Origin of the sequence: Pedobacter ginsenosidimutans (genome assembly GCF_001442625.1) — a bacterium.
Taxonomy (GTDB): Bacteria; Bacteroidota; Bacteroidia; order Sphingobacteriales; family Sphingobacteriaceae; genus Pedobacter; species Pedobacter ginsenosidimutans.
This window is the reverse complement of the sequence record NZ_LMZQ01000007.1, coordinates 1-57671: the sequence shown is the minus strand read 5'-3', so window position 1 is coordinate 57671 and position 57671 is coordinate 1. Positions and strand designations below refer to the sequence as shown.

At 38.6% G+C, this 57671-nt stretch carries 50 protein-coding genes and 2 tRNA genes (1 of these 52 running past the window's edge); 25 read left to right on the top strand and 27 right to left on the bottom strand.

All coding sequences use genetic code 11. The annotated features are described in order from the left end of the window. From ASU31_RS12115 to ASU31_RS12100, 4 genes are all read right to left on the bottom strand, one after another. Nucleotides 1-52 carry the start of an Ada metal-binding domain-containing protein gene (locus ASU31_RS12115; RefSeq protein ID WP_057932564.1) on the bottom strand. 197 nt of this gene lie to the left of the window's left edge, so 52 of the gene's 249 nt are visible here — the first part of the coding sequence; it begins with the start codon at nucleotides 50-52; the stop codon falls past the left edge of the window. Nucleotides 53-57: 5 nt separating this feature from the next. After that, nucleotides 58-897: a methylated-DNA--[protein]-cysteine S-methyltransferase gene (locus ASU31_RS12110; protein ID WP_057932563.1), complete on the bottom strand. Its 840-nt coding sequence runs from the start codon at nucleotides 895-897 to the stop codon at nucleotides 58-60. Between the two features lie 80 nt (nucleotides 898-977). Next, a complete protein-coding gene (locus ASU31_RS12105) occupies nucleotides 978-1511 on the bottom strand; it encodes a MepB family protein (protein WP_057932562.1) in 534 nt (177 codons plus the stop codon). A 290-nt stretch (nucleotides 1512-1801) separates the two neighbouring features. After that, nucleotides 1802-2167 (bottom strand): hypothetical protein, encoded by a 366-nt coding sequence (locus tag ASU31_RS12100; RefSeq protein ID WP_057932561.1) that lies wholly within the window; start codon nucleotides 2165-2167, stop codon nucleotides 1802-1804. Between the two features lie 239 nt (nucleotides 2168-2406). On the opposite strand from ASU31_RS12100, the gene ASU31_RS12095 reads away from it, so the two are divergent. Beyond that, complete coding sequence (locus ASU31_RS12095) at nucleotides 2407-2754, top strand: single-stranded DNA-binding protein (protein ID WP_057932560.1); 348 nt, start codon at nucleotides 2407-2409, stop codon at nucleotides 2752-2754. A gap of 55 nt (nucleotides 2755-2809) precedes the next feature. Here the strand turns inward: ASU31_RS12095 and ASU31_RS12090 are convergent, their stop codons facing one another. The 8 genes from ASU31_RS12090 to ASU31_RS12055 all read right to left on the bottom strand — a co-directional run bounded on the left by ASU31_RS12090 (nucleotide 2810) and on the right by ASU31_RS12055 (nucleotide 12194). After that, nucleotides 2810-4861 (bottom strand): TonB-dependent receptor, encoded by a 2052-nt coding sequence (locus ASU31_RS12090; RefSeq protein ID WP_057932729.1) that lies wholly within the window; start codon nucleotides 4859-4861, stop codon nucleotides 2810-2812. An 82-nt stretch (nucleotides 4862-4943) separates the two neighbouring features. After that, the gene (locus ASU31_RS12085) at nucleotides 4944-6263 is read right to left on the bottom strand and encodes a PQQ-dependent sugar dehydrogenase (protein WP_057932728.1); all 1320 of its coding nucleotides are present in this window, start codon (nucleotides 6261-6263) and stop codon (nucleotides 4944-4946) included. Nucleotides 6264-6768: 505 nt separating this feature from the next. Next, nucleotides 6769-7671, bottom strand: coding sequence for a hypothetical protein (locus ASU31_RS12080; protein WP_057932559.1), 903 nt, complete (start codon nucleotides 7669-7671; stop codon nucleotides 6769-6771). After that, nucleotides 7668-8228: a hypothetical protein gene (locus tag ASU31_RS12075; RefSeq protein WP_057932558.1), complete on the bottom strand. Its 561-nt coding sequence runs from the start codon at nucleotides 8226-8228 to the stop codon at nucleotides 7668-7670. Before ASU31_RS12075 ends, ASU31_RS12080 begins: the two co-directional genes overlap by 4 nt. A 140-nt stretch (nucleotides 8229-8368) precedes the next feature. Beyond that, the gene (locus tag ASU31_RS12070; RefSeq protein WP_057932557.1) at nucleotides 8369-8734 is read right to left on the bottom strand and encodes a hypothetical protein; all 366 of its coding nucleotides are present in this window, start codon (nucleotides 8732-8734) and stop codon (nucleotides 8369-8371) included. A 133-nt stretch (nucleotides 8735-8867) separates the two neighbouring features. Continuing rightward, the gene (locus ASU31_RS12065) at nucleotides 8868-9440 is read right to left on the bottom strand and encodes a hypothetical protein (protein ID WP_057932556.1); all 573 of its coding nucleotides are present in this window, start codon (nucleotides 9438-9440) and stop codon (nucleotides 8868-8870) included. 195 nt (nucleotides 9441-9635) lie between these two features. Continuing rightward, on the bottom strand, nucleotides 9636-10982 hold the full coding sequence (locus tag ASU31_RS12060) for an ankyrin repeat domain-containing protein (protein WP_245224535.1): 1347 nt from the start codon (nucleotides 10980-10982) through the stop codon (nucleotides 9636-9638). Nucleotides 10983-10991: 9 nt separating this feature from the next. Next, entirely contained in the window at nucleotides 10992-12194 is a 1203-nt protein-coding gene (locus ASU31_RS12055; RefSeq protein WP_057932554.1) for an ankyrin repeat domain-containing protein, read from the bottom strand. A gap of 559 nt (nucleotides 12195-12753) precedes the next feature. Between ASU31_RS12055 and ASU31_RS12050 the strand changes: the two genes are divergently transcribed. Together ASU31_RS12050 and ASU31_RS12045 are read left to right on the top strand one after the other, a co-directional pair. Next, the gene (locus ASU31_RS12050) at nucleotides 12754-14973 is read left to right on the top strand and encodes an NADP-dependent isocitrate dehydrogenase (protein WP_057932553.1); all 2220 of its coding nucleotides are present in this window, start codon (nucleotides 12754-12756) and stop codon (nucleotides 14971-14973) included. Nucleotides 14974-15509: 536 nt separating this feature from the next. Beyond that, the gene (locus ASU31_RS12045; RefSeq protein ID WP_057932552.1) at nucleotides 15510-15920 is read left to right on the top strand and encodes a hypothetical protein; all 411 of its coding nucleotides are present in this window, start codon (nucleotides 15510-15512) and stop codon (nucleotides 15918-15920) included. 59 nt (nucleotides 15921-15979) lie between these two features. Here the strand turns inward: ASU31_RS12045 and ASU31_RS12040 are convergent, their stop codons facing one another. From ASU31_RS12040 to ASU31_RS12030, 3 genes are all read right to left on the bottom strand, one after another. After that, nucleotides 15980-17803: a DNA polymerase III subunit gamma/tau gene (locus ASU31_RS12040; protein WP_057932551.1), complete on the bottom strand. Its 1824-nt coding sequence runs from the start codon at nucleotides 17801-17803 to the stop codon at nucleotides 15980-15982. A 103-nt stretch (nucleotides 17804-17906) separates the two neighbouring features. After that, the gene (locus tag ASU31_RS12035) at nucleotides 17907-18665 is read right to left on the bottom strand and encodes a DUF1570 domain-containing protein (RefSeq protein WP_167346180.1); all 759 of its coding nucleotides are present in this window, start codon (nucleotides 18663-18665) and stop codon (nucleotides 17907-17909) included. A 6-nt stretch (nucleotides 18666-18671) separates the two neighbouring features. Then, nucleotides 18672-19535 carry an AraC family transcriptional regulator gene (locus ASU31_RS12030; protein ID WP_057932549.1) on the bottom strand — a complete coding sequence of 288 codons (864 nt, stop codon included), beginning with the start codon at nucleotides 19533-19535 and terminating at the stop codon, nucleotides 18672-18674. Between the two features lie 182 nt (nucleotides 19536-19717). Here ASU31_RS12030 and ASU31_RS12025 point away from each other — a divergent pair, with 182 nt between their 5' ends. The 4 genes from ASU31_RS12025 (at nucleotide 19718) to rplI (ending at nucleotide 21630) form a co-directional block, all read left to right on the top strand. Next, entirely contained in the window at nucleotides 19718-20311 is a 594-nt protein-coding gene (locus ASU31_RS12025; RefSeq protein ID WP_057932548.1) for a hypothetical protein, read from the top strand. Nucleotides 20312-20554: 243 nt separating this feature from the next. Further along, on the top strand, nucleotides 20555-20911 hold the full coding sequence (rpsF, locus tag ASU31_RS12020) for a 30S ribosomal protein S6 (RefSeq protein WP_029277408.1): 357 nt from the start codon (nucleotides 20555-20557) through the stop codon (nucleotides 20909-20911). Then, a complete protein-coding gene (rpsR, locus tag ASU31_RS12015; RefSeq protein ID WP_010599582.1) occupies nucleotides 20911-21174 on the top strand; it encodes a 30S ribosomal protein S18 in 264 nt (87 codons plus the stop codon). The genes rpsF and rpsR overlap by 1 nt, the downstream gene beginning before the upstream one ends. A 12-nt stretch (nucleotides 21175-21186) precedes the next feature. Beyond that, on the top strand, nucleotides 21187-21630 hold the full coding sequence (rplI, locus tag ASU31_RS12010) for a 50S ribosomal protein L9 (RefSeq protein ID WP_029277406.1): 444 nt from the start codon (nucleotides 21187-21189) through the stop codon (nucleotides 21628-21630). A 104-nt stretch (nucleotides 21631-21734) separates the two neighbouring features. Here the strand turns inward: rplI and ASU31_RS12005 are convergent, their stop codons facing one another. From ASU31_RS12005 to ASU31_RS11995, 3 genes are all read right to left on the bottom strand, one after another. After that, nucleotides 21735-23090, bottom strand: a complete 1356-nt coding sequence (locus ASU31_RS12005) for an ATP-binding protein (protein WP_057932547.1) — start codon at nucleotides 23088-23090, stop codon at nucleotides 21735-21737. 264 nt (nucleotides 23091-23354) lie between these two features. Then, nucleotides 23355-24053: an SDR family oxidoreductase gene (locus ASU31_RS12000; RefSeq protein WP_057932546.1), complete on the bottom strand. Its 699-nt coding sequence runs from the start codon at nucleotides 24051-24053 to the stop codon at nucleotides 23355-23357. Between the two features lie 30 nt (nucleotides 24054-24083). Beyond that, complete coding sequence (locus ASU31_RS11995) at nucleotides 24084-24893, bottom strand: 3-keto-disaccharide hydrolase (protein ID WP_057932545.1); 810 nt, start codon at nucleotides 24891-24893, stop codon at nucleotides 24084-24086. 197 nt (nucleotides 24894-25090) lie between these two features. Here ASU31_RS11995 and mtgA point away from each other — a divergent pair, with 197 nt between their 5' ends. Next, complete coding sequence (gene mtgA, locus ASU31_RS11990; RefSeq protein ID WP_057932544.1) at nucleotides 25091-25819, top strand: monofunctional biosynthetic peptidoglycan transglycosylase; 729 nt, start codon at nucleotides 25091-25093, stop codon at nucleotides 25817-25819. A 67-nt stretch (nucleotides 25820-25886) separates the two neighbouring features. Here mtgA and ASU31_RS11985 read toward each other — a convergent pair whose 3' ends face one another. The 3 genes from ASU31_RS11985 to ASU31_RS11975 all read right to left on the bottom strand — a co-directional run bounded on the left by ASU31_RS11985 (nucleotide 25887) and on the right by ASU31_RS11975 (nucleotide 29168). Further along, nucleotides 25887-28298, bottom strand: coding sequence for an AsmA family protein (locus ASU31_RS11985; RefSeq protein ID WP_167346179.1), 2412 nt, complete (start codon nucleotides 28296-28298; stop codon nucleotides 25887-25889). A gap of 96 nt (nucleotides 28299-28394) precedes the next feature. After that, nucleotides 28395-28685, bottom strand: a complete 291-nt coding sequence (locus tag ASU31_RS11980; RefSeq protein ID WP_057932542.1) for a YciI family protein — start codon at nucleotides 28683-28685, stop codon at nucleotides 28395-28397. Between the two features lie 3 nt (nucleotides 28686-28688). After that, nucleotides 28689-29168 (bottom strand): hypothetical protein, encoded by a 480-nt coding sequence (locus ASU31_RS11975; protein WP_057932541.1) that lies wholly within the window; start codon nucleotides 29166-29168, stop codon nucleotides 28689-28691. Nucleotides 29169-29218: 50 nt separating this feature from the next. Here ASU31_RS11975 and ASU31_RS11970 point away from each other — a divergent pair, with 50 nt between their 5' ends. From ASU31_RS11970 to ASU31_RS11960, 3 genes are all read left to right on the top strand, one after another. Beyond that, nucleotides 29219-29695, top strand: a complete 477-nt coding sequence (locus tag ASU31_RS11970; RefSeq protein ID WP_057932540.1) for a hypothetical protein — start codon at nucleotides 29219-29221, stop codon at nucleotides 29693-29695. 143 nt (nucleotides 29696-29838) lie between these two features. Beyond that, on the top strand, nucleotides 29839-31476 hold the full coding sequence (locus tag ASU31_RS11965) for a TldD/PmbA family protein (protein ID WP_057932539.1): 1638 nt from the start codon (nucleotides 29839-29841) through the stop codon (nucleotides 31474-31476). Nucleotides 31477-31484: 8 nt separating this feature from the next. Further along, nucleotides 31485-32822 (top strand): TldD/PmbA family protein, encoded by a 1338-nt coding sequence (locus ASU31_RS11960; RefSeq protein ID WP_057932538.1) that lies wholly within the window; start codon nucleotides 31485-31487, stop codon nucleotides 32820-32822. Between the two features lie 201 nt (nucleotides 32823-33023). Here ASU31_RS11960 and ASU31_RS11955 read toward each other — a convergent pair whose 3' ends face one another. Together ASU31_RS11955 and ASU31_RS11950 are read right to left on the bottom strand one after the other, a co-directional pair. Next, a complete protein-coding gene (locus ASU31_RS11955; protein ID WP_025144610.1) occupies nucleotides 33024-33812 on the bottom strand; it encodes a (Fe-S)-binding protein in 789 nt (262 codons plus the stop codon). Between the two features lie 78 nt (nucleotides 33813-33890). After that, a complete protein-coding gene (locus ASU31_RS11950) occupies nucleotides 33891-35186 on the bottom strand; it encodes a 4Fe-4S dicluster domain-containing protein (RefSeq protein WP_057932537.1) in 1296 nt (431 codons plus the stop codon). A gap of 228 nt (nucleotides 35187-35414) precedes the next feature. Between ASU31_RS11950 and ASU31_RS11945 the strand changes: the two genes are divergently transcribed. Then, nucleotides 35415-35487, top strand: a tRNA-Phe gene (locus ASU31_RS11945). A 216-nt stretch (nucleotides 35488-35703) separates the two neighbouring features. Next, nucleotides 35704-35776: transfer RNA gene (locus tag ASU31_RS11940), tRNA-Phe, on the top strand. Between the two features lie 53 nt (nucleotides 35777-35829). Here ASU31_RS11940 and ASU31_RS11935 read toward each other — a convergent pair. Next, nucleotides 35830-36279 carry an SRPBCC family protein gene (locus ASU31_RS11935; RefSeq protein WP_057932536.1) on the bottom strand — a complete coding sequence of 150 codons (450 nt, stop codon included), beginning with the start codon at nucleotides 36277-36279 and terminating at the stop codon, nucleotides 35830-35832. A 316-nt stretch (nucleotides 36280-36595) separates the two neighbouring features. Here ASU31_RS11935 and ASU31_RS11930 point away from each other — a divergent pair, with 316 nt between their 5' ends. Then, nucleotides 36596-38194, top strand: coding sequence for a S41 family peptidase (locus ASU31_RS11930; protein ID WP_157257984.1), 1599 nt, complete (start codon nucleotides 36596-36598; stop codon nucleotides 38192-38194). Nucleotides 38195-38264: 70 nt separating this feature from the next. Here ASU31_RS11930 and ASU31_RS11925 read toward each other — a convergent pair whose 3' ends face one another. Beyond that, entirely contained in the window at nucleotides 38265-38867 is a 603-nt protein-coding gene (locus ASU31_RS11925; RefSeq protein ID WP_057932727.1) for an LEA/WHy family protein, read from the bottom strand. 215 nt (nucleotides 38868-39082) lie between these two features. Between ASU31_RS11925 and ASU31_RS11920 the strand changes: the two genes are divergently transcribed. Next, nucleotides 39083-39565: a GNAT family N-acetyltransferase gene (locus ASU31_RS11920; protein ID WP_057932534.1), complete on the top strand. Its 483-nt coding sequence runs from the start codon at nucleotides 39083-39085 to the stop codon at nucleotides 39563-39565. Nucleotides 39566-39666: 101 nt separating this feature from the next. Here the strand turns inward: ASU31_RS11920 and ASU31_RS11915 are convergent, their stop codons facing one another. After that, nucleotides 39667-42084 carry an outer membrane beta-barrel family protein gene (locus ASU31_RS11915; protein ID WP_083505350.1) on the bottom strand — a complete coding sequence of 806 codons (2418 nt, stop codon included), beginning with the start codon at nucleotides 42082-42084 and terminating at the stop codon, nucleotides 39667-39669. Nucleotides 42085-42290: 206 nt separating this feature from the next. Here ASU31_RS11915 and ASU31_RS11910 point away from each other — a divergent pair, with 206 nt between their 5' ends. From ASU31_RS11910 to ASU31_RS11895, 4 genes are all read left to right on the top strand, one after another. Then, nucleotides 42291-43298: a sensor histidine kinase gene (locus ASU31_RS11910; protein ID WP_083505349.1), complete on the top strand. Its 1008-nt coding sequence runs from the start codon at nucleotides 42291-42293 to the stop codon at nucleotides 43296-43298. 78 nt (nucleotides 43299-43376) lie between these two features. Further along, complete coding sequence (locus ASU31_RS11905) at nucleotides 43377-44111, top strand: LytR/AlgR family response regulator transcription factor (protein ID WP_057932531.1); 735 nt, start codon at nucleotides 43377-43379, stop codon at nucleotides 44109-44111. A 160-nt stretch (nucleotides 44112-44271) separates the two neighbouring features. Then, entirely contained in the window at nucleotides 44272-44739 is a 468-nt protein-coding gene (locus ASU31_RS11900; RefSeq protein WP_057932530.1) for a pyrophosphohydrolase domain-containing protein, read from the top strand. Nucleotides 44740-44757: 18 nt separating this feature from the next. Then, on the top strand, nucleotides 44758-45615 hold the full coding sequence (locus ASU31_RS11895) for an alpha/beta hydrolase (RefSeq protein ID WP_057932529.1): 858 nt from the start codon (nucleotides 44758-44760) through the stop codon (nucleotides 45613-45615). 75 nt (nucleotides 45616-45690) lie between these two features. On the opposite strand, the gene ASU31_RS27465 is transcribed toward ASU31_RS11895, so the two are convergent. Beyond that, on the bottom strand, nucleotides 45691-46074 hold the full coding sequence (locus tag ASU31_RS27465; RefSeq protein WP_157257983.1) for a hypothetical protein: 384 nt from the start codon (nucleotides 46072-46074) through the stop codon (nucleotides 45691-45693). Nucleotides 46075-46477: 403 nt separating this feature from the next. Here ASU31_RS27465 and rhaT point away from each other — a divergent pair, with 403 nt between their 5' ends. The 6 genes from rhaT (at nucleotide 46478) to ASU31_RS11865 (ending at nucleotide 57337) form a co-directional block, all read left to right on the top strand. Further along, on the top strand, nucleotides 46478-47572 hold the full coding sequence (rhaT, locus tag ASU31_RS11890; RefSeq protein WP_057932528.1) for an L-rhamnose/proton symporter RhaT: 1095 nt from the start codon (nucleotides 46478-46480) through the stop codon (nucleotides 47570-47572). A gap of 28 nt (nucleotides 47573-47600) precedes the next feature. After that, nucleotides 47601-49721, top strand: a complete 2121-nt coding sequence (locus tag ASU31_RS11885; RefSeq protein ID WP_057932527.1) for a bifunctional rhamnulose-1-phosphate aldolase/short-chain dehydrogenase — start codon at nucleotides 47601-47603, stop codon at nucleotides 49719-49721. Nucleotides 49722-49978: 257 nt separating this feature from the next. Continuing rightward, nucleotides 49979-51259 carry a sugar isomerase gene (locus ASU31_RS11880; RefSeq protein WP_057932526.1) on the top strand — a complete coding sequence of 427 codons (1281 nt, stop codon included), beginning with the start codon at nucleotides 49979-49981 and terminating at the stop codon, nucleotides 51257-51259. 15 nt (nucleotides 51260-51274) lie between these two features. Beyond that, nucleotides 51275-52660, top strand: a complete 1386-nt coding sequence (locus ASU31_RS11875) for an FGGY-family carbohydrate kinase (RefSeq protein ID WP_057932525.1) — start codon at nucleotides 51275-51277, stop codon at nucleotides 52658-52660. Nucleotides 52661-52702: 42 nt separating this feature from the next. Beyond that, a complete protein-coding gene (locus ASU31_RS11870) occupies nucleotides 52703-53734 on the top strand; it encodes a GntR family transcriptional regulator (RefSeq protein ID WP_057932524.1) in 1032 nt (343 codons plus the stop codon). Nucleotides 53735-53950: 216 nt separating this feature from the next. Then, complete coding sequence (locus tag ASU31_RS11865; RefSeq protein WP_057932523.1) at nucleotides 53951-57337, top strand: DEAD/DEAH box helicase; 3387 nt, start codon at nucleotides 53951-53953, stop codon at nucleotides 57335-57337. Nucleotides 57338-57671: the final 334 nt, after the last annotated feature.

The window sequence follows — 57671 nt, the reverse complement described above, 5'->3', positions numbered from 1 at the left end:
TTTTAAAATGTTTTTTGAGTTCTACCGTTGAAATATCTGCATGTTTGATCATGCGGGTTAAACATTAGCTTTTGCGGCCTCCCAGCCAATCATGGCTGTTTTTCTGTTCACTCCCCAATGGTAGCCGCCCAAGGCACCGCTTGATTGTATTACCCGGTGACAAGGAATGAGAAACGCCACCGGATTATCTCCAATCGCCGTGCCCACCGCTCTGGATGCATTAGGATTTTGTAATTGTTTGGCAATGTTGCCATAAGTGGCCAATTTACCCATAGGGATTTTTAACAAAGCTTCCCAAACTTTTAACTGGAAATCAGTGCCTTTTAAATGCAGTTTGATCTGGTGCAATTTGCTCCAATCGTGACTGAAAATATATAAAGCATTTTGTTGTTCTTTATCCAATATCTGCTGGTATTGAGCTGCTGGGAATTGGCGTTGCAAATGCGCCAAAGCAATGCTTTCGTCATCATAAAAAGCGATATGGCATATTCCTTTTGTGGTGCTGGCTACAATGATATTACCGAACGGACTTTCTGCAAAACTATAATTGATTTGGAGGTTTTCGCCACCGTTTTTATATTCTCCGGGCGTCATCCCTTCAATGTTTACAAAAAGATCGTGCAGTCTGCTGGTTCCCGATAAGCCGGTTTCCAATGCGGTATCGAATAAACTTTGGTTTTCTTTCAGCATTTCTTTGGCATAACCAATGCTGATGTACTGCAAAAAACGCTTAGGGGTAGTGCCAGCCCATTCGCTAAATAATCTTTGGAAATGAAAAGGGCTTAAATTTACTTTCTCTGCAATTTCTTCTAAACCAGGCTGTGTTTTAAAATTCGCCTTGATATAGCTAATGGCTTCGGCTATACGATTGAAATTGATTTCTTCTTGTGCTTTCATGGTATTGAATAATTTATATCCAAAAGTAGTTTGGAAAGAAAAGGTAAACTACCCGAAACTTGCTGAGTTTAACAGGGATTTTAAAATTCTGTTTGTTTAATTCCATTGCCGATTAATTTCTTGGCCCTTGCAAGATCGATATTTTCATTAATATCAATCTGAAGAAAATAAGGCACCTGCCACTGTTGGGTTTTCTCTGCCTGTTTATTGGTTACTGTATCCCAGGGCGGATAAATCCTAATCCCTCTTTTACCTTCTATTCCATTTTTGGTAATAATTTTATGTTGTACCAATATGTCTTTTGGAAAAATGAACTGGCCAGATCGGTCAACACTACTGGCAGATATTATTAATAGGTCAAATTCATCCTGATCATTAAACGGAGTAGTAATTCCTGCTTCATTCCGCTTCCATATGGTTACAAATTGACCAGCCTTGGTTGGGGTAATTTTAGCAAGGCGATATTTGATTTTTAATCTGTTTAATTCAAAAGTACAGGCTGCATATTCCTGACTTTCACTTTCTATTTGTAGATTATTTATTTGATAATCAAGCGGGTTATAAACTAAATTTGATGCTGTTTGTAATATCAGGGGTAATTTAGTTATCAGCATGTTCGTTAAATAAAATAGGGGGGATGAAAGAAACTGAACGAAAATAAGGAGTTTTTATCTGATAAAACTAATCATCTCCTCCAGAATAAAAAAATCATACGATGAGCTTTCTACAATTTTAGGTGTTTAATCTAGTGATAAGTTAATTGTATAATGGTTATTAATTTCCCGCTGATCACACAGATTAACGCAGCGTAAATCACAAATCAGCGCTTTTCTGCGAAATTTGCGGGAGATTATATGCGTCTTTTTATACTGAACATAACACCAGCAAATCAAAGCATTTTGAACTAGGCCAACCAAAGCTTTTCCTCCCTTTTTACCAGCAGGTACCTGTCATCACCTAAAATTAAGTAACCGTATTCATAGCAGAAAATGTATGTGTTACTGTTCTGGGTTTCATAACAGTAAGTATGGTATTCAAAATTAAAGCCTGCCGAAATTAGCTTTTTACCGGTAACCTTGGTTTTACCATTTGGATTAAGAGCAGCAAGGATTGCACGATTCTTTCTTAGTATGCTATTTACCCTGTTAATCACGAGATTATCCTCAATCTTTAAACGATTGTTGTAATTGTTGCGACAAGAATCATCGCAGTATTTTTTATCGGCCCTTCCTCTAATCAGGGTTCCGCAGTCTAAACATAAACGTTCCATAATAATTTCTTTTTTTATTATGGGATGATGACCTAATTTATAAAATAAAATGACGGAATAAAAAAAAATAAAACATTCCCTTGCAGCTTTAAATGCATGTTTTCCGTGTATAAACGTTTATAAACGACTATAAATGTTTACGATCCGACTAATTTTTGATGCAGTTCACAATTTTGTCCTGTCGGTTATCGAGGTGATAGCTGTTCGTTAAACATTTAGAAACTTAAAATTTAAAGATCATGGAAAGTGCAATTAACAAAGTAGTATTGAGCGGATTTGCAGGAGCAGATGCAGAGATTAAAACTTTTGGAAATCAAAAATTAGCAAGGGTTAACCTGGCCATAAACGAAACCTATAGAAATTCTGGGGGTGAAGAAGTAAAAAGAGTGCAATGGTTTAATTTAACTTTCTGGAATGCAAAAGCAGACATTGCTGAAGCTCAGGTTAAAAAGGGTACAGGCTTAAGGGTAGAGGGCAGGTTACAGGCAAATAGTTATGACAGTAAAGACGGGAAAAAGCGTTATGGAGTAGATGTAGTAGTTAGCGATGTCGTAATTAGAGAAAATGAAAAACAGCAGGCTTTTTAGCTTGTAGCATAATCGCATCATGTAAATGTTTGATTTATATGATGCGATTTAAAGATTACAATTTAATAGAAAGGCCAGTATAAAAATTAATTCCTGGGGCGGGGTTAAAATACCTCCCATTTGCGGCGTTTAAATCATTGCCTAAGCTATAATCAACATTTAGTAGATTATTTAAGCCTGCGAAAAAATCAAGACAGGTTCTGCTTAACCTTAGGTTTTTTATTCCGGCTTTTACTTCAAGCAGATGGTACCTTTTAGAAAAGGTGGTATTGGCATCATTTAGAGGAATTGCTGAGGTGTAGTTGTGTTGAGCAAAGAGGTAAAGTTCTTTCTTGAAATTAAATTCGAGACTATTAACCCATACATTTTTTGGAACACCGGTAAGTTGGTTGCCCGTGTAATTGCTAGTGCCGCTTACAAAATCTTCAAATTTAAATTGGCTCCAGGTATAATTGCTTCTTAGCTGTAATCCTGTTAACCATGAAGCATTGTTTTTGATTATCCATAAGGCTGTTTCCAGTTCAATTCCTTCTTGTTTTGTTCCGCCTGCATTTATGAAATATTCAGCGTCATTTTGATTTAGTCTTCTTACAATAGCATTTTTTAACTCGTAATGGAATATATTTCCGTTAGCATAAAAACGGTTATTCCCAGTTTTATACCTTAAGCCCAATTCATAATTCCAGCCTGACTCTGCTTGCAGGTTATTGTTGATGTTGTTATCAGACGACCTCACTTCTGCGATAGTAGGCGTGGAATAACCTTTACTTACAGAAGCCCTGGCAGAGAGTTCATTTGCGATTAAGTAAGATAACGCGGCCTTTGGCATAAATTGGGTATTAAACTTGCGCTCTTTTATTGCAATTGTTACAGGGAAGTAGCTTTCATAATTGTAGCTGAAAAAGTTTAAACTCGATGCAAGTTCGATCAGAAATTTATTGTTGATGTCGAAGTTTAACCTGAAGTAAGCAAAATCCTGATCGGCTTTTAAGCGGTCTGAAGCTTGCATTGCAGTAGCTTCGCCACCATTATTATTAAAGTTTTTAATCTGACTTTTGGTAGCAGAACTTTCTAATCCCATTTGAACATTAAATTTAATATCTTCTTTTGCCTGAGCGTATTCTAAAAATGTTCTTAGTCCAAGCGTACTTTCGTAGCGCTTTTCGTAATTGGTTATAAAGGGGTTCCTGAAATCGGTATAAGAGGTAAATAAAGCAATAACATGCTTTAGGTGTTTATTGATCTGGTACGAATTGGATATTCCCCCGAAAATGGTTTTATTGTAAATAGCAGCTTGCTGTGAAATGGCGCCAGGTAGTGTTGGTGTTGCCGGACGGGCCAGTTTAGGGTTTTGATCTAATTGTACAGCCGTTAATCCACCTGGTGTTTCGTAGTTTAAATCGCTGTAAAAAGCAAAAGCCTTTAAACTGCCAGCATTGCTATAATTCCATTGCTGCAGCGTTTGAAAGTATTTTCTATCCATTGCACTGTTTTGTCGATACCCGTCACTTCTCTGATACCCTTCGCTAAAGCTGAAACTATACTTTTTATATTGCTGTTTGATTGATGCCGTTTGATGCAAAAGACCATAAGAACCTCCAATAGCTGAAATATTAATTTCATTGTGGTTTATGGTGGGAGGATCAATCAAAATAGCACCACCTGTATTTGCACCAAAAATACTGGCTTCTGGTCCCCTATAAATCTCCATCATACCTACCGCAGAAACATCTAAGGCATTTAGGTAGGTATTTCCCCCTGCATCAGTTAAGGGGAAATCATCAATGTAAATTTTAATATTTCTAATGCCAAAAGGAGATCGGAGTAAACTGCCGCGAAGCGATAAACGATAGCTGCCTGGCGAACGTTCTTCCATTCTTACACCAGGAACAGTATTTAAAGTGCTCACTAAGGAACTGCTCTGCTGATTTCCGATTAAATTGCTATCAATCAAAGTTACGGCTGATACTGATCTTAATAACGAATGCGAATTGTAATAGCCCTTAACGGTAACTTCTTCGAGTTTTTTGGTCGAATCGGGTTTTATAGTTTGGGCTAAACCAGTAAAAGAAGATAAAATTAAGAATAAAGTAAGGCTCGGTTTCAATAGAATAATAATTGACGGTTTAACCACAGATTGGGCAGATAAATTTAGCGCATATTCTGTTAACCTGTGGTTATTTTGTAAACTATTTAGCAGCAACCCTCCAAATTATGCCACTAACATCATCGGCAACCAATAATGCTCCATCAGGCGTTAAGGTAACGCCAACAGGCCTGCCATAAACTTCGGCCTTGTCAGTATCAGCCACAAAACCAGTTAAAAAATCTTCTGGTTTACCTGTTGGCTTTCCATCTTTAAAAGGTACAAATGCAACTTTGTATCCGGAAATGGTAGAGCGGTTCCACGACCCGTGCTGACCTATAAATGCACCTCCCTGATATTTTTGAGGGAATTTTGCGCCTTTGTAAAAAGCTAAGCCCAAAGAGGCGGTATGCGCACCTACTGCAACATCAGGCACAATTGCTTTTTTAACCAGCTCGGGATTTTTACCTTTTAAGCGGGGATCTTCATTTTGACCAAAATAAGAATACGGCCAGCCATAAAAGGCACCGGGTTTAACACTGGTAATATAATCGGGAACAAGATCATCCCCCAATCCATCACGTTCATTTACAGCCGTCCAAAGCATGTTTGTAGCCGGCGCCCAATCTACTCCCACGGGGTTACGCAAACCACTTGCATAAATTTTTTCACCTGTTCCATCTGGATCGATTTCCAGTATGTTAGCTCTTCTTACCTCGTTTTCCATTCCATTTTCACCAACATTACTGCCCGATCCAACGGTAATATAAATTTTGCTTTTATCCGCATTTGCAATTAAATTTCTCGTCCAATGGTTGTTGTATCCACCGGCTGGGAGACTCAGGATTTTTCTGCCAGTAGCGTTTATTTTAGTGTCACCGGTTTTATAAGGAAATTGCCACAAGCCATCGGTATTGGCTACATAAAATGAACTGCCAATAATCAGCATTCCGAAAGGCTGATTGAGCCCGTTCAAAAAAGTGGTAACAGTTTCGGGTTTGCCATCTTTATTTTCATCGCGGTATAGTAAAATCGTGTTGGCACTTTTACCGGGTACTTCAGATTTAGCTTTGCCGGTTACTGCATTGGCAACCGCTTCTACAGTACTTCTTTCCGAATTAGAAAGCGCTACCAGTACATCCCCGTTTGGGGCAATATAAGTATTGCGCGGGCTTTTAATGTTTGAAGCGAATCTGGTTACCACAAAACCTTCTGGGGCAATGGGCGTTTTACCTTCAGGCCAATCGATAACCTTGCTAAATTTACTTTTGGCCGCATTGGTATCGGGTGCAGGTAAATCTACGGTTCCGCTTTTAGTTGTAAGTGTTGTATCTTCTCCTTGCTTTTGCGAACCTGAATCAGACTGACATCCGAAAAGAAGAATGTATGAAAGCATTGCTGTGCAGAAAATTTTATTTTTCATGTTAACCCGTTTTGATAAAGGAATTAGTTTCAGAAAATATAACATCAAAAATGGACAGATGGTTTGCCCAGTGCACAAAAGATCATTATAAAATCATAAAAGGAAAGTACCCTGGAGTACCTTCCTGGAGAGCGCATATTATTTTCCCCGGTTCAATGCGATGATGATTAACAGGGAAGTACTTTTATATATTCTTTTAGAATGGAGATGTTAATTGAACAGCGAAAATCTGATCACCGAAAAGATAATCCGTTTTTAGGGTATGAGCATCTAGCAAAGGAATTTGAGCATAAATTTCCAGTTGTTAATTTGAAAACGATTAGTTAAAACTAAATTACAGTATTACACCTAATTTTTTAGTTAAATTTTGTTAAATCGTTTCTAACTCAAACCTGGATTGTTTTCAGGCCTTTATTTACGTTGGCTTAATCCATAAAGTTTCAGCTTTAAATTTTCACATCAGCCCGCCTGATGCAAACCCAGTATAGTGGCTGTTTTTCTTCTGTCAATAGTATTCGTAGTTGCTATAATGAAATTCTTGAGTCCGTCTTAAATAAAAGTTGTCCGTTATTAGTTTTTCAAGCTCGTCAACTATTGAATTAAGTTTTAGATTTCTTGTTGATTTTTCTTGTCCTAATGTTTCAAGGTCAATTTTACTTTCATCATCTATAAGTTGTCTTAACGATTTGATATAAAGCTCTTTTTGCTTCGTTATATCATAAGTTTTTTCAATTTCTTTTTTCTCTTTAGGAAAAAGGTAAATTGAATATTCAACATATCCTAGAATTCTCATTTGTTGATGTCCAAAGTAAGTTCCGCCATATTGAAAATGTCCGAATAAAGAGTTTATTCTTGAATATATTTCGATAAGGTTCTTTCGTTGTTGAGCATATTTTGTGATACCGTTATTTTGTTTTAAAAAGTGAGCATATAAAGCATAATAAACATCTTGTCCTTGTTCGCTACCAAAGTCAACACTATTTACAAAACGATAATAGAGCTTGTCGGGATGTTCTGGGAATTCCTGAAATAACTCAGGATGTTCGTCTACAATTTTATTGAATTCTGACTTAGCAAATTTCAAGGTGTCGCCAATTTCGGTTGCAATTAAAATAGTGTCTTGTTGTGTATAGTATTTTGAGTTGTCAACCTTATTAGTTTGTGTTTCCATTTTAGCAACAGCTGTCTGCTCAACTTGATTAGGTTGATTGTTGCAACTTAAAAACCCTACTGTAATTGCTAGTATGTAAATCTTGTGTGTCACGGTCTTAAAATAGCCACTAACGTTTTCGGGTTTTGCATTCGGGCGGGTTTCTAAACATAAAGCTTTGAACTTGTACATAAGCCGACCTAATGCAAAACCCTTGCCAGCGGTTCGGCCTTCTTTATTTGCTATGGTTGATTTCATCGTCCAATTGTTCTGTGTCTCCAAACTGCAATTACGTTGGTATTTGCATGATGTTCGTCGGGGTTGTTTTCTAAAAGTCTTTTCTTTATGTCATACGCTTTTTTAAAGTCGTAAATAAGTCCTTTGTTGGTTAGGTCTGTTGGCAGAAATGTTTCGTCAAAACCACCACAATTTGTTAAAGCACTTATGTTAAAGTCTTGGTCTAACAAATCATAGCCAACAAATTCATAATTGTCAATTTTTATGTCTTTACAGTCTATGTCTGGCTCTAGGACAACGGTCAATAAATTGAATTTGTCTTTGTGTTTTATTCTTTTAAAAACGAATTCAGATGTCGTGAAAAAATTTGTTTGATATTGCTCAATAGTCTGAATATAATTCCAGTCGTCTGCATTTTCATAGTCCGGTTCAACCAATATTTCGTTTAGCATTCCGTCAAGAGAAACAAGTTCTGTTAAATGCGTCAGTTTAGACCATTCAATATACTTAACCCAAGAGATGCCGTCCTCGTTATAAGTCTTGTCGTATGTTCCCCGAGCTGTATATAAAAATGTCATTTGTTCTTTCTATTGTGTCGTATTTTAAACTGACCGTTAACGGTTTGGCGAAGCTGGCGCTTAAGATGAATTTACTAAAGATTTGAATATATAGATGAATTTCCGCCAATTTAGCAAAATCGCTTTTAGTGGAAGGCAGATCATATATTATCTCTGTTATTTGCATAGGATTTATATTTTTCTCCAAACTCTAATTCCAAAGTGATTCTGATTAACGCGGGATAGGCAAACCAAAACTTATTTTTGATTCTGTCGTCCATATATTCTTCACCATATTCAGACTTATAGTGATGAATATGGAAATCATCTAAAGGAGCTTCATCTATTGAAAGTACTTCTTCTCTGTGTTTGACAATAAGATCTAAAAATTTCAACTTGCTGGTCACCCCGAAATCTAATATTTCTTGAAGCTCGTCTGTATAGTCACATGATGCAAAGTCATTCTGCTGTGGTAATGTCTGACGTAGAACATCATAGATTTCCTCTGTCGTTAGTGTTGGTTCCATGTTGAATCGTATAGGGATACATTTTGTCAGGCTTGCCGCTAATGTTTGGGGCTTTGCATTCGGGCGGGTTTCAGAGCACACAGCTTTTAAATTTGCACATCAGCTCGCCTTTGAAAATTTTACTTATCGTAGATTATTTAACCAAATTTTCCTGTAATTTTTTCTCTATGTCTTTTGCGTTTAATATCAGCGCAGAGAATTGCGGATCTGATTTCACCAATAAAAATTTCCCGTTGGGAAGGATAATTGCCGAGGTGCCACAAGAAGTAGCCTCTTTAAATAATAACTTTCTAAGAAAACCCGAATCGGTTTCTATTTCTAAGCCTTTCGATTTGACCTGACTAAAACTTTCTCCAATCTCACGGTATTGGTAAATGGCAACTTTCGGCCTGGCCTCGGCTTTTTCGAGAATGTTTTTTTGAAAGGTCCATCTTACATTGTTCAGGAATTCTGCATTCTGATAGCTAAGGTCTTTCCAGCAGGCGTCTTTATTGAAATCATATTTGATGATAATGGTATCTTTTAAGGCAAGCCTCTGGTTTTCTTTTAAAAAAAGATGCAGCGAATCTACCTGCGCATCAGTCAGTGTTCCGGCCTGATAACGTTTATTTTCATCCACATATAATTTGGGAGAACAGGCATATAGAAAAATGGACAGAAAGAGAGAAGTAAATAACTGGGTTTTGATTTTAGGGATACGTTTCATTTGTGTGAGCGTTAAAGTCGAATTTCCTTATCAAATTTAGATTTTCCGAACAGGAAAGTTCTTGAAAATAAATTTATAACTAAAATTTTATTAGACAATATTTTTGAATAGAAATTTCGTCATTGCTTCGTCAGCTGAAAAGCCTTCTCGCAATGACGATATCTTAAAGCCAATCAGCTATAGTGGAGCTGCAACTCAACTTTTTAAAATCTTAGCTTTTTCCGCATCAAATTCTTCCTGCGATAAAATTCCGGCATCGAGTAGCTCTTTTAAATCTAATAATGCCTGTTTTTTCGCTGCCATATCATTTTTTGGAGCTTCAGCAGTATTTTCTGTTGACACTATATTTGTTCCTTGTACATTTGGATTGCTTGGAAGGCCATATTTCAACAAGAGTTCAGTAATTTCATTAAATCCCTTAATATTCGAATAATCTATTGCTTTCTGTTCCTTTACATTTACAATGGTAGGGTCGGCTGATTTTTCGAGTAAAAATTTTACCGCATCTTTTTTACCATTCGCGGCCGAGTAATGTAAAGCGGTATTTCCGCTTTCATCCTGAATATTAATATTTGCACCTTTTTCTATTAATAGCTTTAACATACTTAAATGGCCGCTTTTGGCAGCTACATGCAGCATGCTCTCGCCTCCGTAGTTGTAATTGTTATCGAAAGAGAAACTAGCCGAAATGGAAATGTTATTGGCGGTTTCTACCCATTCTAAGTACGAATACATCGAATCGTCGTTACCCGAAAGCGGTTTTGCATAGTTTACATCTATACCATTGGTTAAAAATAAATCGACAATTTCTTTCTGGTTATTGGCGCAGGCATACCAAATGGGCGAGAGGCCATCTTTTGATGAAACGAATACATCTGCGCCCTTTTCTACCAATGTTTTGGTTAACATCCTGTTGGCATCATAACAGGCAATTAGTAAGGCCGATTCTCCAGCATGATTTATATGGTTGATATTTCCACCTTTTTCGAGAATAAGCTCAACCATTGGTGTGTTCTTAGATTTAACCGCAAAAATTAAAGGTGAATCGCCATGTTTATTAGTGGTGTTGATATTGGCGCCAAATTCCAATAATTTTTGCACAATTTCTTTGTTCCTCCAGCTGGCGGCAATAAGCAAAGGCGTTTCTGCCTCGTTATTTTCGCCATCAACTTCTAGACCTTGATTGAGGAGTTTTTCTAACACTTCAATTTGTCCGCTTTGTGCGGTAAGGTGTAATAAGCTGTTGCCTTTAAAATCCTTAATGTCAACTCTTGCACCTTTATCTAAAAGAAATAGTGCGGTTTGTTTCTGTTTTTGTAAACAGGCAAAGTAAAAAGGTGTTTCGCCAGCATGATCTTCGTAATCTAAAGCTGCCCCACGATCTATTAAAATCTGTACAAGGTCTAAGTATCCACGGTGGGCGGCATAATGGAGGGCTGTTCTGCCTTTTTCATCGGTATAACCTACCTCTACCTCTTGGTTGGCCAATAAAAGTTCGGCTATTTTGCGCTTGCCGCTTTCGCAGGCAATAATAAATGACATCGACATATTTTAAGATTGTTTCATGAGCAGTTCTACAGTTTTTATTTTCAGGTTATCATCAGATGCAAGCATCAGTGCCGTTTGATCCTGATCGTTGGTGATAGCAATATCTGCACCGTTTTCGAGCAGAAGCTTTACTTTTCGATAGGTTTCTTTCGCTTTCTCTGCTTCATAGTTTACATTGTAGGCACAAACTTTATGCAGCAAGGTATTCCCTTCATTATCGGCCCTGTTTACATCTGCCTGTCCGGTTTCCAAAACAGCCTGTAAAATATCAGCCTGTTTTTCGGCTATAATATCCAATGGAGTAGTATCTGCACCGTACCAGGTACTAGCCTGATATAAATCAGCACCATCTTCAATCAGTTTTTTAAGGAGTTTGATGCCACTTTCACTGTTCGACATCATTCGAATATATTGAAATAATAGTGTTTCGCCGTTTTTATTAACCTGATCGAAAGCTGGTGAGGCGAAATTGCGCAGCGTATCGTATATGTTTTCGCTCTGCAAATGCGCCACGGCATAAAAGAAAGCTGAATTTCCATCGCGGTCGGTATGATTGGGATCGGCGCCATTTTCGAGCAGATGAGCAATTAAATTTTTCTTGTTAAACTTTATTGCTGTAATTAATGGGGTTTCCTGCACCACATTGCCTTCATTGATATCAATACCTTCGTTAAGGAGGATATCAATATATCCTTTAATCAAGTCAGTAGTCTGTTCATCGTTTAGGTTATACCTTCGGAAACTGCTTTTCACTACCTGATGGATATAGTTTTCTTCAGCATTGTTTTTGAAGTTAGCTGTGCAACCTGCATCGATACATGCTTTGATCAGCGCTAAACTCACCCCGTTTTCGAAGAAATAACTTAATAGTGTTTTGGTATTAACCTCGTCATTTAAATTGTCGAAATGAGTAATAAATTCATTGAAAAATGCAATATCTTCATTGTCATTACCAAGGTTGCGGACAATAGCCTGAAAAATGCTTTTGTCAAAACTGTCGAATTCATAAATGTCGGTTTCGATGGTTTTGTCCTTTAGCATCATAGTTAGGATTTCGTACTGTTTCTCTCTCACCAGATGATCAAAAATAGATGATTTATGATGTTCCTGAATGCTTTTAGAAAGTTTTTCGCCGTTATGCATCATGCTTTTCGCCTCGTCGAATTTGCGGGCATTTAACTGTTGATCTAAGGTAGGTTCGGTCATTTCAATTAAAAAGTTTAAAATAGATATATGGTTTTGACACTACAAAAGTTTAGCCAAAGAAATGGTTCACAAAAAAATATTGGGGTGTTGCACTCAAGACAGATAAAACTATATCTTATTATAATATGGTCGTTTATTTTTTTTGAAAAGCAATTGCAGTATTCAATCGGTTAATTTCTTCCTGCTCTACCTTCTGCCATGAAAAATGACATCCGTTCGATCAGGTTTAGTTTAGTTAATTCTGTGCAATTAGGTTGGGTTTCCGTACCAGGAGCCTAAGTTTATAGCCTTGATCAGAGCGAACATCCTGATTTATCGGGATAAAGCGGAGAGCAGGACTAAATTAAAAATAGCAAATGGCCCTGCGTTCCAAAACAAATTCCGTCATTAACATTTTACTTGTTATCTGCAATTAATGGTACAAACCACACCATAAATAACATTGCGATGTTCCTTAAGTCATTCGATTATTTTATCTTTAGGCGATTTTAAAAAGATCGGTTTACAAACTTGGAAACCGATTGAATAGTTAACCTTAATAAGCAAAATCAATATAAACATGTCAAATACATCAAAAATTATCTACACCAAAACCGATGAGGCGCCAATGTTGGCAACCTACTCACTTTTACCTATCGTACAAGCTTTTACCGCATCAGCGGGTATTGATGTAGAAACCAGAGATATTTCTTTAGCAGGAAGAATTTTGGCAAACTTTCCTGAGTATTTAAAAGACGATCAAAAAATTGGTGATGCTTTAGCAGAGCTTGGTGCCTTGGCTACCACTCCTGAAGCTAACATTATCAAATTACCAAATATTTCTGCTTCTATCCCTCAATTGGTAGGTGCAATTACCGAGTTGCAGGCACAGGGTTTCGCTTTGCCTAATTATCCTGATAATGCACAGAGCGATGAAGAAAAAGCAATTAAAGCTAAATATGCAAAAGTTTTAGGCTCGGCTGTAAATCCGGTTTTACGTGAAGGTAACTCTGATCGTAGAGCACCTAAAGCAGTTAAAAACTACGCTAAACAAAACCCGCACTCGATGGGTAAATGGTCTGCAGATTCGAAAACCAAAGTGGCCAGCATGACTGAAGGCGATTTTTACGGTTCGGAAAAATCTACAACTGTTGCTGAAGCAGGTCAGTTTAAAATAGAATTTGTTGCTGCAGATGGGGCAGTAACCGAATTAAAAGGATTATCGCCATTAAAAGCAGGGGAGGTGATTGATAGTTCTGCATTGAGCTTATCGGCATTGAAAACTTTTGTAGCCAAAGAAATTGCTGAAGCTAAGGCAGCAGGCGTTTTATTATCTGCACACTTAAAAGCAACGATGATGAAAGTTTCTGATCCGATTATTTTTGGTGCCATTGTTGAAGTTTACTTTGCAGATGTATTTACTAAATATGCCGATCTTTTCAAAGAACTGAACATAGATACCAGAAATGGTTTAGGCGATGTTTACGCTAAAATTGCAGGCAACGCAAAACAAGCGGAAGTTGAAGCTGCTTTGGCTCAGGCCATAGAAAACGGTCCGGCACTGGCCATGGTAAATTCTGATAAAGGAATTACCAACCTACATGTTCCATCGGATGTGATTGTTGATGCTTCGATGCCGGCTATGATCCGTACCTCAGGACAGATGTGGAACAAAGAAGGAAAAGCACAAGATACCATCGCTTTAATTCCAGACCGTTGTTATGCAGGTGTTTACACCGCGACCATTGATGACTGTAAAGCAAACGGTGCTTTTGATGTGACTACCATCGGTTCGGTACCAAATGTTGGTTTAATGGCTCAAAAAGCTGAAGAATATGGTTCGCATGATAAAACTTTCCAGGCTACTGCTGCCGGAACGATCCGCGTAACTGATGCTGATGGTAAAGTATTTTTCGATCAGAAAGTAGAAAAAGGTGATATCTTCCGCATGTGCCAAACCAAAGATGCCCCGATTCAGGATTGGGTAAAATTAGCGGTTAACAGGGCGCGTTTATCAGAAACTCCTGCCGTTTTCTGGTTAGACGAAAACAGGGCGCACGATAGAGAAATCATCGCTAAGGTGAACAAATATTTAAAAGATCACGATACTACTGGTTTAGATATCCGCATTCTTGCACCAATTGAAGCCACTAAATTTACTTTAGAGCGTATCCGCAAAGGTTTAGATACCATTTCGGTTACCGGTAACGTATTGCGTGATTATTTAACAGATTTATTCCCGATTTTAGAATTAGGAACTTCTGCCAAAATGTTATCAATTGTTCCTTTAATGAACGGTGGTGGTTTGTTCGAAACCGGTGCTGGTGGTTCTGCTCCAAAACATATTGAGCAATTTATTGAAGAAGGTTATTTGCGTTGGGATTCATTAGGTGAGTTTTTAGCACTTCAGGCCTCTTTAGAACATTTATCTCAAACACAAAATAACGCAAAAGCGCAGGTACTGGCCGATGCTTTGGATGAGGCAAATGCTAAATTCTTGGCAACGGATAAATCTCCTGGCAGAAAATTGGGTACTATCGATAACCGTGGTTCTCATTTCTATTTGGCTTTATATTGGGCTGAAGCTTTAGCTGCGCAAACTAAGGATGCTGATCTGAAAGCTAGATTTGCGCCGTTGGCTAAAACCTTGTTAGAAAATGAAGCCAAAATCAATGAAGAGCTGATCGGTTCGCAAGGTAAACCTCAAAACATTGGCGGTTACTACAATCCTAATGATGAATTGGCAAGCAAGGCAATGCGTCCAAGCGAAACATTAAATACTTCTTTGGCTTCTTTGTAAGCTAAATTTGAGTTGTCAACTTTAATATGCTTCTAGTATGAAAGTTGACAACTCTTAAATATTTTAGCGTCCTGATATAAAAATTGGGGCGCTTTTTTTATGCTGTAGGTTTGTCAGCTTGTTTAGCATTTTGTTAGGGGTAAATATTTTTATTTTGAAAAGCAAATGCATAGGCTTTTAGGTTATAGCAGCCCCGCTCCCGCTTCTGCTCCCGATGAAGGATCGGTAGCATCCCGCTTTGATCGGGTTTAGGTGGCTTAGTGAGTGATACTATTTACGGATTTCCCCGGTCAGTGTTCACTAATTTCATAAGTTCGTGTTCTCATAGACCAAAATGGCCTTAACAGATAATTTCTTGCGTGAGGGATAGCAACGGAAAACCCACAGCCCAAATTATTCATCGGGCGAGGACTTGGAGTGTATAGCCCGACCCTTGCGCAGCTTGGGGCACGCCCAAATAATAAAATTATTTTGTCAGAGAAAAACCTTATCTGTACCACTTTGTTATAACCTTATAAATTAAAGGAGACCATACCATGGCAATTAACGAGAATAAAGGATCGCAGGATAAAATACACAGTACCACAGAAAATAGCGAAATCAATAAAGAGAATCTTGCTTATGATGAAAATAAGCAGAGTTACGAACTCGATGTAAGAGGTACAGATAAAGATTACGACCATCCGATGGGATACGAAACGGTTGCTGCAGGTGCCAAAGATGATGATTCGACCTATGATGAAGCTAACCCTTATATTGGTGATGAATATGCCCGCAATGAAGAAATTGCTGAAGATAACCTGGAAGAGCTGGGCATGCATGTTGATAATGGTGAAAGTGTTAAACTCAGTCCTGAAGACGAAATTCTTGCACGCACACCCGAAGATAACCGCGATGATTTAGATGAAGAAGGTTATCCGATTAACGATACGCCAAAGATCAGTTAGCAGTTTCCAGGCGACAGTTTTTGCCTACCGCGAACTGAAAGCTGTGAACGGAAAACTGACTAAGGATTAACATCTAAATTAAATCTCCTGCGCAACTCGTCAAGCTTTGGATTTTTGTTTACCAGATAATCATACTTTTCGCGGTTGCCATAAAGCCTGTTTTCTATTTTACGTTCAACAAGTTTATAGGTAACCTCTACACCAAAATTGCTAAGTTCGTTTCTCAAAAAATTCAACAGCTCAACAGATTCTTGTTGTACAAGGTGTTCCTGCGTTTTACTTTCTACCGAAATTTCGATCAGCTCGGGATTTAAAAGCGTAGGTGCGAAATTATTTAAGATGGTAAAAAGATTGATTTTATCGGCCGCCTTCATTTTTTGAGTAAAGACATTCCAAATTTCCAATAAGCGGTCGTAACTAAAAGGTTCTCTGGCTTCGCCTGTAACTTTCTTAGGCCCTTTATCATCATCTTCCTGCGCAACACGGTCCAGATCGTTTAACGATGGAATAAGTGTGCTTATCGCATTGGGTTTGGGAATATTGATACTGATGGAAGTTGCAGATGGTGGCGGACCAACCCTCGGATTTTCCTTAGGTTTTTCTTCTGCAGGGATGTTGGGTAAAACAACACTTTTAACGACAGGCGCTACGGCTTGGACCGTATTTTCGATTTCTGTTTTTGGCTTTGGTGTTTCTGCCTGTCCGGCTACGACATTAGTTTTTTTTTTATCCTGATCTACGTCAGTTGCTGTATTATTAGGGCTTAAAGGCTGTTGTGCTAAATTGACGACCGACCGGATATGGCACATTTTAATCAGCGCCAGCTCTACCTGTAAACGCTGGTTTTTTGAATTCTTGTAATTTAGATCGCAGGTATTGGCCAGGTTTAATGCTGTTAGCAAAAACGATAATTCTGTTTGCCTGCACTGATCGAGATATTTTTGTTTGATGTTTTCGCTAACCTCTAAAAGTTTAATGGTAGATGCGTCTTTACCCACCAATAAATTACGGAAGTGAGTAGCAAGGCCATTTATAAAGTTATTGCCATCGAAGCCGTTATTTAAAATTTCGTCGAACAGGAGTAGGGTTTGGCTAACTTCTGCTGCGGTTAAATAAGAGGTAAGTTTGAAAAAATAATCGTAATCTAAGATGTTCAGGTTGTCGATTACAGCTTTATACGTAATGTTCTTGTTCGCATAACTGGCAATCTGATCGAACATCGAAAGTGCATCACGCAGCCCACCGTCTGCCTTTTGAGCAATAATATGCAAACCATCGCTTTCAAAAGCAATATTTTCGCGTTGGGCAATGGTTGATAGGTGACTGGCAATATCTTCTACCTGGATCCGGTTGAAATCAAAAATCTGGCAACGTGATAAAATAGTTGGCAGGATTTTATGTTTCTCGGTCGTGGCCAGGATAAAAATAGCATAAGAAGGTGGTTCTTCCAGTGTTTTCAAAAAGGCATTAAATGCGCTCTGTGATAACATATGAACCTCATCAATGATATAGATCTTATATTTTCCGGCTTGTGGCGGTATTCTAACCTGCTCAATTAAACTACGGATATCATCAACAGAGTTGTTTGAAGCTGCATCTAATTCGTGAACATTAAAAGAATGCCCATTCTGGAAAGAAAGACAATTATCGCATTGGCCACAGGCTTCCATTTCTGCTGTAGGGTTGGTGCAGTTAATGGTTTTTGCAAGGATACGTGCACAGGTTGTTTTACCCACACCACGAGGCCCGCAGAATAAAAATGCCTGGGCAAGTTGATTATTTTTAATGGCGTTTTTTAACGTACCGGTAATATGCTGCTGGCCAACAACAGTTTCGAAGGTGGCTGGGCGGTATTTACGGGCAGAAACGATAAAATTTTCCATCGGCACGAAAATAGGAATTTTTTATCAGTTGAAATGTGGTAAGGCTGGAATGTTGAAAAGTTGTAATGTGATCAGGCCGGAGGCTTAAGCTTAAAAGAACAATTTATTTATGATAGTTGTAAAATAGCTTATATGTTTCTTCAAACCGGTCAAAACTGCCAAAAGTAAGTTCAATCGCTTTTTCGGTATCGTAACCCTGCGTATTTAGTTTAATTATTTTTTTTAACAGGTCTGTTCTTTTGGATTTTATAAAAAAGTAGATCACACTATAGGCCGTGTTGTAATTGTCGTCTATATCATGCCCGTAAAATGAACCACTGTATATTTTAAAGAAATTTTTTAGCCTTTCGCTGTCTTTCGAATCTATTCCTGTCTTTATGCTCTTAATTCTACCACTTTGTGGATAGGAGTATAAATTTCCCTCACTGTCAAAATCTAGTGTTTCGAAAAATTCTGCAAGGCCTTCGTTTAACCATTTGGGCGATTTTTTAAAATTAAACTGGAAAATACTATGGCTGGCCTCGTGAAGTGCTACCGAAATAAAATCGCTGCTCTTATATACAAAGGCTTCGTTAATTGCGGCGATATAAAATCCAGCACTATTTATCGGTGCGTTATATGTTTTTTGCGCTAACCGGTAATCTTTACTTTTTCCATAGAGATTTATTTTTACCGGGGCAGTAATGTTTTCTCTGGTTTCGAAAATTTCGTTGCAGAACATGCGTTCGTAAGCAATCAGTTTCTCTATCTTTTTTTGCTCTGTTTCGCTTATTTTGCAGTTAACTAAATTAATGTCAACATATTGCGCGTAAAGAGATAAGCTGATGATGTTTGAGAGTATCAATAGTAGGAATTTGTTCATGCTCATTTATTTAATCAGCGACTTAAGCTCGTGCCTATATTCTGATGCACTTTTGCCCGTAAACTCCTTAAACAATTTATTAAAATGGCTAAAGTTGTTAAAACCGCTTTCGTAAGAAATATTGGCAATACTGATGGGTTTTTCGGCCAAAAGCTTTGAAGCATGTACCACCCTGTATTCATTTACAAAATGGGTAAAGGTTTTTTTAGTGATCTTTTTAAAGTACCGGCAAAAGGAGGGAACAGTCATACTCGACATTTCTGCGATGTGCTGCAAACTGATCTGATCCTGAAAATGGTCTTTTACATAGTTAAAGATCATATTAATGCGGTCGTTATCCTGCACCTGCATTTCCATAGAAAACCCGTCGGCATTTAAAATTTTATAATCTTTGGCATGCTCAAGTTCTTTTAAAACGCTGAGCAGGGTTAAAAGCCTATCGAATGGAGGCTGATCGTCCATCATTTCGATGCGGTCGCCAACCATACTCTTGGTTTCGCTGCCAAATGCAATGCCAGCCTTTGCTTTATCAAAAAGCTCATGGATTCCTTTTATCTCCTGCAGGCCTAAAAAAGTGGCGCCCAAAAAATCGGGCTTCATCTGGATTACCGTTTCGTTTTTGTTCCCCGTATTGGTATCAGTAAAGCCACAATGGGGGAGGTTGCTGCCAATCAGGATCAGATCGCCATCGGTATAATAAGAAACATGGCTGCCGATCTGCCTTTTTCCGGCACCGCCATTTACAAATACCATTTCAACCTCGGGATGGTAATGCCAGAGGTGCGCCATGTTATTGGCGTTTTCTACATATTTTGAATAATAGAATGAACTCCCGAAAGAAGGCTCAACAACCTCGAAACTTGGCTTCATTATTTTCTAATTTATTGTACTAAAATACATAAAAAATATGCTTTATTATAACTTATGACAAAATACCCCAATAATTGGGGTAATATAGCATAGATATTGGAAAATATGCAATCGTCTATATCTCAGTTACCTCCATACCTTAGTGGTGTCATATAATTATTAACTCTTTAAAAATATTGGTTATGAAAAAGTTCTTAAAAATCGGTTTAATAGCAGCCTTACTTTTTACTGCTACGGGTGTTCACGCTAACGATGATAATTTTACGCTTAAAGTAAAAGGCGAAAAAGAAAAGTTTATCCGTTTTTCTGTAGATAAGGCAGAAGACATTAATCTGTCACTGATCGGTGCAGATGAGGAAGTTTTATTTGAAGAAAATATCCATGCTTCAGCTTTCTCAAGCAAAGTTTATGATTTAAACGCACTTCCTGATGGAAACTATGTGCTTAAAGTAGAGTCTGAATTAAAACTGGCTAAATATACAGTAACCATCAAAAATGGTGAGGCATTGGTGTCTGAGCCAAAAGTATCTAACATATTTAAACCGGTTTATACTAAAAAAGATCAGGTAATTACCCTTGATCTCGATAACCTGGATAAAAATCCGATCGAAGTTAAAGTATACAACGAATACAATGACGAGGTTTACAACGAAGTATTTAAAGATAAAGCGCAGTTAACAAAAAAATTCAATATCAGCAAAACAGATTCTAAAGAATTAACCTTTGTGGTGACGTATAAAGAAGAGAGTTTTGTTAAAACGATACAAACTTATTAAACATTACAGCTAATTGATATGGGGAGATTGTCGGATAGATAGTCTCCCTTTTTTTATATTTAAGAGGGATGATGTAAGAAGGATCAGGTAGTATCCATTGTTTTATTTTCCATCTTTCATTTTACCTTATTACATCTTACCTCATAAAATCTGATTAATCATTTGATTTTAAGAAATATATTGTTACTTTTGCATCCCCGTAATATACCTCGGGATTAAAAATTAAAAACATAATTTATAACAATGAATCAGTACGAAACTGTTATCGTTCTAACCCCTTTGTTATCAGAAGAAGTTGCTAAAGAGGCATTAGCCAAATACAAAGCAATCCTTGTTGATAACGGAGCCGAAATTGTCCAAGAGGATAATTGGGGTTTGAGAAAATTAGCGTATCCAATTGAGAAAAAATCAAACGGATTCTTCAACTTAACTGAATACAAATCTTCAGGTGATTTGATCGCAAAATTAGAGCTTGAATTAAAACGCGATGAGCGTGTGTTACGTTTCTTAACAATCCGTTTAGACAAACACGCTGTTGCTTACAATGAGAAAAAGCGTAGTGGTGCTTTTAACAAAAAAACTAAGGAGGTTGCAGCGTAATGGCAAGAGAACAAATACAATACGTAACTGCCCCTAAAGTAGAGGATAACCGTAAAAAATATTGCCGTTTCAAGAAAAACGGAATTAAATACATCGATTACAAGGATGCAAATTTCTTGTTGAAATTTATTAACGATCAAGGTAAATTATTACCACGCCGTTTAACTGGTACTTCGTTAAAATTCCAACGTAAAGTGGCTCAGGCAGTTAAACGTGCCCGTCACATCGGTTTGTTACCTTTCGTTGCTGATCAATTAAAATAGGAGGCTAGAGATATGGAAATTATTTTAAAACAAGATATTAAAGGCCTTGGCGAGAAAGATGATGTAGTTACAGTAAAGCCAGGTTATGGCCGTAACTATTTAATCCCTCAAGGATTTGGAGCATTGGCTACTTCTTCTGCTAAAAAAGTTTTAGCTGAAAACTTGAAGCAAGCTGCTTTTAAACAAGATAAAATTAAGAAAGATGCTGAAGGTGTTGCTGAGCGTTTAACTGATGTTAAACTTTCAATCGGTGCTAAAGCAGGCGAAAGCGGAAAAATCTTCGGAGCGGTTAACACCATCCAGATTGCTGAAGCATTAAAAGCACAAGGCTTTGATGTAGACCGTCGTCGTATTACTTTCGAAACTGAACCTAAATTTGTTGGCGAATATGTTGCTAACTTAAACTTACACAAAGAAGTTAAAGTTCAGGTTCCTTTTGAAGTAGTTGCTGAATAAGCATTCTTTAAAGAATCAATAGAAATGGCCTTTCGATGAAAATCGGGAGGCCATTTTTTGTGGTACAACAAATTAAGGATGGAAGAAAGAAGGTTTCGATAGTATTATAGGTTTTGTTCTGTTAGCCAGGAAGCATAATGTTCTATGCGTGTTCCCAGATAGTATGGAAGGTTTAATAAGAGATATGGTTTACCTGCTGGAGTAATTGTTTTTTCTAGGCTAAACTCTCCTCCATATACCCTAATGGCAAAAGGATGTTCTGAGGTATCTATGAATTGATGAAGAGATCTTAAGCTTCCCGTACTGCCCGATTTTATCTCAATCGGTATTACAAATTTTTTATAGGCATAAATTAAATCAACTTCTGCATCAGACTGTTTTTTTTCTCTTACCCAAAAATTAGGCTTATGAGAAGATATACGCTCAACTGATATCAGTTCCTGAGTAAATAAATGTGGAATAACGGCTCCTTTATAAGCTGAACTTAAATCACCTAAAGCAAGCATTTCTCCTTGGATACCCAATGAGTAGTTAACTAATCCTGTGTCTAAAAATTGTAGTCTTGGTGATTTTTTTAAATCAGGAATAATTGGAACTTCGGTATTGGTAGATGGGTATATTAACCGGATGATCTTTGCGTCATCTAATATCCTAAAAGCTTCTCCAACCTCTCTCGATTTATAGTTCGAATTGCCGAAACCTTGAAAAACAACACGCTTATCGAGAAAAAGATGGGCAGTACCCATTATATGGTTAATAGTTCTTCTCGCTGTGTGATTCTGGGTATATTTTTCTATGTCATTTTTATAAGTTGCCCAAATGCTTTCGTAAACAATAGGCAGATCTGAAAGGTTATGTTCTTCTAAATCGGTTTTTATTATTTCTGGCATGCCTCCGATAATGGCATATCTATGAAAGGCTTTTAATAGTAATTTGTGCGCAACGGCTTTTATAGGGGTTTGAAGCAAATATTTTAACAGATCATCTTTTTGGTTAGCTTGAAGGTACTCTTGAAAACTTAAAGGATATAAGTATAAAAATTCGACCCTGCCAACCGGAAAACTTTTTACTTTTTGTAACACGAACTCCAAAAGAGAGCCTGCACTGATTACATGCAGTTCAGGAATTTCTTCGTAAAAATACCTTAGCATTTGTATAGCCTTCGCACTTTCCTGGATTTCATCAACAAAGAGCAAAGTTTCGGCTATCTTATCCGATTGAATCCCATGTCCCAGCAATAGTGCTTCAACAATACTTTGTACATCGTCAAAATCATCAAAATATTGACGGTGCGCAGGCTTCTCCAGATTAAGAAAAATAGTATTAGGATAGCTTTTTGCAAAGTCCTTTATCAGTGTTGTTTTTCCTACCTGACGTGCCCCTCGAATAATTAGAGGTTTCCTGTTTTTGCTGTTTTTCCATTGGGTTAAGTTTTCTTCAATGGATCGTTTAAATACCATTATTTTCTATTTTGTAACAAAGTCAACCCAAATATAGATTTTTATTGTAACAAAGTCAGGGCATATTTCATTAAAATTTGTAACAAAGTCAGGGCATTTTGCTGCATTGACAGTGGTAATATTATGAATGTAATGAACTGGCTAATAAAATGCTTAATGGAGGCGCTAAATCAGCAAACCTGTGGGAAATCTTTATAGATCCCCACAGATTTAAATGAGCGGAGCTGATGCCTATACAATAAGATCAATCTTCCACTACCCTTTTTACACTTTCGGCGTAGTTGGCCTAATTTCTACTTTACTCGGCAAAGTCCTTGCCGGCATGGCCAATAAATCAACAATCAGTTTACCCATATCCTCTGGCTGGATTTTCCAGGCATCATTTTCAGCATTGGGCTGGTGATCGTTAAAATGGCTCGCTACCGATCCAGGCATAATGGTACTTACCTTTACACCATATTTTCTTAAATCGAGCATAACCGACTGCGTAAAACCTGTTAAACCAAATTTACTGGCATTGTAAGCTGAGCCGCCCGCAAAAAAGTTTGTGCCGGCTAAACTCGATATCGTAAAGATATGTCCCTTGTTCTTTTTGATTTCTTCAACACTAGCTTTAATGCTATAAAAAACGCCAGTTAAATTGGTATCAATAGTTTCTTTCCATAAATCCACATCCAGCTCGTCAATAGGTGCAAAATGCCCTACACCAGCGTTGGCAATGAGTATATCCAATTGTCCCCATTTTTCGAGTATCAGGTTTACTGCACCTTGCTGAGATTTAAAATCAGCAACATCTGCTTCAATGGCCAATACATCACCATGAGCCACCAGATGTGATGCGGCCTGGTTTGCGCTGGCAATTGTCCTGCTGGTAATGGCTACTTTATAACCTTCTTTTAAAAGGGCTTCGGCAATACCGAAACCAATTCCTTTACTTCCTCCTGTAATTAATGCAACTTTCATGTTCTTGTAACGTATAGTATCGAAAAATGTTTAATTAGATTTTTTGTTATTATGGTGCGGAAGCTCCATGATCTGAATATCTTTAAAATCCACTGGTTGTCCTTCACTTTGTAAGGCAATAAAGCCTTGGGTAAGTGCTTTTCCATCGATTTTAATTTTCGGGTCGAAACGATTAGCTACGCCTCCACCAATTTGTGGCTTGTTATACTGCAATACGGTATCACCATTAATAATATGCTTTACGATCGAATCGCCCATAACAATAAGCTCGGCAGATACCCACTGGTCGCCATCGTATGTTTTTGATTTCGAATCCAGACAATGCCCAGGGAACTTACTGCCATTGTAAAAAATCTCCGTACCTGGTGAACACATATTTCCGGTAGGGCGGGGACGGCCATCGCTCAAACCGCCTAAAAACTGCATCTCGATCGAAATTGGCCAATCCTGTTCTTTAGGCATGGTTTTCGGATCTTGAGAATGGAACATCACCCCGCTATTACGCAAAGTATAACTTGGCGCACCTTTTTGCAGCTCGCCAACAAAACGGTACTTTAATTTTAAGTGATAATAGGAGAAAGGCGTTTTGTAATACAGATGACCAAACTGATCATTGAAATCGCCGTACTGGTCATATCGAACTTGTATAGTCTCATCTTCAACCCTAAAAGTATTTCCAAAATTCACGTTGTAATCGTGGTGGTGGATTTTTACATTCCAATCTTTAATGTCTTTCCCATTAAAAAGTGTAACCCACTTTTCTGATCGGTTATTCATGTTTTTAGTTGTGCTGCAGCTCCATAGGGTAACGGCAAGAAGAAGATAACCCAGTTTTTTCATTTGGTTAATTTTATTTTTTCGGTTTGTTTAAAAATCTGAATCACAAAATACATAAACAAAGTGATTTTAATGTGCGTTAAGGGTTTACAACGAGAATTTTGCATTTTAGTTTTGTTTTTCGATCACGAAAACATTTTTTTGCATTATTCCCAGTTCTTGTACTTCCCATCTTCCTTCCCTTTAATTACCTTTGCGCCATGGCGAAAACGCGGACAACCAGAACTAAAAGCAAAGCAAAACATCCCCTTGTAAAGAAGATTGTTAATATTGCTACAAAAGTATTTTTGTATTTTCTGTTGGTTTCTGTGTTTTGGGTAATCGCCCTGCGTTTTATCAATCCACCTATTACGCTTTTAATGGTTCTGCGGAATATTGAGCGTAAAGCCGATGGAAAATCTTTTAAAACCGAAAAAAAGTGGGTGAAGTTCGAAGATATGTCTGATAATATGAAAAGGGCTGCGGTATCTGCCGAAGATCAGCTCTTTTTAAAACATATCGGTTTTGATATGAAAGCCATTGAAAAAGCTTTTGCCAGTAATGCCAAAGGGAAAAAGGTAAAGGGTGGAAGTACCATTTCGCAACAAACAGCTAAAAACGTTTTCTTGTGGCCTGGTCGGTCGTGGATAAGAAAAGGTTTTGAAGCTTATTTTACTTTACTCATCGAACTGTTCTGGAGTAAAGAAAGAATATTGGAAGTTTACCTGAACGTAATCGAAATGGGCGATGGGATTTACGGTGCTGAGGCCGCCGCCCAGGAGTATTATGGTAAATCCTGTACAAAACTGACCAGGAAACAAGCTGCTTTAATTGCTTCCTGTTTTCCAAACCCCAGAAGGTGGACGCCCAAAAATGCAACCCCGTACATCAGGCACCGTCAATATCTGATTTTAAGAAATATGAATAGGTTAGGACCGCTGGATTTTTAGTCGACAGTCCAAAGTCTTGAGTCCATTTATCGACTAAGGACTTTGGACTCCAGACTTGGGACTAAAACTAGTCGTGATCCTTATTCCACCTGATTTTTATTCCACCTTTTTCGTCATCAACAGCTTTTAAGTGTAATACGATGCCGCGCATGCGGGCTTCTCTTTTTTCTGATCTGGTTAGGTTTTCATCACCCTTTGGGTTTCTCAGCGGGATATCCATCTCTACATTTGTGCCATTTCCTAAAGCATAAGTGCCTTTTACGTTAAAGTTTAACGCACTGGAGTTTATCTGCATCGGACTGATTTCTACTTTATCACCATGCACGGTAAGTGTTCCATCAAGATTTTTGATTTCTACGTTTGATAAGTTCCTGTTGGCAAAAGCAAATTTCCCTACCTTAACCATCGGGGCGAAATTAACCAATGCGGCATTGTTCAGGTTGAAGACCACTTTTCCGTTTATCGATCGCGGAAGAATTTTTCCGGTGTGCGATATCCTTCCGGAAATGTTAACCAACGATGATAAATAACCCTTTAAATTCTTATTGGTAATGGTGTTCTGTCCGAAGTTATCAAATGAATAAAAGAAATCTTTAACACTTACATGGCTGATCTTTGAATTGATTTTAAAGCTATTTGATGCGGCTTCCTGCATAATATTTCCATTCAGTGATAACTGACCACCTGCATGGGCTACGCTTATTTTGTTAAAGAAAATACCCCCGCCACGCAAAGAAATGTCGGCATCGAGGTTTTTGGCCAAAAAATTATCATAAATGGCTTTATCAACGGTTAAACGGATATTCATTTTCGAAAGCTCCAGCACATTGCTCAGTTCTTTCGAAACCACTTGTTTGTTTCCGCTCGATTTTTTCTTTGCTGTTCTTGGTCCTAAGAAGGGTAAAAACTCCTTTAGGTAGAGCTGTGGGCTCGACATTTTTAAGTTCACCAATATTTTTTCGGGAGCAGTATAATACAGGTTGGCAAAGTTGGCGATGCTACAGCTTACATTAAGTTCACTTTTGCCCAATTGGAAATGCCCGTTCTGTATCGATAAATCGTTCTGGTTAAAGTTGATGTTTAAGGCACTTTTTACCAGATGAAGCCTACGAGGGATGTAAAGGATATCGGCATCGGCAATCTGTATTTTACCTGAAACAACAGGTTTGGTAAACCTGAAATTATCAATATCCGCCTTACAGTAAAGCCTTAAGTTGGCTGTTCCGTTTTTAAATTCAAAATCGTTCGTGCCTAATGAATTGTTTAAATTGGATAGGGGAAATTGCGAGGTTACCAATCCGGTAGCAATTGGACGCGATAAATTATTCACGGTGAAAGTGTCGATTTTAAGCGGTGCATTAAAATATTTTGCCGTTAGCCTGTGGAACTTGATGGATGAATTTTCATCACCAATAATACCCCCAACGGTATCCCGATTGGTAAAGGAACCATCAAAATTACAGGCTGTTAATTTGCCTGCCGGAATAGAAACCACATTATCCCGAACGGTTATGCCAACTTTGATCAAGGGATCTCCGTACTTCCCTGATCCGTCATCAACAATATTTCCCCGGATGTTGATCGGTTTTTCTATCCCGAACTTCAAGAGTTTGGAAGAGATATTAGGCGATAAGAGTAAGGCAACATCTCTAAATAAAATATCATCAACAGCTATGCTAATGGCAAAAGCAGATTTGGCAAGATCTATTTTAGCGCCTATCTTAAAGGGGTGTCCTCCGATCTTCAATATTTCTGGGCTTAGTATTACCGCATCCAATTCACGGCTGTAATGTGCATTTAATGTCCCATCAAGCGTCTTGTCCTTCAAAAAGCTTCCTTTTCGGGTATTAAAGGCGAAACTGTTTACTTTCGTCATTAACTTGATTTTACCTGTCCAGCCGCTATCAGGATATTGCATTCTGCCCTGGATCTGATCAATATCGAAATTGAATAGTTTGAATCTCCTTTTGTTATCTAATATTAGACTAACCTTATTAAAATCTATTTTTTTAACTTCTAATGCGGAAGATTTTGGTGAAGATTTTTTTTCGTTTTTCGGCTTGCTTTTAAAAATACTGGTATTGCTATAGCCTGTAGAATCAGTGTAGATATAAATTGCTGCATTGTTAATTGCAATCTGTTTAATGTTGATATTGCCGACAATAAGCGAAAGTACATTTAGTGATACGTCTATATCCTGCGCTTTTAAAAGATCGTGTTTATGTTGGCTCCATAAACTATCTCTCAATAAAACGCCGTTTAAGGATACCGAAACCCCTGGGAAACTCTTAAGGAGTGTAGGCTCCATGCTGGTAGCGGTAATTTTTCCGTTTAAATTTTTATTGAGCTGTGATAGGATAGAAGCGAGTACTTCTTTTTTATTTCTGCTGATGTAAAATGCTCCTGCCAACCAGGTGAGGATAATCAGAACAACAATAACCGATGCAATTTTTAAAGAGATTTTGAGCCAGCGCTTCATAGACATTATTTGATTTAACCAATATAATGTTTTTTGCCAGCTAATTGTTTGAACAGTAGTGAAAATAATGCAGAATATCACTACTGGTTTTAAAAATTATTTTCCTAAAAGTGATTCGAGATCTGGGTGATATTGTGAGGTTAAGAAATGGGTAATGGTGAAATCGGCCAGTCGATTGATGTAAAACGGATCTTCCATCAGGATTTTTTTTAAGGCTTCTTCATCCTGTGCCAGGGCTAAAATAATTCCACCTGTACGGGGTACTTTTCGGCCCGAAGCTACAAATATATGCTGATCGTAGTATTTTCTTAAAAATTGAATATGCGCCTCCATATGTTCATCCAGCTCTTCTAGTGGAACAATATATTTAAGATCTACAATAAACATGTTTTATAGTAAATGGGCAAAAACAGTAGAATGCCAGCTATTTTGAAAAGGTACTTCCCATTTGTTATTCAGTTCTGCCAGGTTTTGAACCATATTGTTAAATACAATAGTTTCTGGTGTTACCTGTTTGATATTGACCAAAGTTTCAAAATCTTCTTTGCTGTTTACCACAACTTCTCCATTTACTTTATAGGCAATGTTGAAACGGTTAAAAAGATCTACATGGTATTCCTGTTCAATTTCTTTGATTAAACGAACAGAACTATCAATAGAGCAACCGGTAACGCCCGCCTGACTTTCGTCGACCGTTAGGATAATGAAAAAGCCATAGCGGATTTCTGCTTTTGCAAGCAATTCATTTCCATGTGCTTTCCACTGGTTAGTAAAAGCTGCTAATTTGTTTAAGATCTCACTTTCTTCTGTAGAAGTAAATTTGCGATCGCTTTGGTATATCCAAACTCTTGATTGTGGAGAAAAACTCATATACAAATTTATGATTTTAATTAAATTGGTGTGTTTAAAACGCTAACCTGATGAAAAAGTTTACACTCTGCTTGAAAATATCCCTTCTTTCGGCTTTTTGTATGTTTTTATGTGCTTTTTCCGACCCCGAAACCATAACGCAGTCAATCAATTTTCTTCAAAAAACATTTACCGATCATTACGATAACAGCCAGGAAAGCGACCAGGTAAAGCGTTATGAGCTAAATGTTACCAACAATGGCTTTTGTCGTTACAAGCGGTATTTTAATAACGGTAAAACAGAGTATTTCGCATTTAAGCTGTCGAAATTTAAAGATATGGACTATTATGGTACAACCACTTCGGGTAAACTGTATATCCATACTAAAGGTGACGATGTAATTGTACAGACCTATAAAGATAGGGGAGGCGATGTAGATTCGATGGCTACGCAACTAGTTATTCCGTTAAAAAATATGGAAGCTGAAGACTTAAACCTGATCCGTGATAATTTGAATAAAATAAATGCACAGGTTTCTGCTCCATAGAAACGGTTATTTTATGATGATCTTGCTGGTTTAACCATTTCTCTAATAAAATTCTCAATTTAAGATAATTGGATAAATAGATTTGTGAATTTCGGAAAATAAGTTAAAAGACTTATATTCAGTCAACTTAAAACAATCTCATCTTGAAACGTAGAAACTTTATTTATTTAACTGGAGTAGGGGCTGCTGCGGCAATGCTTCCTGCCATCCCGGTTTTTGGGAAAGAGATTTCCCCCGAGCAGGCTTTAGAGTATATTGACCCCGCTGCTAAAAAAATCATGTCTGATGTGGCCTTAAATGCGGCGCGATCAAAAGGCGCAACTTACACTGATGTGCGTGTGGGCAGGTACCTTAACCAATACGTAGTTACACGGGAGGATAAAGTAGAGAATATTGTTAATACCGAATCGTACGGGATTGGTATCAGGGTAATTTCGAATGGCAGTTGGGGCTTTGCGGCAACCGATAAAATGGATAAAGACAGTATTGCCAAAGCAGCAGAATTAGCGGTAACTATTGCCAAAGAAAATGCCCGTTTGTTAAGAGAGCCTGTAAAGCTGGCACCACAAAAAGGATATGGTGAGGTAAGCTGGAAAGCGCCGATTGAGAAAAATGCTTTTGAGGTACCCGTAAAAGAAAAGGTAGATTTATTGCTGGCGGTGAACGATGCGGCTATAAAAGGTGGTGCAGATTACATTAATTCCATCTTATTTGCAGTAAATGAACAAAAATATTTTGCATCTACCGATGGTTCTTATATCGACCAGGATATCCACCGCATCTGGCCCACTTTTTTTATCACTAAAATAGATAAGGCAACCGGTAAGTTCGAAACCAGAAATGCATTGAGTGCCCCTACAGGTAAAGGCTACGAATATTTAAATGCAAGACCACAAGATAAAATCCAAACGGCTTCAGGCACTCTTTATAAAGGCAGGTACGATATGCTTGAAGATGCTACACAGGCAGCTAAGCAGGTAGGTGAAAAAATGAAGGCTAAATCGGTAGAGCCGGGTAAGTATGATCTGGTATTGGATCCTTCACATTTATGGTTAACTATTCACGAATCGTGCGGTCACCCAACCGAGCTTGACCGCGTGTTGGGCTATGAGGCCAATTATGCAGGAACGAGTTTCCTGACACTTGACAAATGGGAATCTAAAAAATTTAATTATGGTAGCAAGGAAGTTAATATTACTGCCGATAAAACCGAAGTTGGATCGTTAGGAGCTGTTGGTTATGATGATGAAGGTGTAAAATGCGGAAAATGGGATGTGATTAAAGATGGTATATTGGTAAATTACCAGGCCATCAGAGATCAGGCGCATATATTGGGTTTAAATGCTTCGCAGGGTTGTTGTTATGCCGATAACTGGAGCAGTGTGCAGTTTCAGCGTATGGCCAACATTTCCCTTCAGCCGGGCAAAGCCAAGCTGAGTATAGCCGATCAGATCAAAAATGTAGAAAAGGGCATTTACATTGTGGGTGATGGGTCTTTCTCTATCGATCAGCAACGTTATAACTTTCAGTTCGGTGGCCAGCTTTATTATGAAATTAAAGAAGGCAAAATCGCAGGTATGCTTAAAGATGTAGCCTATCAGGCCAATACACAGGAGTTCTGGAATTCGTGCGTTGCCATCTGCGATGAAAGTGATTATCGTTTAGGAGGCTCGTTCTTCGATGGCAAAGGCCAGCCTGGTCAGGTGAGTGCTGTATCCCACGGATCGGCAACCACCCGTTTTAATAAAGTTAATGTTATCAACACCGCTAGAAAAATCTGATAGAAATTATGCCAATCTTAACAAAAGCAGAAGCAAAGGCACTTTTAACTAAAGTACTTTCTTACTCTAAAGCAGAACAATGTGAAGTAAACCTAAATTGCTCAGATAGCGGTAATATAAGGTACGCCCGAAATGCAGTATCAACCAGTGGGGGAATAAGCGCCAACAGCCTGGTGGTCAGTTCTGCCTTCGGGAAAAAACTGGGTACGGCCACTATAAATGAATTTGACGATGCCTCACTGGAAAAAGTGGTGCGCAGAGCAGAAGAACTTGCTCAACTGGCACCCGAAAATCCTGAATTTATGCCTTTTCTTGGTCCTCAGGAATATGGTGCCGATTCGCCAACGTTTTCTCCGGCTACAGCGGCTGTTACCCCGAAAGACAGAGCCGATGCAGTACAGGCCAGTTTAAAACAAGCTATAGACAGTAAGTTGAATGCCGCAGGGTTTTTATCCAACAGTGTAGGCTGTTCGGCAATGATGAACAGTAAAGGTTTGTTTGCCTACAATACCTCAACAGATGTAGCCTTTAGCATTACCGTAAGAACTGATGATGGTAAAGGATCTGGTTATGCCACCAGGGGATATAATGATTTTAGCAAGCTCAATGCAAAAGCCGATACGGCTATAGCAGCCAAAAAGGCAATGTCGTCGGTAACGGCAAAGGCCATTGAGCCAGGAAAATATACCGTTATTTTAGAACCGACTGCGGTAGCGGTGTTGCTGGAAAACCTATTTTTCTCGATGGATGCCAGACAGGCTGATGAAGGGCGGAGCTTTATGAGTAAAACCGGCGGTAAAACAAAATTGGGAGAGCAGCTGGTGGATGAAAGAGTAAATATTTATTCAGACCCATGGAATCCTGAACTGCCAACTGCAATATGGTCTGGGGATGGAAGGCCACAGCAGAAAGTAAACTGGATAGAAAAAGGAGTAGTTAAAAATTTATACAGCTCGAGATACTGGGCACAAAAAACCGGGATTAAAGCGATCCCCTTCCCGGGTGGCGCCATTATGAAGGGCGGAACGAAAACCCTGGAAGAGCTGATCAAAGGAACAGAAAAAGGCATATTGGTTACACGTTTATGGTACATCCGCACGGTAGATCCACAAACCCTTTTGTTAACAGGGCTAACCAGGGATGGTACTTTTTACATCGAAAACGGTGAAATTAAGTTTCCTGTCAAAAATTTCCGTTTCAATGAAAGTCCGATTATTATGTTAAACAACCTGGATGAAATCGGAATAGCCGAAAGAACAGTCAGTGCCGAATCGGAAGCCAACTATCTTTTACCTCCATTAAGAATAAGAGATTTTACTTTTACCTCTTTATCTGATGCGGTATAAAGAATTACATCAGTAACATTATAAAAGAAGCTGTATCATTAATAGTGATTTGTCATCCTGTCCAAAGGACTCCTACGGAGAGCTTGTCGAAGGATCTGTTTAATTACAGATTTAAGCGTTTCGACAGGCTCAACGTGACAGATTGAATAGAAATTAACGCTTATGATACAGCTTTTTATTAAGTGAATCTAAAAACGATTGTTACAGGCCGTTTGCCCTTGCTGTAATCTCAGCAATATCCAATACCTTAACTTCCTGTTCTTTGTCTTTTAATTTAATACCGTCGCTTAGCATGGTCATACAGAAGGGGCAACCTGCTGCAATAACCTGTGGGTTGGTTTCTAAAGCCTCATCAATGCGTTCTACATTGATATCTTTATTTCCCTTTTCTGGTTCTTTAAACATCTGTGCGCCTCCGGCACCACAGCATAAGCCATTACTTTTGCAGCGTTTCATTTCTACCAACTGTGCATCAAGTACTTCCAGGGCTTTTCTTGGAGCTTCGTAAATTCCATTTCCACGACCTAAATAACATGGATCGTGATAGGTTATTTTTTTGCCTTTGAAACTTTCGCCACCTTCAGCTTTTAGTTTACCCTCGTTAATTAAATCCTGGATCAATTGCGTATGGTGGATTACTTCGTAAGTGCCGCCTAAACCCGGATATTCATTTTTAATGGTATTGAAGCAATGTGGACAGCCTGTTACAATTTTTTTGATATTGTAAGCATTCAATACCTCAATATTAGTCATGGCCTGCATCTGGAAAAGGAATTCGTTACCAGCCCTTTTAGCAGGATCTCCGGTGCAGCTTTCTTCTGTTCCTAAAACAGCGTATTTTATGCCTACATGATGTAAGATCTTGCAAATGTCGCGGGTAATTTTCTGCGCTCTTTCGTCGTAACTTCCAGCACAGCCAACCCAAAATAATATTTCCGGTTCTTCACCTGCGGCCATCAACTCGGCCATTGTAGGGACTTTAAATTCCATTTGTCTAGTATCTAGTATCAAGTATCAAGACCTGATGTAATTATTATTTTAATTCAATGCCAACAAAACTGTTAATTGCTAACTTTCTTGTGCCCAGTTAAAACGATCGGCCGGAGAGTATTTCCATGGTGCCTGGTTATTCTCAATATTTCCCATCATTGCATTAATGCTTCCTGGTGCCTGCGACTCTTCCATTACCGCAAAACGGCGAAGCTCCATAATAATCTGTAATGGATCGATGTTTACCGGGCAGGCTTCTACACAGGCGTTACAACTTGTGCAAGCCCAAATTTCTTCTCTGCTGATGTAGTCATCCAATAAAGATTTTCCATCCTGATGTTCAGCGCCGTGTTTATCAATATTTTGGCCCACTTCAGTAATGCGGTCGCGGGTATCCATCATAATTTTCCGCGGCGATAAAAGTTTGCCTGTAATATTTGCAGGGCATACCGAAGTACACCTGCCGCACTCCGTACAGGTATAAGCATTCATGAGGTTTACCCAGCTTAAGTCGGTTACGTCTTTGGCGCCAAATTTACCAGGTTCGGTTTCTGCCGGAACAAAAGAAGGATCGAGCATGGCTTTCACCTCATTGGTAACTGAGGCCATATTGGTAAACTCACCTTTAGGCTCCAAATTAGAAAAGTAGGTGTTTGGAAAGGCAAAAAGAATATGAAAATGTTTCGAATAAGGCAGGTAATTTAAGAAAGCCAGAATACCGATAATGTGGAACCACCAGCAGCTGCGCTCTAAGATAACTAAGGCACTTTCTGATGAAGGCAAGATATTAATTAAATATTGACTCACCGGAAATGCACCTGCATTAACATAATGACTGGCACCCAAAAGCTGTAATTTTGCATCGGCGGCATTCATTAACAAGAAAGCGCTCATTAACAAAATCTCAGTAATAAGGATGTAGTTGGCATCAGATTTTGGCCAGCTTTTCATCTCAACACCACTAAAGCGTTTAAGTTTTAGAATATTTCTGCGGATGAGAAAAATAGCGCATGAAACCCAAACGGTAAAAGCCAGGATTTCGAAAGATCCGATCAGAAAGTTATATAAACCACCCAAACCATTAAAAATCCGGTGTGTGCCGAATAAACCATCGATCATGATCTCCAATACTTCAATATTAATGATCACGAAACCGATGTAAACAAAAAAGTGAAGAAAGGCAGGGATAGGGCGGACAACCATTTTAGATTGACCAAAAGCCACGCGAAGCATGGTCATTAATCTTTTTTGCGGCTGATCTTGTCGATCTACCGGTTTTCCTAAACGGATATTGCGAATTATTTTACGCAGGTTAACTGTAAACAGCGCAATTGCTGCAAGTGTAAGTACTAGAAAAATGATCTGTGCTACCATGCAATATTAGATTGTTACGCTAAATTAGGATATTAATCTAAATAAATTGCTATGCATGCATAAAAAAAATAATAAAATTGTTTGTTTGTACTCATTCTAAGCAAGGATTAAGACCTGTTTTAAGAAAATCGAAAAATTAATTAATTGATAATCAGAGCAACAATGAAATAATTGAAAAAAAGTTTTGCTTTTGAAAAAAGAACGCTACATTTGCAATCCCAAACGGATGGTGCCATAGCTCAGTCGGTAGAGCAAAGGACTGAAAATCCTTGTGTCCCTGGTTCGAATCCAGGTGGCACCACTTCCAAAAGCCTTTCAGAAATGAGAGGCTTTTTTGGTTTTATGTCATTTCAAAAAAGGAATACCTAAGCCAAAATAAAAATATTTTTCTGCCATCTTCCTGCTTATCAAAAAGATGACCTCAGTAAGGGTTACATTTGAGGAAAAAAACTGAAAAAATCTAAAGTCCTTTTTTGGATTTGAAAAAAAGAATGCTACATTTGCAATCCCAAAAGGGGGTGCCATAGCTCAGTCGGTAGAGCAAAGGACTGAAAATCCTTGTGTCCCTGGTTCGAATCCAGGTGGCACCACTTCCAAAAGCCTTACAGAAATGTAAGGCTTTTTGGCTTTTGAGTATGCTTGTTTAGGTCTCCACATGATATTCACTCCGTTTTTCGGCTATTTCTTTAACCTTATCTAACGCTTTTGGCCAGGTTTTTTCGAAATAATCTCTCCATTCATCGCTAATGTTCATATCGATGAGCAGTTCTGTCTTACCATCTCTTTCATTAAGGGTATAATTCTCCAGTGTGTCGCCCCAATCCCCGCTGAGATCTTCCTTACCGTCTTTTATTTCGCCCAGGTGTTTGATAGACATGTACCGGTTAGGGATATTATCTTGAATAACAGCTACCATTCCATCTCCGTTATCACCCAGAAACAGGGCCTTGCTTCCTTTTTTCCAATCGGTTTCTACACGCGATCCTTCTGCAAACACCGCTGTCCACTTGGGGTAGGTTTCTACGCCAAAAAGCGCATCCCAAACTTTTTCTGCTGTGGCGTTAATTTTGGTTTTAAATTCGATCTTTTCCATGGTCTTTGGTTTTTAAATCAACTCATTTAGTATAACAAATTTGCAGCGAATTTGATTGACTTAAGCGGTGCAAAGGCGACAATTTATGGGGGCATAAGGACTAAAATTAGACATCGGTTTAGCATATATTTTTTGAAATTTAATAAATATCTCAGTGAAAAGTAATTTAATCGGTAGATTTACGTAATTCACTGATACATATGCATAGGAGCACAATATTTTGAATTAAATTTAGTTTGTTGGTAGATAAAGTTTCTTTCTGAACAAATAACCATTGCCCGGTACGTATATAAAAGATAATGTTACAATAATTTCCATGAGAAATAAGAGATTCCTTTACCTGGTTGCACTAGGTTTTTTAAGCTTTGGGACCATTACCGGCTGCAAAAAGAGCAGTCCTGCGCCTGATGAGCCTATAACCCCACCAGTTGTTACTACGCCTACCGGAACGCGGGATGAATTGACTAAAGATTCTATCTTTTTATACGGTAAAGAACTTTATTATTGGAATACTTCGCTACCAACTTATGAAGTGTTTAATCCGCGTAGATTTAGTTCGAATGAAGCTGAGCTATATGCCATGACACAATATTCTTTAGATCCGGCAACAGGAAAACCATATGAATATGTAAGTACTTCTAGCGAACCTAAGTATTCATTTTTCGACTATACGGCAGCTACAACAGGTAAAACAGGAGCGCTGAAGGCTGATGTAAATGGCTCGGCCAATGATTACGGTTTTTCTGTTCAGTATAACAACGACACAGATCTTAGGGTAAAATATGTTTATCCAAACTCACCTGCAGCGCAGCAGGGCTTAACACGTGGCTGTAGGATAACCAGTGTAAATGGACGTACGGATCTTAGTTGGCCAAATGCAGTTAGTTTTTTAAACAATGCCATTTTTGGTACAAATGCAACTGTGACTCTGGCTTTCAATGATATTAGTGGCAACCCAAAAACAGCTGTTGTATCCAGCAGCTTATATACTGTTAATCCGATATTGTTTACCAATGTTTATACGGTTGGTGCAAAGAAGGTTGGTTACATCGTATTTAATAGTTTTACCAATAATGCTTCTGCAGCCATAAATACAGTTTTTTCTAATTTTGCTACCCAGGGGGTAAGCGAATTGATCATTGATTTACGCTATAATGGCGGTGGTTATGTTTCAACAGCTACCCAGATAATCAATTTGGCAGCACCAGCAGGAGAAACAGGTAATACGATGTTTACTTCTTATTACAATAACTATTTACAGTCAATCACTACTGCACAGCGCAAAGCCTCTGTTTTGGCACACCAACCACTGTTAGATGATGATGGTAAATTACAGCCCTTTACCACGGGTGTAAACGGAAAGTATGCTACTTATGCCGATTTAAATTATTCGCCTACAGCAGCCGATAATATAGAGAAATTTGCAAAATCAGGCGCATTATCTTTAAACAGAGTTTATTTTATCGTAACTGGATCAACAGCCTCGGCAAGCGAGTTAACCATTAACAGTTTAAAACCTGTAATGGATGTAAAACTGATTGGTAGAACAACTTATGGTAAACCTGTAGGTTTCTTTCCAATCAGAATAGATAAGGTGGATATGTATATTCCAGAATTTGAAACCAAAAATAAACTTGGCGTTGGTGGCTACTACTCTGGCTTAACGGTTGATAAAGAATCAGCAGAAGATTTAACCAAAGCATGGGGAGATGAAACAGAGACTTTGTTGGCCTACGCATTATTGTATGCCAAAAACGGAAATTTTGTAACTACAGCTGCAAAAACAGCTAGTTTAAGCACAACGACAACAGTAATGCCATCAAAGCTATCAGTAGCAGAATTAAGGGCATTAGATGAAAAGTTAGATCCAAAAGGATTTAAGGGAATGGTAATGACGCCCGATAAGAAATTTTAATAAAAGCTTTTAACGAAAATGCCCGTTTAACCTATTTAGTTAAGCGGGCATTTTTTATTTGGGGCTGTATTTACAATAATATTTTACTGCTGATATCTTTATTGATGGTAATGTAACCAGGGTATTTAACAGGTGTATTGCCCAGCATAAAGGTTGGTTTTATTTTAATGGTTAATAAACCTAATTTTTCATCTTTTGAAGATGATCCTTTCTGAGCAGCCTTGATAATATCGTTAAAAACATTGCCATTAGATACTAATCCGTAAATGTTGCTTACCAGTTGTACCGGAACGGTAACTGTTTGACCTTGAGCAATGCTCACACTTTGATTAACAATGCCTTCTGCCAAATCGGTATTATTAACCAATATCTTATATTCGAACTGGTTTATGGCCGCTAAATTGCTCGATGGGTTAGTTATTTCTAAATTTAGATTGGCTTTTAAAGGAATATCTTTTCTTAACAAACCCAATGCGACTCCAGGCAAGCTGGTTAAGCTAAAGCTTTGCTGGTTCATTAACTTTTTAACATCTGTGCCTGCAATCGATACCTGTTGTACACCTGTAATTTTATAGGTGCAGTCTTCCAGGGCTTTTATCTGCTGTGCCTGCCTGTTTATTCCACAGCCAAAAAGGCCAACAGTTAAAAGGCATACTAATAATCTTTGTTTCATTTTATGTGTGTTAGGTGATAGCATAAGTACCCAAAAATTTGGATATTTATGTACTGCAAACATAACGCCAAAATAATAAATCTATTTCAGAAGGACCTGCTTAAAAATCGGGTTACCTGTTTACTGCACGTCAATGTCAATAATTAACTCAATTAATTGGTTAGCCGATTTAAACAATTGATCCAAGTTACTAACTTTACAAAAAAACAAAAGACATGGCCATTACCATCCGCAAGATAACTGCACTGGATAATAGTGCAACAGCTGAAATGATCAGGACTATTTTAAGGGAATTTAAAATAGACAAGCCGGGCACAGTTTACACCGATCCTACAACTGATGAGTTATCTATACTTTTCGAACACCCTCAATCAGCTTACTGGCTGGCCGAAGAGGATGGGCTTATTGTTGGTGGTTGTGGCATTTATCCAACCGAAGGTTTGCCAGATGGTTGTGTTGAGCTGGTTAAATTGTACACCTCGGCATCTTCGCGTGGGAAAGGCATTGGTAAAATGCTCATGGAGAAAAGTATAGAATCGGCGCAGCACTTTGGCTATAATGAGATTTATCTGGAATCCTTTCCCGATCTTAAAAGGGCAATTGAGATGTACGAAAAGGCAGGGTTTAAAAAACTTGCTGCCCCATTGGGTAATTCGGGTCATTTTGCCTGTAATGTTTGGATGCTGCTGGTCTTATAACTTTGTTAATCGTTGAAACCGCTTAATCGGTTAACTGTTGAAACTGAGAAAATCAAGCTCAATTAACCAGCTAACCGATTTATACAAATAAACTTTTATTCCTAATTTTTGCCTACTCTGTTTTCCTCATCGCTTGTTCCGGTTTGTCTGCTGCGGGCAGTTTTGATTTTCATGTTTCCGAATTTATAGGTGAAACTTAAGTTTATCCTGCGGCTCTCCCATTCATTCTGCCAATAAGTTTTAATGTTATTGTACTCCAGATTGGCTCTGAACTTACTGGTATTGAAGATATCGTTTACTTTTAAGGCAAGTGTTGCATTTTTGTTCCAGAATGACTTTTTAGCGCCAACATTGAGCTGATAACTTCCTAAACTGCGGAATAAACCAGAAATAGAAGGAGAATCGTAATAACCATAAAAGCTTAAACTGTAGTTTTTAGGCAAAGTGATGGTATTATCTGACATAACAGACCAGTTCCAGGAGAAGGCATTATAGCCATTTCCCTGTACTGCCGATGTGGTGCGGTTATAACCAACAGAAACTTCGGTACTGTTGTTCCACCATTTTGTTACATCAAAAGGACTTCCTGTGGCCATATAAAAATTTGTTGTACGGTTCAGGTTTTCTGGCCTGGAGATACTTTCTTTTGTGCTATTGTTCTGATAAACCACTTCCCATATCGATCCATCACTAACCGAATAACTCAACGTTAGTACCCTGAAGTTTTTAATCGAGTAATTAAATTCAAGACTATTGGCGTACGAGGGTTGTAATAATGGATTTCCCTGTATGGCAGTATAGGGGTCGGTATAAAAGGTAAAGGGATTTAAACTGCTGTATGATGGCCTGTTGATGCTTTTACGATAGGCAGCCGTTACGAGGTTGTTCGAATCCAGTTTTAAGGAGATAAAAAGCGTTGGAAAAAGCTTCCAGTATTTCCTGTCAATCAGCGTATTGGTGCCTGATGAACTGCCATCACCTCTGGTCTGTTCTGCTCGCAAACCTGCTTTGATCTGTATGTTTTTGAAGCTCTGATCTAAGGAAAGATAACCTGCGTTAATGTTTTCATTGTATAAAAAGACGTTGGTTCGGCGCGGATCGTTAATCCAACCAGCGGTTTTTAGCGAATCGAAACGTACATCGCTCTGCGATTTTACCCAGCTGCTTTTCCAGCCAGTTTCCATTTTTAATGTTTTTGAAAAATTTAAGCTATAATCAGCCTTGATGGAATAGATAGAAACATTGCCCATGCCTTTATTGCGTAAATCGATTGGATTGCCGATCAGCTGATCACTGGCATCGAGATAATTATTGGTAAAGGTCTCGTTCTTGCTGTTGTCGTATTGAACATAATCGGCATCAAAACCCAGTTCACCGCCCAATGTATCTGTTTTGAAACGGTAGTTTAAGTTAAGGGCGTGGTTTTTTTCGGTATTACTTTGCGGATTAAACATCGATGTTCCGCCAATTTTTATACCCGCTGCATTATAATTTACCGAATTGCTGTTTACCTTGGTTTCTTCAGGCGCAGTAAAGCCTTTTACCATTAAGCCTAAAGTATGTTTCTCGTTGATAAAATAATCGGCACCGGTAGAGTAATTTAGGCTGTTGGTTACCGGGTGCCAGAAATTAAGCTGGTTATATTGTTCGTCGCCAATGGTTCTGTTTAAAGTTAACCTGTTGTATGAATTATAGTGCCCGGCGTTTAAGCGCACATAGGTGCTTACCTTACCGATATTGTAATTCAGGTTGGTACCAGCATAAACTTTTTCATAACGGCCATAACCACCACCCATATTCAGGTTCCCATTAAAGCCCTGCATTTTATTTCTTTTGAGTTTAATGTTGATGATGCCTGCTGTGCCAGCAGCATCGAAAGAGGATGGAGGGTTAGATATCAGTTCGATTTTGCTTAATACAGATCCAGGCAGCGATTTGAGGTAAGTGGTTAATTCCACTCCCGACATATAGCTCATCTTACCATCAATCATCACATTGATTCCTTTTTTTCCTTTCAGCACGATGTTATCGTCTTTATCTAGTTTTACACCTGGCGACCGGCTGATTACTTCCAGCGCATTATCACCTGCGGTATTCATCTGTTCTACGTTTACAATCACCCGGTCTGCTTTTTGATCAATTACAGGCATTTTCGATACGATGTTTACGTCTTTCAGGTTTTGAGCGTGGTCTGCCAGCGTAATTGGTGGAACTTTAACAGCCATATCTTTTACTTCAAATGGTACAGATTGGTTTTTACCGTAACCCATCATTAAGGCTTTAATAAAATACCGGCCCGGTTTAACATTGCTGAATTCGAATAAACCTTGTTGGTTGGTGACCTGTAAAGCAACTGAAGCCGAATCGGGTAAGTGGATTAATGCTACTGAAGCATAATCGAGTGCTTTATTGCTTTTATCGGTAATAGTTCCCGATACTTTAATGTTTTGAGCAAAAGCAGTTTGAAAGCTAAAAATAAGCAGCACAAAAAGAGCAGATTTAAATAAGAGGTTCATCATCTTGTTTGTTTTATTATTGACGATTCAAAGATGTAGAGGTTGCATCAGCCTAAAAATTATATAATCCCAACCCCTTGAAATATTATCCCAATGCTTTTTTTGCTAATAAAAGGTGTTGATCCTTAAAATGTACGGGTTGGGATAATTATTTGCATGTTTGGAATAAGAAAATAGGCAGTTAAAAAAGCTTTGCATAGTTTTAGACCATGAAAACAATAAAAATCATTTCCATTCACATACTTTGCTGGATGCTTGTATTGGGCTATTTTTATGGCGGCTATTTAATTGATGGCACAACTTTTACCAAGGCTGCTTTGAGTATCTCTATGAATTTTATACAATTGATAGAGTTTTATATCTGTTACCTGTGGGTTTATCCAAGATTTTTGAAAAAGAATAAAGTACCTCAGTTAATAGGCGGTATTTTGTTTACCATCGGGGTATTTATTGCGCTAAGGTATTTAATAGAAGAAGTACTTTATTTAAAATGGCTAGGTTTTCATAACTATAATGATGGTACAACTGCCTGGGCCTATATATCGGATAATATTTATTGGAGCATTGGTTTTATCGTGACACCTGCTGCAGTTTATGGTATCGAGCAGAGCTTTAAATCGGAACAGGTGAACAGGAAACTTAAGGAAGAAGTGGTGAAGGCTGAACTTTCATTTTTGAAATCGCAGATCAATCCGCACTTTCTGTACAATACCTTAAATTATGTTTACTCTTTGGCCATTCCTGTTTCCGATCAACTGGCCAATGCTGTTTTGCGTTTATCAGATTTAATGCGCTATACCCTAAACGATAGTCCTGATGGCAAAGTGAGTTTAGATAAGGAAGTGGAATACCTGGAGAGTTATGTTGCATTATTTAGGATGCGTTTTGAACCCAAATTTTATGTCGATTTTACAACTGAAGGTATTACGAATCAAAAAATCGCCTCACTGATATTAATCCCTTTTGTAGAAAATGCATTTAAACATGGCGTAGTAAATGATGAGAGCCAGCCTGTACGTATTAAACTTAAGGTGCAGAATAAACGATTAAGTTTCGAGGTAAGCAATAAGATCAGTCATGCACAGAAAGATCATTCAAGCGGTGTTGGCATGGTAAATATCCACCGTAGGTTGGATCTGATTTATCCCGAAAAACATGAGTTACTGATTTCGAATAATGGCAATACCTATAAAAGTACTTTGATCTTAAATCTGTAAAGGATAATTTGTATCATTGAAAACTATTCTAATGTTAATTCACGCTAATCGCCAACCCCTAACCGCTAAACCCTAACCATGATCCGTTGCCTTGCCGTTGATGATGAATCTTACGCCTCAGATATTATTGCTGCCTTTATCAACAAAACCCCTTTTTTAGAATTGGTTGGGACCACTACAAATGCTTTTGAAGCACTTAACCTGGTTCAGGAAGGTAAAGTTGATCTTGTTTTTTTAGATATACAGATGCCGGAATTAACCGGGATCCAGTTTTTGAAAATCTGTGGTGGTAAATGCAAGGTAATCCTAACCACAGCCTATCCAGAATATGCTTTAGAAGGCTTTGATCTTGATGTGGTAGATTATTTGCTTAAACCGATCTCATACGAGCGTTTTTATAAAGCGGCTACTAAAGCGCAACAGATTTTAATGCCTGTGGCACCCGTACAACAAGAAGTAGTTATTCAGCAGGTAGTACTGGGGAACGATTTTATGTTCATCAAGGGGGATACCAAGAACAAGTTTATCAAGGTTAATTATGAAGAAATTCTCTATATAGAGGGGTTGAAAAACTATGTTTCGGTGTATACCGCTACACAAAGGATTGTGACTTACCAGGCGCTGCGTGAGCTGGAAACCGAACTGCCCCAGCCACCATTTTACCGCATCCATAAATCTTATATTATCTCTATCGAAAAAATTAAGATGATTGATGGGAATACCGTTTATATTAACGATCAGGCAATTCCAATTGGCGAAACCTATAAAGAAGAGTTTTTTAAAGTGGTGAGGGAAGGGAAGAAGGGTGGTTAACTGTATAAATTGTTTAACTGGTTAATTGTGAATTAGTCGATATCTACAATTAACCAATTTAAACAGTTAACTGATTAAGCTTACAGTGTTCATAAATTCTCCTCATTATTTCTCCCGATTTTTTTAAGTTTGCTGTATAAAGATTAAATCAAACATCACCATGCAAGAAACGAATTCGCTAAACCAGGTTGCAGAATTTCATACTACCTTTAAACATCCAATTTTAGAAAGTCCGGTTATTCCTTCAAAACAGAGAGCCAATTTGCGCATTTCGCTTTTAGCCGAAGAGTTGAAAGAACTACAGGAAGCAGTAGAAAATGATGATCTGGTAGAAGTTGCTGATGCCCTTTGCGACCTGCAGTATGTTTTGGCCGGTGCTATCCACGAGTTCGGCCTAGGTGGAAAGTTTAAGACTTTATTTGATGAAGTTCATCGTTCTAATATGAGCAAAGCTTGCAAAACCGTAGAAGAAGCAGAACAAACCATTCAGTTTTACTTAGATAAAGACCAGACTGAATCTTATTACAAAGAAATCGACGGACTGTTTTTGGTATTCAGGAAATCTGACGACAAGACTTTAAAATCGATCAACTATTCGCCAGCTGATTTAAAGTCACATTTGGTTTAACTCATAAATAAGCTCGAATTGAAAAGGCTAAAACAAATTGTAAACGAGCTGAAATTAACACAGGCGGCACCTGATGCAGCTTTAATGCGTGAGTTTATTTTCTACTCACCCAAAATGCCATTACGCCTGCATCAGGAACAGCTGGTCGCTGTATCAAAGCAGTTTAGCCTAAAGGTTTTTGATACCTATTTTACCAATGCCAATGTAACCATTAACTGTTTTAGCTGGGGAAATGGAAGACGCAAAGTGTTACTTACACATGGCTGGGCCTCAAAAGCCTTAGATTTTTATGAACTGATTGTTGAACTCCAGAAGATAGATGACCTTGAAATTATTGCTTTTGATGCGCCTGGCAACGGAAGCTCAATCTCTGAATTTTCCAACCTGATGTTATATGCCGAGTCGGTAAAATCGATTGCTTTAAATTATACACAGCCTGATGTCCTCATTGGGCATTCGCTTGGCGGTATGGCTAATGTAATTGCTTTGCAGGAACTCGGTTTAACTCCCGATCTGCTCATTAGCATCGCACCATTAATCAGACTGAAAGAAAATTTCGAGCAGAGTTTAGATTCGGTAAACATTGGGAATAAAGATCAGGATATCTTTTTCAGCAACTTTGCCAAAGAATTTCCCGTTCCTGCCAGCCACTTTAACCTGACCGAACTGTATCAACTAGGTTCGGATTTAAATCATTTCCTGGCATTCGATCCAGCCGATCATATTTCGCCATACCCATTCCTTAAAGAATTCCTGGATAAATATCCTGCAATCAGTTCAAAATCTTTTGAAGATGTAGGGCATTATAAAATCCTCAGATCGGTTGAGGTTATTGAAGATATTGTGGATAGAATTTCTGCGCTTCCAATGCTATAAATCGTGCCAGGTGGTAGCATTTTGCACCAGAAATTACACCCTTTTTCGTCTTTCCAATTGGCTCATATAAAAAATCTAATTCGGGTTCATAGAAAATGATTGGTTCTGTGCTTTTGGCAATTTCAGTCCCGTTCCGTTATAAGCACTGCTGAAAAAGCGGAGGCTTCCACTGCAATCGGGTTTAGGAAGAATGTTTTCTGCACCCGGCAACCCCGGAAATGAAATGCTGATTTGGCCCAATAGCCCCGGTTGAAGCGTTACCCTGCAGCAACGAGGTACGAGGAAGCGAAGCGTATAAGCGTAAAACGGGAAGAAACCTAGTGTGTTGTACTGGCTCTGCGCTCTAAATGAAATCGATAGTTTTTTAATGAGGAAACAAATGGCCTGTGGTTCTTGGCAGGCTTCAGTCCCGCTTTTTGGTTCGAGTTCCGATGAAGGATCGGAAGCTCTTCCCGGCAATCGGGTTTATTTAACCTAGGCTGGTACAGGGAACTTAATCTTTCATCCTTCAATAATAAATGTGGGTTGTTTCGAACAGACTTTTGTTAACTAAACCCGACAGTAGCGGGCATGCCGATTATTCCTATGGAATGCTGCCCTTTCTTTTCCTAAAAAAAAGAAGGATTTATGCTTAATAACCTGAACTAGATTATTAAACTTTAAGACCTTAATAAGTGTCAGATGGTAACATCTAACACCATGAAGAAGAACTGGTATTTGTTTTTATACATTATAACTTCCGACCTCCGTCATCGGTCTCCCGACTAATCCATCCACCAATTTATTTCGCATCCATAACAGTGCATAACAGTTAAAATTACTGTATATTCTATTTTAGAGCAACCAAATATATTAATAGAGCATGCAAGCAATTTTAGGTGTAATTTTTCATTTCTTCGGTGGTTTCGCCTCCGGAAGTTTTTATATTCCGTACAAAAAAGTTAAAGGCTGGGCTTGGGAAAGTTACTGGATCGTTGGAGGAATCTTCTCCTGGTTAATCGTTCCGCCACTTGCTGCTTTTTTAACCATCCCTAATTTTACAGCAATTATCACCAGTACCAACGGTAGCATTTTATGGTTAACCTATTTTTTTGGTGTGCTTTGGGGTGTTGGAGGTTTAACCTATGGCTTAGGCGTTCGTTATCTGGGTGTATCATTAGGAAGTAGTATCATTTTAGGACTTTGTATGGTTTTGGGTTCAATCCTGCCATCCATTTACTTCGATTTTTTCCCACAGGTAGGTAAAGATACTTTTACCATGTTTTTACATACCGATTGGGGGCGTATGGTATTGCTGGGGCTTTTAGTCTGCGTTGTTGGGATTGTCATCTGCGGTAAAGCAGGTATGATGAAAGAAAAGGAAATGAAATCTGGCATTACCGATCCTCATGGCATGGAGGTTAAAACAGAATATAAATTCGGTCTTGGCTTATTCGTGGGGATTGTTTCAGGGGTTTTAAGTGCCTGTTTCAATTTTGGTATCGAAGCGGGAAAACCAATGGCCGATGCCGCCAATGCGATCTGGAAAGCAGCAAATCCTGCTGAAACAGGTAATTTCTTATTCCAGAACAACGTTACTTATGTAATTGTGCTTTGGGGTGGTTTAACCACCAATTTTATCTGGTGTATGGTATTAAATGCAAGGAATAAAACATTTGGCGATTATACCAATGCAAAAACGCCATTGTTAAAAAACTATATTTTTTCGGCATTGGCAGGTACCACCTGGTTCTTACAATTCTTTTTCTACGGCATGGGCGAAAGTAAAATGGGCAATGGTGCCAGTTCGTGGATTCTGCACATGGCCTTTATCATTTTAATCGCCAATGTATGGGGACTGGTACTAAAAGAGTGGAAAGGTGTGTCGAGAAAAACGTTGATTACTGTTTTGGCGGGTATTTTAACCATCATCATTTCGGTACTCATTGTTGGTTATGGTAATTCAATAAAAGGTTAATAAATAAAAATTTAAATAGAATATAAGAATGTCAATCGATACGAAAAGTTATAAGCACGTAAGCTATTTGTGGGATGAAGAGGAAGCCGCAAAACTTGCTGGTGATGAAGTTGCCCTCTTAATTTATCGCTCAAATTTATTGGGTGCAGATTTACGCTTAACCAATTATGGAGGTGGAAATACCTCGTGTAAAGTATTGGAAAAAGATCCGCTTACCGGCCTAGAAACCGAAGTAATGTGGGTAAAAGGTTCAGGTGGCGATTTAGGTACCTTAAAGAAAAGCGGCCTTGCAGCATTATATGTTGATCGTTTGCGTAGTCTGAAAAATATTTACCGTGGTGTAGAACACGAAGATGAAATGGTTGAACTTTTTAACCACTGTATTTTCGATTTAAGCTCTAAAGCACCATCAATCGATACCCCTTTGCATGGTTTTCTACCGTTTGCACATATCGATCACTTGCATCCGGATGCGGCCATCGCCATCGCTGCGGCTAAAGACGGAAAAAAAATTACCGAAGAATTATTTGGTGGAACGATAGGCTGGGTAGAATGGAAAAAACCTGGTTTCGAACTGGGCTTGCAGTTAAAGCATTGTTTGGACGAAAATCCAGGCATCCGTGGCATTATGTTGGGCTCACATGGCTTGTTTACCTGGGGCGATACGGCTTACGAAAGTTACCTGAATACCTTAGAAGTAATCGAAATCTGTTCTGATTACCTTAACCAGAATTATGGTAAAAAAGGGCCTGTTTTTGGTGGACAAAAAATTGAAAGTGCAGCAGAAGATCAGCGTAAACAACAAGCGGCTGCTTTAGCGCCTGTTTTGCGTGGCTTGTGTTCTTCTAAACAGCACATGATCGGTCATTTTACCGACGACAGTCGTGTTTTGGAATTCATCAATTCTAATGATTTGGATCGTTTGGCCCCAATGGGAACAAGCTGCCCCGATCACTTTTTAAGGACTAAAATTAGTCCATTGGTTTTAACATTAGCCAGCGATGCTGATTTATCAGATGTTAAAGCACTAAAAGAAACATTGGAGCCTGCTTTCGAAGCATATAGGGCAATGTACACGGCTTATTACGAAGCCTGTAAACATCCAAACAGTCCTGCCATTCGCGATACCAATCCGGTTGTTATCTTATATCCTGGTATCGGAATGTTTACCTTCTCTAAAGATAAACAAACGGCAAGGGTTGCTGCTGAATTCTATATTAATGCCATTAACGTAATGAAAGGCGCTGAGGCCGTTTCAGAATATACTTCATTGCCTCACCAGGAAGCTTTTAATATCGAATATTGGTTGTTGGAGGAAGCGAAGTTACAGCGTATGCCTAAGCCAAAGCCTCTAACTGGCAAGATTGCCTTGATTACCGGTAGTGCAGGTGGTATAGGTAAGGCGATTGCTAAAAAGTTTGTTGCAGAAGGTGGTGTGGTGATTTTAAACGATATGAATGCTGAGCGTTTGGAAGAAGCAGGTAAAGAATTTGCGAGCCTGTATGGTAAAGATTCTTACAGTACCGCGATTTTAAATGTAACCAGTGAAGAGGACATTAAACAAGCTTTCGATTCGGCTGCTCTGGCTTTTGGCGGAGTAGATATTATTGTAAACAATGCCGGATTATCGATTTCTAAAACCATTGCTGATCATACCGAGAAGGATTGGGACTTATTATATGATGTTTTGGTAAAAGGTCAGTTTTTTATCACTCAGGCTGCAACAAATACGATGCAAAAGCAGAATATTGGTGGCGATATCATTAATATTGTAAGTAAGAACGCCCTGGTAAGCGGACCAAATAATGCCGGTTATGGCAGTGCAAAAGCTGCCCAGTTACATTTGAGCAGGTTAAACGCTGCCGAACTGGGTGCCGATAATATCCGTGTAAATGTGGTTAACCCTGATGCTGTAATCAGCGATAGCAATATTTGGGCAGGTGGTTGGGCCGAAGGCCGTGCAAAAGCTTACGGCATTACTGTTGCAGAGTTGCCAGCTTATTACGCGAAACGCACTTTGTTAAATCAGATTATATTACCAGATGATATTGCCAATGCTTGTTTCGCCTTTGTGGGTGGCTTGCTGCACAAATCAACCGGAAATGTTTTAAATGTTGATGGCGGAGTAGCCATGGCATTTGTAAGATAGCTTATCCTTGGTTAAATTCCTCGGTCTGTGTCCTCACAGAACGAAACGAATAATTTGATCAGTGGTCTGTGGGGACGCAGACCACTGCGATAGATTTTAAATTCAGTTTTAGTAAGTTGTTTAATCGGTCTGTGCCTGGCTCAGACCGAAATGACTTTTAAATTTAGTAAATAATATCATCATCTTCGTTTTAATGAGGATGAACGAAAACGGCGATTGTATCGCCAAATAATTAACCTAATAAACCAAATATTCTCATGAATATCGAGCAGAACCAGATAGAAAAACATAACGACTCCCTTTTAACCTCGCATCAGCGCAAACTTTCTTTTTTAAAAGAAGATTGGGCCCACGTTGATGTAGAAAGCGTAATCCAGAAACTGGTTGATTTTCAGATTGCTATTCCAAGCTGGGCTTTAGGTACAGGTGGAACACGTTTTGGCCGTTTTGCCATTACTGGTGGTGAACCACGTACCATTGAAGAAAAAATTGAAGATGTTGGTCTGCTTCACGCCCTTAATGGTGCAAGTGGCGCAATTTCGCTTCACATTCCTTGGGATATCCCTCAAAATGCTGAAGAATTAAAAACTTTGGCATCTGGCTATGGTTTAAAATTCGATGCCATGAACTCGAATACCTTTCAGGATCAGGCAGGTGCTGCACATAGCTATAAATTCGGTTCATTGCAGAATGTAAATAAAGACGTCCGCAAACAAGCGATTGAGCATAATATAGAAGTAATCAAACATGGTATCGCGCTAGGATCTGATGCATTAACCGTTTGGCTAGCCGATGGTTCTTGTTTTCCTGGTCAGCTTAATTTCCGTAAAGCCTTTGAAAATACCTTAGAAAGCCTTCAGGAGATCTATTCAGCACTGCCAGAAGATTGGAAAATGTTTGTTGAATATAAAGCCTTCGAACCAAATTTTTATTCTACAACGGTTGGCGATTGGGGACAATCACTGTTATATGCAAGTAAATTGGGTAAAAAAGCCTATACATTGGTTGATTTAGGTCATCATTTGCCTAACGCAAACATTGAGCAGATTGTTGCTTTATTGTTAATGGAAGGAAAATTGGGTGGTTTCCACTTCAACGATTCTAAATATGGAGATGATGATTTAACTGCTGGTAGCATTAAACCTTACCAATTGTTCTTGATTTTTAACGAGCTGGTAGAAGGTATGGATGCAAAAGGTATGAACCATGCAAAAGATTTAGGCTGGATGATCGATGCATCTCACAATGTGAAAGACCCCTTAGAGGATTTATTACAATCTGTTGAAGCCATTATGATTGCCTATGCACAAGCCTTATTGGTTGATAGAAAAGCATTAAACGAAGCGCAGAACAACAACGACGTAGCCAAAGCACAGGAAATTTTACAAAATACTTTCCGGAGCGATTTAAGGGCTTTAGTGGCCGAAGCCAGATTAAGGGCTGGAGCAGCTTTATCCCCAATCGCTTTATACCGAGGTTTAGAAGTTAGAAATAAATTAGTTAATCACCGCGGAAATACTGTTGCCACAGGTTTGTAAATAGAGAAATAGAAAATGCCTAAACCTGTTATTGCCATATTTGATGTTGGGAAAACGAACAAAAAACTGTTTCTGATCGACGAAAACTACAGTATTGTTTACGAACGGTCTGCACGTTTTGTAGAAACAGTTGATGAAGATGGCGAACCATGCGAAAATCTCGAAAGCCTGCGTTCATCGGTTTACGATTCCCTGCATCAGGTTTTGCAGTTAAAAGAGTTCGATGTTAAGGCCATAAACTTTTCTACTTATGGTGCCAGTTTTGTTTATCTCGATGAAAATGGCGATCCCCTAACACCGCTTTATAACTATTTAAAAGAATACCCGGAGGAGCTTAAAAAAGCATTTTATGCAAAATACGGAGGTGAGGAGAAGATTTCGTTAGAAACGGCCTCACCGATTTTGGGTAGCTTAAATTCAGGGATGCAATTGTATCGCCTGAAACACGAAAAACCCGAAATATTTAAAAAGGTAAAGTGGGCTTTACACCTGCCCCAATATTTAAGTTATTTAATTACGGGTAAGGCCGTAGCCGATATTACCAGTATCGGCTGCCACACCCAGCTTTGGGATTTCAATAAAAGTGAATACCATAACTGGGTTACTACTGAAAAAATCGACGAGAAATTTGGTGCATTTACCCCAGCAGATTCCAGCCTTAAAACTGACTTCGAAGGGAGCAGCGTAAAGGTTGGTGTAGGTTTGCACGATAGTTCTGCCGCGCTGATTCCCTATCTGGCCAATTTTAATACACCATTTGTACTCATTTCAACAGGAACCTGGTGTATCAGTTTAAACCCTTTTAACCAGGAACCGCTAACTGCCGAAGAACTTAAACAGGATTGCCTGTGTTACATGCATTTTAAAGGGAAAGCGGTTAAGGCTTCGCGTATTTTTGCAGGTTATGAGCACGAGGTACAGCTTAAGCGGATAGCAGAACATTTCGATCGTGCGGCCTATCTGTTTAAACATTTGAAGTTTAACCCTTCAATGATTTTGAAACTGGCCAATAAAATTCCTGAAAATCAACAGGAGCAAAAGGGTTTTTCTGCAAGCTCTGCTTTTCCCGAGCGTAATCTGGATCTATTTCAAACTGCAGAGGAGGCCTATCACCAATTGATTTTCGACCTGATCAAACAGCAGATTTATTCATTAAAGCTGATTTTAAATGCAGGTGTGAAAAGAATTTTTGTAGATGGTGGTTTCGGTAAAAATGCAATTTATATGCATTTGTTGGCCACTTCTATTCCTGATATTGAGGTTTATGCCTCTTCAGTTTCGCAGGCTACGGCAATAGGTACGGCTTTAGCAATAAATGATGCCTGGAACGAAAACCCTGCACCAACGGATATGATCCAGTTAAAATATTATTCTGCCATACAACGTACACTAGATTTTTAGGAATTTCCTTATATTAGAATTTCCTATATCAATATAACCATTTTGAAACCAGAAGATTTAATCCCCTACATTAACGTCGATGAGTATTCGTCGACGCCAAAATACAAGCAGTTAACCAATGCTATTTTGGCCGCAATTGAAAGTGGTAAACTTCTGAAAAATAGTTTATTACCGTCTATTAATGAACTGAGCTTCAGTTTGGAAATGTCGAGGGATACCGCCGAAAAAGGTTACCGTAACCTCCGGAAACTAGGGGTGGTTGATTCTGTGCCAGGAAAGGGTTATTTCATTATCAATACCGATTTCTCGCGTAAACTAAAGGTTTGTCTGCTTTTTAATAAACTCAGTACGCACAAAAAGATCATTTACGATTCCTTTACCAAAACATTGGGCGAGCGTGCTGCGATTGATTTTTATATCTACAACAACGATTTCGCGCTGTTTAAAAAAATGATTGTCACCAAACGTGATGATTATTCGCATTTTGTAATTATTCCACATTTTTTAGAAGGTGGCGAAAATGCACACGAAATTATCAACACCATACCAAAAGAAAAATTGGTTATCCTTGATAAATTGTTGCCAGGAGTAACAGGTGATTATGCTGCGGCTTACGAAAACTTTGCACAGGATATCTACGCGGCTTTAGAACAGGCTTTAGATCGGCTTTCTCATTACCGAACCTTAAAAATTATCTTCCCAAAAAACAGCTATTTTCCACACGAAATACTCACCGGTTTTTATAGGTTCTGCCAGCAGTATGCTTTCGATCATAAAGTAATTCATAACATTAAAGACGAAGAAATTAATCCTGGTGAGGTGTACATTAATCTCATGGAAGATGACCTGGTAACACTCATTGAACGTTTAATTGCCCAAAAACTTAAAATCGGGAAAGATGTTGGTGTAATTTCTTATAACGAAACACCCTTAAAAAGGATTATTTTAGATGGGATTACGACCATTTCGACTGATTTTAGCGAATTGGGCGCTCAGGCCGCCGAGTTTATCCTCAACGGAAAAACCGAGAAGATAGCAGTACCTTTTTATTTGAACCTGCGTAAATCGCTTTAACATAGGAGATCCGTCATTTCGAGCGCAGCAGAGAAATCTATTAATATGACTCATAGATCTCTCCATTTCGCTAAGCTTCAGTCGAGATGACGACACCATAAGGGAATTCATCGATATTAAAAGCTTACTTGAGTACATTGTGCATAAAAATCTAAAAAGGAGTTTTAGCTAAAACTTATTAATGATTACTTTTATCACTTAGCTATTTTAGTTTAAATGAGTGAACAGGTAACCGAGCATCAAGTATCAGAGCAAAACCCTTACGATTATATTTTAAAGGATTTTAACCTGAAAAATCTGAGCCAGATTGTTATCCTCAAACATTTAAGCGGATTGATCCATACGGATGTTAAGGGCTTTTACCAACTTTTCCCAGAGCAGATTGAAATCGATTTTGCAGCCTTTAGCGATGAGGCCTCTGGATTGCCCTTCCCGATCGTTCAGGTGCGGCAGGATGAAAAATCCGTAAAACTTTCTTGCCGTTGTGCAACACCGAAGCATAAATTGTGTGAGCATCAGGCAAGGGTTTTGTACAATATTCTTCAGCGCCAGGATCTGCTTATTTTCTTTGATGCTAACCTTCGGAAGCAAAAGCTTTTAAAAATAGCAATTGACTATGGTTTAGAAAAAGAAGAAAACCTCGATCTTCTGTTTAATCTCCGCTATGAAAACGGCCAGGTAGCTATCCGCCCAAAAATGGATGCCCTCCAGGCATTCAATAAAGAAGCCCAGCAAAATTTACAGGAACTTTTACTGCCGGCGAATAAAACCAAAGCAAAAGTGCAAGCTAAAAACGATCAGGATAAAATGATCCTGGTTTTTGGGCAACACCGCTATTACAACAATTTAACGGTAGAATTATTTGAGGCCGAAACCACTAAAAGCGGCAAGGTTAAAAATCCGATAAAAGGAATTAATCCGGCTGATTTACTGTTTAAAACAGATGACAACGATCAGGTAAAGTTTTATAGTGGCATTACCACTTTTCAACAGAATTACAATAGCGATCAAAGCGAGGCGGAGATTGAAGCCTTAAAAGCGATCGTTAAAAATCCTAAACAGATTCCTTTTTACCTGCAGGATGGTAAGCAGTCTGTCGCTATTCAAGCGTCGACCATTACAGCGGTTGATGTTCATTTATTGGAAGTAGACCTGCGTCTTTCTGTAAATCAACGCGATGATTATTACGAAATTACAGGCCGGCTGATCATCGAAGGGAAATCTTATGAGCTGGATAACCTGGTATTGGTACACCAGTATTTTGTTAAACTTAACAATCAACTTTATTTAGTTGGAAGGTTGGATTTTCTACGCGTAATCGGGTTTTTCAAAAAGCAGAGCAACAGGTTAATCCTGCATAAAACTAAATATCCTGAGTTTCAAAAAGTTATTTTGGTGCCTTTAGAAGGAAGTATCCATGTCGATTATTCTTATTTAAAACCTGCCACCAAAAGCCAGATCGAAGAAAAAGGTTTCGATCTCGAAAACGAGCAACTGATTTATCTCTCTGAATCTGAAGATTATATTCTCCTTACACCGGTAATGCGCTATGGGAATTTAGAAATACCTGTGCTGTCTAAAAAACAGATTCAGGCGCAGGATAAATTGGGTAACCTTTTTACCTTACACCGCGACGAAAATACCGAGCTCCAGTTTATCGGAAACGTATTGAAACAGCATCCTTATTTCTACGATCAGGAAACCAACGATTCTTTTTACCTGCACCGCAAACGGTTCCTGGAAGAAGCCTGGTTTCTCGAAGCTTTTGAGGTATGGCGGAACAAAGGCATTCATATTTTAGGTTTCAACCAGCTCAAAAACAATAAATTAAGCGAATTTCAGGCTAAAATTAATATCGAGGTTTTAAGTGGGACAGATTGGTTCGAAACCAAAGTAAAAGTAAAGTTTGGCAAACAACAGGTTGCGCTGAAGCATCTGCATAAATCGATCAGGAACAAAAGTAAGTTTGTAACACTTGATGATGGAACGCAGGGCATACTGCCGCATGAGTGGATCGAAAAATTTGCCGCTTATTTTAGTGCGGGCGAAGTAACCGAAGATGCCATTCTTACCCCAAAAATTAAGTTTGCTTCTATAAACGAGCTTTATGAAGATGCTTTATTGGATGGTGATGTAAAGAACGAATTGAAACTTTATAAACAGAAATTTGAAGGGACTGATTCGATTCAGGAAGTTGAAGTGCCAAAAGGTTTAACAGCAACGCTGCGCCATTACCAAAAAGACGGTTTAAACTGGCTTAACTTTTTAGATGATTTTAACTTTGGTTCTTGTTTGGCCGATGATATGGGATTGGGTAAAACCATTCAGGTTTTGGCTTTCATTTTATCACAGCGCGAAAAAGTAAAACACAACACAAATCTTGTGGTGGTTCCGGCTTCGTTAATATTTAACTGGAAAGCCGAAGTAGAGAAGTTTGCGCCATCTATAAAGATAAAAACCATTTATGCTGGCGAACGGACCAAAACGACTGATACTTTCGATGATTACGAAATCATTTTAACCTCTTACGGAACGCTGCTCTCTGATATCCGTTTCTTAAAAGATTACCGCTTTAACTATATCTTTTTAGATGAATCGCAGCTGATTAAAAACCCAGATTCACAACGTTATAAAGCCGTTCGGATGTTGCAATCGAGGAATAAAGTAACCATGACTGGAACGCCGATAGAGAACAATACCTTTGATTTGTACGGGCAGCTGTCATTCGCTTGTCCGGGTTTGTTTGGTAGTAAACAGCAGTTTGCCGATTTATATTCAACCCCGATCGATCAGTTTAAGGATAGTAGAAGGGCAGAAGAACTTCAAAAAAAAATAAGACCTTTCATCCTGCGGAGAACAAAAGAACAGGTGGCAAAAGAACTTCCCGATAAAACGGAAATTGTTCTGTATTGTGAAATGGGAGCAGAGCAGCGCGAGGTATACGAAGCGAACAAAAAGGAAATTCAGGATTTTATTCTGGGTAAACAGGAAGATGAATTGCCTAAAAGTTCGATGCACGTGCTGAAAAGTATTACCACCCTAAGGCAGATCTGCAATTCAGCGGCATTATTGGCAGATGGAAAATCGTATTTACAGGCTTCTTCAAAAATTGATGTGCTGATGGAGCAGATTGAGAGCAAGGCCGGAAAACATAAAATCCTTGTTTTTTCTCAGTTTGTAACCATGCTCGATCTGATTAAAAAACAATTGGAAAACCGTGGTATTAAATATGAATACCTTACAGGGCAAACCCGTAAAAGAGCCGAAGTGGTTACCTCTTTTCAGCAAAATGCTGATATTCCGGTTTTTCTGATCAGTTTAAAGGCTGGTGGTACCGGATTGAACCTTACCGAAGCTGATTATGTTTACCTGGTCGACCCATGGTGGAACCCTGCGGTAGAAAACCAGGCTATCGATCGGGCATACCGGATTGGTCAGCATAAAAATGTGATGGCTGTCCGTTTAATCTGCCCTGATACCATAGAAGAGAAAATTATGAAGCTTCAGGCCACAAAAAAAGATCTGGTTAAGGATCTGATCCAGACAGATGGAAGTTTGTTTAAAAACCTCACCAAGAAAGAATTATTGGGCTTGCTGAGTTAATATAAGTTCGCTAAATCCATTTGGATTGTCATCCTGAGCCTGTCGAAGGACCATGCGGATAAATCTAATTTTGGTTCGTGAAGACACCAATGTGCCTTATCTGATCGTCATTTCGAGCGGAGTGCAACGAAGTCGAGAAATCTTTTAAGATTGTTTTAACGTTCAAAGATTTCTCCATTCCGCTGCCGATGAAAAATCGGCAAGCTTCAGTCGAAATGACGTAAGCCCCTATATCTAAACCCCAACCTCAAACGTATAATCCAAAAATTCCGGCACGTTAATACTCTCCACGATTTTCCAATTTTTCTTTTCTGCAATAAAATCAGGTGCTGCA

Excerpts from the sequence above, each read along its gene's own strand:
- ASU31_RS12110 (WP_057932563.1), bottom strand. The coding sequence starts at position 897 with ATGAAAGCACAAGAAGAAATCAATTTCAATCGTATAGCCGAAGCCATT.
- ASU31_RS12105 (WP_057932562.1), bottom strand. The coding sequence starts at position 1,511 with ATGCTGATAACTAAATTACCCCTGATATTACAAACAGCATCAAATTTA.
- ASU31_RS12100 (WP_057932561.1), bottom strand. The coding sequence starts at position 2,167 with ATGGAACGTTTATGTTTAGACTGCGGAACCCTGATTAGAGGAAGGGCC.
- ASU31_RS12095 (WP_057932560.1), top strand. The coding sequence starts at position 2,407 with ATGGAAAGTGCAATTAACAAAGTAGTATTGAGCGGATTTGCAGGAGCA.
- ASU31_RS12085 (WP_057932728.1), bottom strand. The coding sequence starts at position 6,263 with ATGAAAAATAAAATTTTCTGCACAGCAATGCTTTCATACATTCTTCTT.
- ASU31_RS12080 (WP_057932559.1), bottom strand. The coding sequence starts at position 7,671 with ATGAAATCAACCATAGCAAATAAAGAAGGCCGAACCGCTGGCAAGGGT.
- ASU31_RS12075 (WP_057932558.1), bottom strand. The coding sequence starts at position 8,228 with ATGACATTTTTATATACAGCTCGGGGAACATACGACAAGACTTATAAC.
- ASU31_RS12070 (WP_057932557.1), bottom strand. The coding sequence starts at position 8,734 with ATGGAACCAACACTAACGACAGAGGAAATCTATGATGTTCTACGTCAG.
- ASU31_RS12065 (WP_057932556.1), bottom strand. The coding sequence starts at position 9,440 with ATGAAACGTATCCCTAAAATCAAAACCCAGTTATTTACTTCTCTCTTT.
- ASU31_RS12060 (WP_245224535.1), bottom strand. The coding sequence starts at position 10,982 with ATGTCATTTATTATTGCCTGCGAAAGCGGCAAGCGCAAAATAGCCGAA.
- ASU31_RS12055 (WP_057932554.1), bottom strand. The coding sequence starts at position 12,194 with ATGACCGAACCTACCTTAGATCAACAGTTAAATGCCCGCAAATTCGAC.
- ASU31_RS12050 (WP_057932553.1), top strand. The coding sequence starts at position 12,754 with ATGTCAAATACATCAAAAATTATCTACACCAAAACCGATGAGGCGCCA.
- ASU31_RS12045 (WP_057932552.1), top strand. The coding sequence starts at position 15,510 with ATGGCAATTAACGAGAATAAAGGATCGCAGGATAAAATACACAGTACC.
- ASU31_RS12040 (WP_057932551.1), bottom strand. The coding sequence starts at position 17,803 with ATGGAAAATTTTATCGTTTCTGCCCGTAAATACCGCCCAGCCACCTTC.
- ASU31_RS12035 (WP_167346180.1), bottom strand. The coding sequence starts at position 18,665 with ATGAACAAATTCCTACTATTGATACTCTCAAACATCATCAGCTTATCT.
- ASU31_RS12030 (WP_057932549.1), bottom strand. The coding sequence starts at position 19,535 with ATGAAGCCAAGTTTCGAGGTTGTTGAGCCTTCTTTCGGGAGTTCATTC.
- ASU31_RS12025 (WP_057932548.1), top strand. The coding sequence starts at position 19,718 with ATGAAAAAGTTCTTAAAAATCGGTTTAATAGCAGCCTTACTTTTTACT.
- rpsF (WP_029277408.1), top strand. The coding sequence starts at position 20,555 with ATGAATCAGTACGAAACTGTTATCGTTCTAACCCCTTTGTTATCAGAA.
- rpsR (WP_010599582.1), top strand. The coding sequence starts at position 20,911 with ATGGCAAGAGAACAAATACAATACGTAACTGCCCCTAAAGTAGAGGAT.
- rplI (WP_029277406.1), top strand. The coding sequence starts at position 21,187 with ATGGAAATTATTTTAAAACAAGATATTAAAGGCCTTGGCGAGAAAGAT.
- ASU31_RS12005 (WP_057932547.1), bottom strand. The coding sequence starts at position 23,090 with ATGGTATTTAAACGATCCATTGAAGAAAACTTAACCCAATGGAAAAAC.
- ASU31_RS12000 (WP_057932546.1), bottom strand. The coding sequence starts at position 24,053 with ATGAAAGTTGCATTAATTACAGGAGGAAGTAAAGGAATTGGTTTCGGT.
- ASU31_RS11995 (WP_057932545.1), bottom strand. The coding sequence starts at position 24,893 with ATGAAAAAACTGGGTTATCTTCTTCTTGCCGTTACCCTATGGAGCTGC.
- mtgA (WP_057932544.1), top strand. The coding sequence starts at position 25,091 with ATGGCGAAAACGCGGACAACCAGAACTAAAAGCAAAGCAAAACATCCC.
- ASU31_RS11985 (WP_167346179.1), bottom strand. The coding sequence starts at position 28,298 with ATGAAGCGCTGGCTCAAAATCTCTTTAAAAATTGCATCGGTTATTGTT.
- ASU31_RS11980 (WP_057932542.1), bottom strand. The coding sequence starts at position 28,685 with ATGTTTATTGTAGATCTTAAATATATTGTTCCACTAGAAGAGCTGGAT.
- ASU31_RS11975 (WP_057932541.1), bottom strand. The coding sequence starts at position 29,168 with ATGAGTTTTTCTCCACAATCAAGAGTTTGGATATACCAAAGCGATCGC.
- ASU31_RS11970 (WP_057932540.1), top strand. The coding sequence starts at position 29,219 with ATGAAAAAGTTTACACTCTGCTTGAAAATATCCCTTCTTTCGGCTTTT.
- ASU31_RS11960 (WP_057932538.1), top strand. The coding sequence starts at position 31,485 with ATGCCAATCTTAACAAAAGCAGAAGCAAAGGCACTTTTAACTAAAGTA.
- ASU31_RS11955 (WP_025144610.1), bottom strand. The coding sequence starts at position 33,812 with ATGGAATTTAAAGTCCCTACAATGGCCGAGTTGATGGCCGCAGGTGAA.
- ASU31_RS11950 (WP_057932537.1), bottom strand. The coding sequence starts at position 35,186 with ATGGTAGCACAGATCATTTTTCTAGTACTTACACTTGCAGCAATTGCG.
- ASU31_RS11935 (WP_057932536.1), bottom strand. The coding sequence starts at position 36,279 with ATGGAAAAGATCGAATTTAAAACCAAAATTAACGCCACAGCAGAAAAA.
- ASU31_RS11930 (WP_157257984.1), top strand. The coding sequence starts at position 36,596 with ATGAGAAATAAGAGATTCCTTTACCTGGTTGCACTAGGTTTTTTAAGC.
- ASU31_RS11925 (WP_057932727.1), bottom strand. The coding sequence starts at position 38,867 with ATGAAACAAAGATTATTAGTATGCCTTTTAACTGTTGGCCTTTTTGGC.
- ASU31_RS11920 (WP_057932534.1), top strand. The coding sequence starts at position 39,083 with ATGGCCATTACCATCCGCAAGATAACTGCACTGGATAATAGTGCAACA.
- ASU31_RS11915 (WP_083505350.1), bottom strand. The coding sequence starts at position 42,084 with ATGATGAACCTCTTATTTAAATCTGCTCTTTTTGTGCTGCTTATTTTT.
- ASU31_RS11910 (WP_083505349.1), top strand. The coding sequence starts at position 42,291 with ATGAAAACAATAAAAATCATTTCCATTCACATACTTTGCTGGATGCTT.
- ASU31_RS11905 (WP_057932531.1), top strand. The coding sequence starts at position 43,377 with ATGATCCGTTGCCTTGCCGTTGATGATGAATCTTACGCCTCAGATATT.
- ASU31_RS11900 (WP_057932530.1), top strand. The coding sequence starts at position 44,272 with ATGCAAGAAACGAATTCGCTAAACCAGGTTGCAGAATTTCATACTACC.
- rhaT (WP_057932528.1), top strand. The coding sequence starts at position 46,478 with ATGCAAGCAATTTTAGGTGTAATTTTTCATTTCTTCGGTGGTTTCGCC.
- ASU31_RS11885 (WP_057932527.1), top strand. The coding sequence starts at position 47,601 with ATGTCAATCGATACGAAAAGTTATAAGCACGTAAGCTATTTGTGGGAT.
- ASU31_RS11880 (WP_057932526.1), top strand. The coding sequence starts at position 49,979 with ATGAATATCGAGCAGAACCAGATAGAAAAACATAACGACTCCCTTTTA.
- ASU31_RS11875 (WP_057932525.1), top strand. The coding sequence starts at position 51,275 with ATGCCTAAACCTGTTATTGCCATATTTGATGTTGGGAAAACGAACAAA.
- ASU31_RS11865 (WP_057932523.1), top strand. The coding sequence starts at position 53,951 with ATGAGTGAACAGGTAACCGAGCATCAAGTATCAGAGCAAAACCCTTAC.